The sequence below is a fragment of the uncultured Kocuria sp. genome (assembly GCF_947500125.1).
In the GTDB taxonomy this organism is placed as follows: Bacteria; Actinomycetota; Actinomycetes; order Actinomycetales; family Micrococcaceae; genus Kocuria.
In genome coordinates, this window is record NZ_CANMRA010000019.1 from 1 (window position 1) to 57108 (window position 57108).

General features: G+C 73.4%; 47 protein-coding genes and 1 pseudogene (1 of these 48 only partly in view). 31 read left to right on the forward strand and 17 right to left on the reverse strand.

All coding sequences use genetic code 11. The features are described from left to right. From Q0817_RS12885 to Q0817_RS12895, 3 genes and pseudogenes are all read left to right on the forward strand, one after another. Positions 1-490, forward strand: a pseudogene (locus Q0817_RS12885) (hypothetical protein); the annotation flags it as partial. 22 nt (positions 491-512) lie between these two features. After that, complete coding sequence (locus Q0817_RS12890; protein ID WP_298588675.1) at positions 513-2183, forward strand: FAD-dependent oxidoreductase; 1671 nt, start codon at positions 513-515, stop codon at positions 2181-2183. Positions 2184-2650: 467 nt separating this feature from the next. Further along, positions 2651-6718 (forward strand): Pls/PosA family non-ribosomal peptide synthetase, encoded by a 4068-nt coding sequence (locus Q0817_RS12895; RefSeq protein ID WP_298588678.1) that lies wholly within the window; start codon positions 2651-2653, stop codon positions 6716-6718. A gap of 142 nt (positions 6719-6860) precedes the next feature. Here the strand turns inward: Q0817_RS12895 and Q0817_RS12900 are convergent, their stop codons facing one another. Continuing rightward, complete coding sequence (locus Q0817_RS12900) at positions 6861-7568, reverse strand: BTAD domain-containing putative transcriptional regulator (protein ID WP_298588681.1); 708 nt, start codon at positions 7566-7568, stop codon at positions 6861-6863. A gap of 328 nt (positions 7569-7896) precedes the next feature. On the opposite strand from Q0817_RS12900, the gene Q0817_RS12905 reads away from it, so the two are divergent. Further along, positions 7897-8160 (forward strand): hypothetical protein, encoded by a 264-nt coding sequence (locus tag Q0817_RS12905; protein WP_298588684.1) that lies wholly within the window; start codon positions 7897-7899, stop codon positions 8158-8160. Between the two features lie 194 nt (positions 8161-8354). Here Q0817_RS12905 and purB read toward each other — a convergent pair whose 3' ends face one another. Further along, on the reverse strand, positions 8355-9782 hold the full coding sequence (gene purB / locus Q0817_RS12910) for an adenylosuccinate lyase (RefSeq protein ID WP_298588687.1): 1428 nt from the start codon (positions 9780-9782) through the stop codon (positions 8355-8357). 166 nt (positions 9783-9948) lie between these two features. On the opposite strand from purB, the gene Q0817_RS12915 reads away from it, so the two are divergent. The 5 genes from Q0817_RS12915 (at position 9949) to Q0817_RS12935 (ending at position 16728) form a co-directional block, all read left to right on the forward strand. Beyond that, positions 9949-11112 carry a histidinol-phosphate transaminase gene (locus tag Q0817_RS12915; protein ID WP_298588690.1) on the forward strand — a complete coding sequence of 388 codons (1164 nt, stop codon included), beginning with the start codon at positions 9949-9951 and terminating at the stop codon, positions 11110-11112. Between the two features lie 56 nt (positions 11113-11168). After that, entirely contained in the window at positions 11169-12521 is a 1353-nt protein-coding gene (locus Q0817_RS12920; protein ID WP_298588693.1) for a thiamine pyrophosphate-dependent dehydrogenase E1 component subunit alpha, read from the forward strand. Beyond that, a complete protein-coding gene (locus tag Q0817_RS12925; RefSeq protein ID WP_298588696.1) occupies positions 12518-13501 on the forward strand; it encodes an alpha-ketoacid dehydrogenase subunit beta in 984 nt (327 codons plus the stop codon). The genes Q0817_RS12920 and Q0817_RS12925 overlap by 4 nt, the downstream gene beginning before the upstream one ends. An 80-nt stretch (positions 13502-13581) precedes the next feature. Beyond that, positions 13582-15036, forward strand: coding sequence for a dihydrolipoamide acetyltransferase family protein (locus tag Q0817_RS12930; RefSeq protein WP_298588699.1), 1455 nt, complete (start codon positions 13582-13584; stop codon positions 15034-15036). Positions 15037-15498: 462 nt separating this feature from the next. Further along, the gene (locus tag Q0817_RS12935; protein WP_298588702.1) at positions 15499-16728 is read left to right on the forward strand and encodes an aminotransferase class I/II-fold pyridoxal phosphate-dependent enzyme; all 1230 of its coding nucleotides are present in this window, start codon (positions 15499-15501) and stop codon (positions 16726-16728) included. Here the strand turns inward: Q0817_RS12935 and Q0817_RS12940 are convergent. The 5 genes from Q0817_RS12940 to Q0817_RS12960 form a co-directional block, all read right to left on the reverse strand. Continuing rightward, positions 16694-17596 carry a DNA-3-methyladenine glycosylase I gene (locus Q0817_RS12940; protein WP_298588705.1) on the reverse strand — a complete coding sequence of 301 codons (903 nt, stop codon included), beginning with the start codon at positions 17594-17596 and terminating at the stop codon, positions 16694-16696. The two genes, Q0817_RS12935 and Q0817_RS12940, sit on opposite strands and share 35 nt — an antisense overlap. A 130-nt stretch (positions 17597-17726) precedes the next feature. Continuing rightward, positions 17727-18740 carry a hypothetical protein gene (locus tag Q0817_RS12945; protein ID WP_298588708.1) on the reverse strand — a complete coding sequence of 338 codons (1014 nt, stop codon included), beginning with the start codon at positions 18738-18740 and terminating at the stop codon, positions 17727-17729. Then, on the reverse strand, positions 18737-20032 hold the full coding sequence (locus Q0817_RS12950; RefSeq protein ID WP_298588711.1) for a sensor histidine kinase: 1296 nt from the start codon (positions 20030-20032) through the stop codon (positions 18737-18739). The genes Q0817_RS12945 and Q0817_RS12950 overlap by 4 nt, the downstream gene beginning before the upstream one ends. Before the next feature lie 33 nt (positions 20033-20065). Continuing rightward, positions 20066-20782 (reverse strand): LuxR C-terminal-related transcriptional regulator, encoded by a 717-nt coding sequence (locus Q0817_RS12955; RefSeq protein WP_298588715.1) that lies wholly within the window; start codon positions 20780-20782, stop codon positions 20066-20068. A gap of 136 nt (positions 20783-20918) precedes the next feature. After that, positions 20919-21890, reverse strand: a complete 972-nt coding sequence (locus Q0817_RS12960) for a hypothetical protein (protein WP_298588718.1) — start codon at positions 21888-21890, stop codon at positions 20919-20921. A gap of 85 nt (positions 21891-21975) precedes the next feature. Here Q0817_RS12960 and Q0817_RS12965 point away from each other — a divergent pair, with 85 nt between their 5' ends. Further along, complete coding sequence (locus Q0817_RS12965; protein ID WP_298588721.1) at positions 21976-23682, forward strand: long-chain-fatty-acid--CoA ligase; 1707 nt, start codon at positions 21976-21978, stop codon at positions 23680-23682. Positions 23683-23692: 10 nt separating this feature from the next. On the opposite strand, the gene Q0817_RS12970 is transcribed toward Q0817_RS12965, so the two are convergent. Next, positions 23693-24307, reverse strand: a complete 615-nt coding sequence (locus tag Q0817_RS12970; protein WP_298588724.1) for a flavin reductase family protein — start codon at positions 24305-24307, stop codon at positions 23693-23695. 187 nt (positions 24308-24494) lie between these two features. Here Q0817_RS12970 and Q0817_RS12975 point away from each other — a divergent pair, with 187 nt between their 5' ends. The 3 genes from Q0817_RS12975 to catC all read left to right on the forward strand — a co-directional run bounded on the left by Q0817_RS12975 (position 24495) and on the right by catC (position 26938). After that, complete coding sequence (locus tag Q0817_RS12975) at positions 24495-25430, forward strand: LysR substrate-binding domain-containing protein (RefSeq protein WP_298588863.1); 936 nt, start codon at positions 24495-24497, stop codon at positions 25428-25430. Further along, a complete protein-coding gene (locus Q0817_RS12980; protein ID WP_298588727.1) occupies positions 25427-26530 on the forward strand; it encodes a mandelate racemase/muconate lactonizing enzyme family protein in 1104 nt (367 codons plus the stop codon). The genes Q0817_RS12975 and Q0817_RS12980 overlap by 4 nt, the downstream gene beginning before the upstream one ends. Before the next feature lie 129 nt (positions 26531-26659). After that, complete coding sequence (catC, locus tag Q0817_RS12985; RefSeq protein WP_298588729.1) at positions 26660-26938, forward strand: muconolactone Delta-isomerase; 279 nt, start codon at positions 26660-26662, stop codon at positions 26936-26938. Between the two features lie 102 nt (positions 26939-27040). Here catC and Q0817_RS12990 read toward each other — a convergent pair whose 3' ends face one another. From Q0817_RS12990 to benA, 5 genes are all read right to left on the reverse strand, one after another. Continuing rightward, complete coding sequence (locus Q0817_RS12990; protein ID WP_298588732.1) at positions 27041-29872, reverse strand: LuxR family transcriptional regulator; 2832 nt, start codon at positions 29870-29872, stop codon at positions 27041-27043. A gap of 61 nt (positions 29873-29933) precedes the next feature. Further along, positions 29934-30761, reverse strand: coding sequence for a 1,6-dihydroxycyclohexa-2,4-diene-1-carboxylate dehydrogenase (locus Q0817_RS12995; protein ID WP_298588735.1), 828 nt, complete (start codon positions 30759-30761; stop codon positions 29934-29936). Then, positions 30761-32335, reverse strand: a complete 1575-nt coding sequence (gene benC / locus Q0817_RS13000) for a benzoate 1,2-dioxygenase electron transfer component BenC (protein ID WP_298588738.1) — start codon at positions 32333-32335, stop codon at positions 30761-30763. The genes Q0817_RS12995 and benC overlap by 1 nt, the downstream gene beginning before the upstream one ends. A 124-nt stretch (positions 32336-32459) precedes the next feature. Continuing rightward, a complete protein-coding gene (gene benB / locus Q0817_RS13005) occupies positions 32460-32996 on the reverse strand; it encodes a benzoate 1,2-dioxygenase small subunit (RefSeq protein ID WP_298588741.1) in 537 nt (178 codons plus the stop codon). Between the two features lie 39 nt (positions 32997-33035). Further along, positions 33036-34418: a benzoate 1,2-dioxygenase large subunit gene (gene benA, locus Q0817_RS13010; RefSeq protein WP_298588744.1), complete on the reverse strand. Its 1383-nt coding sequence runs from the start codon at positions 34416-34418 to the stop codon at positions 33036-33038. 360 nt (positions 34419-34778) lie between these two features. Between benA and catA the strand changes: the two genes are divergently transcribed. Further along, positions 34779-35663 (forward strand): catechol 1,2-dioxygenase, encoded by an 885-nt coding sequence (gene catA, locus Q0817_RS13015; RefSeq protein WP_298588747.1) that lies wholly within the window; start codon positions 34779-34781, stop codon positions 35661-35663. A 427-nt stretch (positions 35664-36090) separates the two neighbouring features. On the opposite strand, the gene Q0817_RS13020 is transcribed toward catA, so the two are convergent. Both Q0817_RS13020 and Q0817_RS13025 read right to left on the reverse strand, forming a co-directional pair. Then, on the reverse strand, positions 36091-36573 hold the full coding sequence (locus Q0817_RS13020; protein WP_298588750.1) for a MarR family winged helix-turn-helix transcriptional regulator: 483 nt from the start codon (positions 36571-36573) through the stop codon (positions 36091-36093). 56 nt (positions 36574-36629) lie between these two features. Then, positions 36630-37325 carry a hypothetical protein gene (locus Q0817_RS13025; RefSeq protein WP_298588753.1) on the reverse strand — a complete coding sequence of 232 codons (696 nt, stop codon included), beginning with the start codon at positions 37323-37325 and terminating at the stop codon, positions 36630-36632. Between the two features lie 192 nt (positions 37326-37517). Between Q0817_RS13025 and Q0817_RS13030 the strand changes: the two genes are divergently transcribed. Together Q0817_RS13030 and Q0817_RS13035 are read left to right on the forward strand one after the other, a co-directional pair. Continuing rightward, on the forward strand, positions 37518-38594 hold the full coding sequence (locus tag Q0817_RS13030) for a glutathione S-transferase family protein (protein WP_298588756.1): 1077 nt from the start codon (positions 37518-37520) through the stop codon (positions 38592-38594). 123 nt (positions 38595-38717) lie between these two features. Continuing rightward, the gene (locus Q0817_RS13035) at positions 38718-39563 is read left to right on the forward strand and encodes a CoA ester lyase (protein WP_298588759.1); all 846 of its coding nucleotides are present in this window, start codon (positions 38718-38720) and stop codon (positions 39561-39563) included. Positions 39564-39581: 18 nt separating this feature from the next. Here the strand turns inward: Q0817_RS13035 and Q0817_RS13040 are convergent, their stop codons facing one another. Further along, positions 39582-40298: an HAD family phosphatase gene (locus tag Q0817_RS13040; RefSeq protein WP_298588762.1), complete on the reverse strand. Its 717-nt coding sequence runs from the start codon at positions 40296-40298 to the stop codon at positions 39582-39584. Between the two features lie 134 nt (positions 40299-40432). On the opposite strand from Q0817_RS13040, the gene Q0817_RS13045 reads away from it, so the two are divergent. The 14 genes from Q0817_RS13045 to Q0817_RS13110 all read left to right on the forward strand — a co-directional run bounded on the left by Q0817_RS13045 (position 40433) and on the right by Q0817_RS13110 (position 55263). Next, complete coding sequence (locus Q0817_RS13045) at positions 40433-41425, forward strand: LLM class flavin-dependent oxidoreductase (RefSeq protein ID WP_298588764.1); 993 nt, start codon at positions 40433-40435, stop codon at positions 41423-41425. 107 nt (positions 41426-41532) lie between these two features. Then, positions 41533-42579, forward strand: coding sequence for an NAD(P)-dependent alcohol dehydrogenase (locus Q0817_RS13050; protein ID WP_298588767.1), 1047 nt, complete (start codon positions 41533-41535; stop codon positions 42577-42579). Positions 42580-42637: 58 nt separating this feature from the next. Then, on the forward strand, positions 42638-44848 hold the full coding sequence (gene malQ / locus Q0817_RS13055; RefSeq protein ID WP_298588770.1) for a 4-alpha-glucanotransferase: 2211 nt from the start codon (positions 42638-42640) through the stop codon (positions 44846-44848). Between the two features lie 68 nt (positions 44849-44916). After that, positions 44917-45786: an SGNH/GDSL hydrolase family protein gene (locus Q0817_RS13060; RefSeq protein ID WP_298588773.1), complete on the forward strand. Its 870-nt coding sequence runs from the start codon at positions 44917-44919 to the stop codon at positions 45784-45786. A 325-nt stretch (positions 45787-46111) separates the two neighbouring features. Continuing rightward, positions 46112-46348 (forward strand): 50S ribosomal protein L28, encoded by a 237-nt coding sequence (gene rpmB, locus Q0817_RS13065; protein ID WP_047804470.1) that lies wholly within the window; start codon positions 46112-46114, stop codon positions 46346-46348. Position 46349: 1 nt separating this feature from the next. Beyond that, the gene (gene rpmG, locus Q0817_RS13070; protein WP_017832642.1) at positions 46350-46517 is read left to right on the forward strand and encodes a 50S ribosomal protein L33; all 168 of its coding nucleotides are present in this window, start codon (positions 46350-46352) and stop codon (positions 46515-46517) included. Positions 46518-46521: 4 nt separating this feature from the next. After that, positions 46522-46827 carry a 30S ribosomal protein S14 gene (gene rpsN, locus Q0817_RS13075; protein ID WP_058873832.1) on the forward strand — a complete coding sequence of 102 codons (306 nt, stop codon included), beginning with the start codon at positions 46522-46524 and terminating at the stop codon, positions 46825-46827. A gap of 73 nt (positions 46828-46900) precedes the next feature. After that, a complete protein-coding gene (locus Q0817_RS13080) occupies positions 46901-47185 on the forward strand; it encodes an HU family DNA-binding protein (RefSeq protein WP_031282576.1) in 285 nt (94 codons plus the stop codon). A 343-nt stretch (positions 47186-47528) separates the two neighbouring features. Beyond that, positions 47529-48197 carry a hypothetical protein gene (locus Q0817_RS13085; protein WP_298588794.1) on the forward strand — a complete coding sequence of 223 codons (669 nt, stop codon included), beginning with the start codon at positions 47529-47531 and terminating at the stop codon, positions 48195-48197. Between the two features lie 128 nt (positions 48198-48325). Further along, a complete protein-coding gene (locus tag Q0817_RS13090; protein WP_298588797.1) occupies positions 48326-48886 on the forward strand; it encodes a copper resistance protein CopC in 561 nt (186 codons plus the stop codon). Between the two features lie 133 nt (positions 48887-49019). After that, positions 49020-49742, forward strand: coding sequence for a copper chaperone PCu(A)C (locus tag Q0817_RS13095; RefSeq protein ID WP_298588800.1), 723 nt, complete (start codon positions 49020-49022; stop codon positions 49740-49742). 10 nt (positions 49743-49752) lie between these two features. Then, positions 49753-51003 carry a Dyp-type peroxidase gene (locus tag Q0817_RS13100; RefSeq protein WP_298588803.1) on the forward strand — a complete coding sequence of 417 codons (1251 nt, stop codon included), beginning with the start codon at positions 49753-49755 and terminating at the stop codon, positions 51001-51003. A gap of 107 nt (positions 51004-51110) precedes the next feature. Further along, positions 51111-53261, forward strand: a complete 2151-nt coding sequence (locus Q0817_RS13105) for a cytochrome c oxidase assembly protein (protein WP_298588806.1) — start codon at positions 51111-51113, stop codon at positions 53259-53261. A gap of 109 nt (positions 53262-53370) precedes the next feature. Next, entirely contained in the window at positions 53371-55263 is a 1893-nt protein-coding gene (locus tag Q0817_RS13110) for an NHL domain-containing thioredoxin family protein (RefSeq protein ID WP_298588809.1), read from the forward strand. A gap of 49 nt (positions 55264-55312) precedes the next feature. Here the strand turns inward: Q0817_RS13110 and Q0817_RS13115 are convergent, their stop codons facing one another. Then, positions 55313-56296, reverse strand: a complete 984-nt coding sequence (locus Q0817_RS13115; RefSeq protein WP_298588812.1) for a hypothetical protein — start codon at positions 56294-56296, stop codon at positions 55313-55315. A gap of 254 nt (positions 56297-56550) precedes the next feature. Between Q0817_RS13115 and Q0817_RS13120 the strand changes: the two genes are divergently transcribed. Next, on the forward strand, positions 56551-57108 hold the 5' portion of the coding sequence (locus Q0817_RS13120; RefSeq protein WP_298588814.1) for a hypothetical protein. The gene runs 93 nt beyond the window's last position; 558 of the gene's 651 nt are visible here — the first part of the coding sequence; it begins with the start codon at positions 56551-56553; the stop codon falls past the right edge of the window.

Consider the following 57108-nt stretch of genomic DNA (forward strand, 5'->3'; position numbering starts at 1 on the left):
CGTCGGGCGTCGCGTCGGTGGTGAAGTCCAGGTCCAGGGCGGGCCGGCCGAGGAAGAGGTCCCGCACGGGACCGCCCCCGCGGCACCCACCGGGCCGGCCGCCGCGCACCCCCGCCCCCGGGGCGGGGCCGGTGTGGTGGCGCGCCCCGCGCGCCCCGGCGCCGGTGTGGACCCCGCGGTCCTGGCCGCCCTGGTCGGGCACGGCCGGCGGGGCCTGGCCGTGCTGGAGCACCCCGGGAGCGCCCTGGTCAACCCGGTGACCGGTGCCGCCGCGCAGAGCCCGTGGGACCGGGTCGTGGTCGCCGCGGCGAGCGCGGTGGAGGCGCAGGCCTACGCCCGCGCCGCGCACGTGCTGGGACGGGACGCCCCCGGCTGGGTCGCGGCGTGCGGCGCCGACGGCGAGTTCACCGGCTCCCGGCCCGGCAGCACCCTCCGGCGCCGGCTCAGGACGCCGGGCTGGCCGGGCCGGACGGGTCGCGCGGCGGCCTGAGCGGCGCCGGTAGCATGAGCCCATGAGAATCGTCATCGTGGGCGGCGTCGCCGGAGGAATGTCCGCGGCCACCCGTCTGCGCCGACTGCTGGAGGACGCCGAGATCACGGTGTACGAACGCAGCGGCCACGTGTCCTTCGCCAACTGCGGTCTGCCCTACCACGTGGGCGGCGTCATCGAGGAGCGCTCCGCGCTGCTCCTGCAGACCCCCCGGTCCCTCGGGGCCCGGTTCGGCCTCGACGTCCGCGTGGGGCACGAGGTCGTCGGCGTCGACCGGGAGCGGCACGTGCTGCGCGTCCGGGACCTCGCCTCGGGCCGGGAGGAGGAGCGGGGCTACGACGCCCTCGTCCTCTCCCCGGGGGCCGTCCCCGTCCGCCCGCCCGTGCCCGGGATGGAGCGCGCCCTCGTGCTGCGCGACATCGAGGACACCGACGCGGTCGTGGCGGCGGTCGAGGGCGCCCGCTCCGCCGTGGTCGTCGTCGGCGGCTACGTGGGGCTCGAGGTCGCGGAGAACCTCGTCCACCGCGGCCTGCGGGTCTCCCTCGTCGAGGCCGCGCCCCAGGTCATGGCCCCGCTCGACCCTGAGATGGTCGAACCCGTCCACACCCTGATGCGCGAGCACGGGCTCGACCTGCGGCTGGGGGCCACGGTCACCGAGGTGGGGGAGCGCTCCGTGACGCTCGACGACGGCACGGAGCTGCCGGCCGACGTGGTCCTCGCCGCGGTCGGCGTCCGCCCGGACAGCACGCTCGCCCGGGCGGCGGGTCTGGAGGTCGGGGAGCACGGCGGCATCGTCGTCGACGAGCACCTGCGCACCTCCGACCCGGACGTCTACGCCGTGGGGGACGCGGTGGAGAAGCGCGACGCCCTCGACGGCTCGGCCACGCTCGTCGCCCTGGCCAACACGGCCAACCTCCAGGGCCGGCTGGTCGCCGACGTCATCGCCGGCATGGACGTGTCCGACCGTCCCGTGCTGGGCACCTCCGTGGTCGGCGTCTTCGGCCTCACGGCCGCGGCCACGGGCTGGAACGAGAAGCGGCTGCGCGCCGCGGGCCGGCCCTACCGCGCCGTCCACACGCACCCCGCGAACCACGCCGGCTACTACCCCGGGGCGGAGGGGATGACCCTCAAGCTGCTCGTGGACCCGGAGAGCGACGCGATCCTCGGTGCCCAGGGCGTGGGCGGGGCGGGCGTGGACAAGCGCATCGACGTCCTCGCCACCGCCATCACCGGCGGGATCGCGGCGGCCGACCTCGCCGAGCTCGAGCTGGCCTACTCCCCGCTCTACGGCTCCGCGAAGGATCCCGTGAACATGCTCGGCTACATCGACCGCAACCACCGGGACGGACTCGTCGAGACCGTCCAGTGGCACGAGCTGGACGACCGCCTCGCCGCCGGCGCGACCCTGCTGGACGTCCGCACCCCGGGCGAGCACACGTCGATGCCGATCCCCGGCGGGATCAACATCGAGCTGGACCAGCTCCGGGACCGCCTCGACGAGCTGCCGGAGGGCCAGATCGTGGTGCACTGCCAGGCCGGCCTGCGCGGCTACCTCGCCGCCCGCGTCCTGGCGCAGCACGGCCGCGATGTCGTCAACCTCGACGGCGGCTACCTCACCTGGGCGGCCCGGCCGGACCGGGCCGCGACGACCCCGTCCGGCGACGACGAGGACCGGGGCTCCTCGGCCGGCTGAACGGCCCCGGAGGGCGCCGCAGCACGAGGCCCCCGTGCGAGGACAGGAACCGGACGGTCCCGTCCCCGCACGGGGGCCTCGTGCGTGCCGGAACGGCCCCGCGGGCGTTCACGAAAGGTAACACGGCGAATTCCTCCGTCCCCGCAACCGTGGCCGGGACGAGCGACCGGCGACCCGCCTCCCGGCGACCGGCGCGCACGGCCGGACGGCCCGTGGCCGGCGGCCCACGGACCGGGAACCGCGCGATTGCAGTCGAAAACGTCTCGTTGAGCGAGACGGAGCGCTGTGATCTTCACCACCGGAAACCGGGCCGCGCTCGGCATCGCCCCTGGCTGCTCCGGCGGCAAACGCATCGATAACGCAGGAATAACGCCGCCGTGACGGATCCGTGAGGAGGCCATAACACCCCGCTCCGTAGAACGGACATGCCGGTAACACCGGTGTTCGTGCATCGAAAGGAGTTGGACATGACCTCAGTGCCACATCGCTCTTCCCGCCGCGACAAGGCCGCGGCGGCAGAGCGAGTGCTGTGGGACGAGGCCGCGGCGACGGACGTCCCCGCCGCAGCGCTCCCCTGGACGGAGCCCTCGACCCGAGGCGCCCGGAGCACGGAGACGAAGCCCACCCGGCTGCACCACTTCTTCGAGCGCAGCTGCGACCTCACCCCCGACGCCCAGGCGCTGCACGCCGACGGCCGGGCCTACACCTACGCGGAGCTCGACGAGCTCGCCAACCGGCTGGCCCACCTGATCGCCGGCTACGGGCTGAGCGCGGGGGACCGCGTCGGGATCCTGCTCCAGCGCTCCACGATGCTCTACGCGTCCCTGCTGGCGATCCTCAAGACGGGCGCCATCTTCGTCCCGATCGACCCGAACCTGCCCGCGGACCGCGTGCAGTTCATCGCCGAGGACTCGGACCTCTCCCTCATGCTGACCTCCGCCGAGTTCGTGGCCGTGGTCGAGGACGCGCCCGCCGACGTCGTCGACGTCGGCCGGATCGGAGAGCGCCTCGAGGAGGCGCCCGCGCACCGCCCGGCGGTCCGCCACGAGGGCGACCCCACGTGCTACATCATCTACACCTCGGGCTCGACCGGCCGCCCCAAGGGCGTCGAGGTCGCGCACTCGAGCATCTGCAACTTCATCGAGATCGTGCCCGAGGTCTACGACGTCCGCTCCGAGGACCGCGTCTACCAGGGCATGACCATCGCGTTCGACTTCTCCATCGAGGAGATCTGGCCCACCTGGGCCGTGGGCGCCTCCCTGGTGGCCGGTCCCACCGACGACGCCCGCCTGGGGCAGGGGCTCGCCGAGTTCCTGCAGCGCATGGAGATCTCCGTGCTCTACTGCGTGCCGACCGTCCTGGCGACCCTGGAGCACGACCTGCCCCGCATCCGCAGCATCCTGGTGGGCGGCGAGGCGTGCCCCGCCGACCTCGTGGAGCGGTGGTCCACCCCCGAGCGCCGGATGCTCAACACCTACGGCCCCACCGAGGGCACCGTGACGGCCACGTGGGGCGAGCTGGCCCCGGGCCGGCCCGTAACCATCGGCAAGCCCCTGCCCACCTACGAGGTGCGGATCCTCGACGAGGAGATGAACGAGGTCGCCGACGGCGAGCCGGGGGAGATCTGCATCGCCGGCCCGGGCGTGGCCCGCGGCTACGTCAACCTGCCGCACGTCACCGAGGAGCGCTTCCGCCCGCACCCGGACGGTCCCCGGGCCGGACGGATCTACCGCACCGGCGACCTGGGCCGGTTCATGCCCGACGGCGAGATCGAGTACCTCGGCCGCGCCGACAGCGAGGTGAAGATCCGCGGTCACCGTGCGGACCTCCAGGAGATCGAGAACGTGCTGCGCCGGGAGGACGCGGTGGCGGACGCCGCCGTGAAGCTCACCTCCGGCGGCGACGACGTCGCGGCGTTCCTCACCCTGCGCGCCCCGGTGCGCGACGAGCGCGCCCTCTTCGAGCTGCTCCACGACTCCGTGGTCGCGGCCCTGCCGCCGTACATGGTGCCGTCCTTCTACGAGATCCTGCCCGCGATGCCGATGATGGTCAGCGGCAAGGTGGACCGGAAGAACCTGCCGGATCCCAGCACGCCCCGCTTCGTGACCACGATGGGCCTGGTCCCGCCGGAGACGGACACCGAGTGGGGGATCACGGAGGTGTGGTCGAAGGTCTTCCGCATCCCCGAGGACCAGCTCTCCGTGGAGGCGGACTTCTTCATGGAGCTCGGCGGGCACTCGCTGCTCGCCGCGACCGCCACGTCCGAGCTGCGCCGGGCACACCCCGACCAGGACATCTCCATCGCGGACATCTACACCTACCCGACCGTCCGGGACCTGGCACGGCACCTGGACGCCGCCCCGGCGGCCGTCCCCGCCGTGGCCGCCCCGGACGACCGCCCCGCGCCGCTGCACCACACCAGCGGACGGGTGGCGCTCTGCGGCCTCGCGCAGGTGACGACGCTGGTCCTGGCGGCGATGCTCGTGGGCTCCCCGCTCGCCGCGGTCCTGTACTCCTACAACGGGCAGTTCAGCTACGCCCTGATGTGGGACATGCTCCTCGTGGGCGTCCTGGTCTCCGTGCTGGCCCGCTTCTTCCTGCCGTTCCTCGGCTCCCGGGTGCTGGGCCGGCTCGTCAGACCCGGGCACCACGCCCTGTGGGGCCGGCAGTACTTCCTGCTGTGGTGCATCGACGGCCTGACCCGGCTCTCGCCGCTCAACCTCCTGACCGGCACCCCGATGGCCGCCGTCTACCTGCGCCTGCTGGGCGCCAGGATCGGTCCGGACGCCCACGTGGGCACCGCCGCCATCGGCCTGCCCTCGCTCGTCACCGTCGGCTCCCGCGCCAGCATCGGCTACAACTCCTCCGTGCAGACCGCCCAGGTCGAGGAGGGGTGGGTGACCATCGCGCCGGTGCACATCGGCGACGACGCGTTCGTGGGGGCCAACGCCCTCCTGCAGCCGGGCGCCCGGATCGAGGACGGTGCCCGCCTGGGCGAGCAGTCCCTGGCCTCCCGGAACCAGACGATCCCCGCCGGCGAGCACTGGCTGGGCTCCCCGGCCCGGCCCGGTGACGGCGACGACGAGCTGCTCGAGCGGATGGAGCGGCGCCCGCTGCCCAGCGGCCGCTGGCCGGCCCCGCTCGCGGCCGGGCTGCTCCTGGGCTGGCTTGTCCTCGAGCTGATGCCCTTCGTGCTGGTGCTCCCGTCCTTCCTCATGATCTGGGTCGCGGCCCTGGAGTTCGGCCTGCCCGTGGGGCTCGCCCTCACCCCGGCGGTCGGCATCGTCTACGTGCTCACCGTCTGCGCCGTGGTCGCGACCGGCCGGAAGATCGTCCTGCGCCGGACGCCCACCGGCATCCACCCCGTGCGCAGCGGGCTGGGCGTGCGCAAGTGGATGGCCGACCAGCTGCTCTCCACCAGCCTGGAGAGCACGAACGCCCTGTACGCCACGATGTACACCGTGCCCTGGCTGCGCGCTCTGGGCGCCAAGGTCGGCCCGCGCTCCGAGGTCTCCACGGTCGGCCACATCGACCCGGACCTCCTCACCCTCGGCGAGGGCAGCTTCGTCGCGGACATGGCCAGCGTCGGCAGCGCCGTCTACCACCACGGCCACCTCTACATGGAGCGCACCGTGGTGGGCGACCGCTCGTTCGTGGGCAACGCCGCGTTCGTGCCCTCGGGCACGCGGATGGGCGAGGGCTCCCTGGTGGGCGTCGCCTCCGTGCCCCCGGCCGACGTGCCGGACGGGACGTCCTGGCTGGGCTCGCCCGCCATGTTCCTGCCGCGGCGGCAGGACAGCGGCAACTTCGACGAGAGCCTCACCTTCCGGCCCTCGCGCAGCAAGGTGGCGGCCCGCCTCGTCATCGAGGCGCTGCGCATCACGGTCCCGCCGGCGCTGATCGGTCTGATCGGCTACCTGGGGCTGCTCGCGTCGGTGGCCCTGGTGCCCGAGCTGACGCTGCTCGGCTTCGTCGCCGTGCTGCCGCTCATCGCGCTGGCCACCGGACTGACCGTGGTCCTCGCCGTCGTCGTCCTGAAGTGGGCGATCGTGGGCCGGTACCGCCAGCGGGTCGAGCCGCTGTGGGACAACTTCGTCCGGCGCAGCGAGTTCGTCACCGGCGTGTACGAGTCCGCGGCGGTCCCCGCCCTCATCGGCGGCCTCGTCGGCACGCCCCTGATCGGGCCGGTGCTGCGCCTGTTCGGGGCGCAGATCGGGAAGCGGACCTACATCGGCACCACGTACCTGACAGAGTTCGACCTCGTCCACATCGGCGACGACGCCGCCGTCTCGACGGACGTGTCGCTGCAGACGCACCTTTTCGAGGACCGCGTGATGAAGATGTCCCACGTGGAGATCCTGCCCGGGGCCAGCGTCGGCGCGCGCTCGATCGTGCTCTACGACACGACCGTCGGCGCGGGTGCCTCGGTGGACGCGCTGTCGCTGGTGATGAAGGGCGAGCAGCTGCTGCCCCACACCACCTGGCGCGGCATCCCGGTGCGCTCGGCGGCGGCCGCCGTGACCTCGGGACGATGACCCGGTCATGAACGGCAAGAAGGTGTCCCCGCGACCCGTCACCGGGTCGCGGGGACACCGTCCCTCCTCCCGCCGGCACACTCCGCCCGGCGACGCCACGGCCGGAGACGCCGCGGACCGGAGTGCTCCGGCCGGGCGCGCGTCAGGCGCTGCGCATGTGGCCCATCAGCTGGGTGATCTGGGGGGAGGGCGGCGCCCCGAGCTCGTCGGCCATCGTGCTGCAGAAGCTGCGGAAGGTCTGCAGGGCCGGGGCATTGTTGCCCAGGCCCAGATCCGCCTCGATCGACACGCGGACCGCGCTCTCCCGCAGGGGATCGAGGGCCCGGACGTTGTCCGCGAGCACATGGGCCCGGTAGAAGTCCCCGTGCTCCAGGGAGAGCCGGGCGAGGTGCTCCACGGCGTTGACGTACAGCGTCCGCAGCCGGTCCTGCTCGGCCATGACCCAGGCGTCGTACCAGCCGGGCAGCAGCTGGGCGCCGTCGGGGGACAGGAACCAGGGGTCCGCCGCCACGGGCGCCGTGGCGGCGGCCGCCCGGTGCAGGGACTCGCGCAGCTCGTGCAGGTCCACGGTGACCGGCTCCGTCAGGGCGATGTTGTTGCCACGGGTCCCGACGGCCCCGGGCACCTGGCGCGAGATGTTGAAGACGGTGGTGCGCAGGCTGCCCATCGCGCGCTCCGCGGTCCGGTCGGGCCACAGGAGCTCGCCGAGGAAGCGGCGCGGCTTGGGGCCGAGGACGGCGAGCGCGGCCAGCAGGCGCTGCTGCCGGTGGCCCAGTGCCAGCACGGTCCCGTCGAGCTCCACCTCGACGTTGCCGAGCAGCCGCAGCCTGATCGAGTGTTCCCCATCCATTGTCATGATCCCCCACTGTCATGATCACCGTTCCCCGGTGCGCCCGGAGCCTGCCTTCCCCCGAAGGCCGTGGTCCGAGCACCGTCCTCTCCGGTCCCGCGGACCAGGATCCAGGTCCGCCGCGAGAGAGGGTTCAGGCACCGATGATCCCGGGCGACGGCCCGTGAGTCAAAAGTGAACGCCTGATGGGCGTCAAAAGCAAACAAAGTTCGAGATGGCCGGCGCGCGACCCTGCTCGAGGATGGCGCGCAGACCCGGACAGTGGTACAAGGCAGTTCCCCGCCGCCGGCCGGTGCCGGCCGGGGGCACGAGCTCAGGAGTTCTTCCGATGACCGACCAGCGACCCGTCACGGGCGTCCGCACGGACCCCCTCGGGAACATCGTCGCCCTGTGCAATCCCGCCGAGGTGTGGTCCCCGCGGTCGACCACCCGGATCATCCGGGACATCGAGAGCGAGGTCCACCTCTACTACGTCCCGGGCTCGTCCGGGCAGCTGCGGGTCCGCGTGGTCTCCGCCGGGTGCGAGAAGCGGCTGTGGGCCGCCCCGGAGGACACCGTCTGCAACGACCTGCACGACCTCCCGTCCGTCTGAACCGCGGCCGGACCGGGCCGTGCGGCACCAACCGCCATGGGACGGACCGCAACGGCCCGGACCGCAACGGCACGGACCGCAACGGCACGGCCACGCGGCCCGCGCGTACGGCTCGCACGCACGGCGCGGGCCGCGGCACGGGGTGCCCGGGCACGAGCAGGACCCGGCACCCCGTGCTCAGGCGGGGCGCCGGCTCACAGGAAGCGCACCAGCTCCGCCGCGATGCCCGTGTAGCCGGCGGGGGTCAGTCCGGACAGCCGCCGCTCCGCGGCCGGGGACAGACCCAGCCCCGCCACGAACTCCTGGAGCCGCGCGGCGTCCACCCGCCGGCCGCGGGTCAGGTCCTTGAGGCGCTCGTAGGGGTTGTCCATGCCCTCGACACCGGCGATCGCCTCGGCGCGCATGACCATCTGGACCGCCTCCGCGAGGACCTCCCAGTTCGCGTCGAGATCGGCGGCCAGGACCGCCTCCGCCACGTCCAGACGGGCCAGGCCCTTGCTCACGTTGGAGATCGCGAGCAGGGAGTGCCCGAAGGCCACCCCGATGTTGCGCTGGGACGAGGAGTCCGTGAGGTCACGCTGCCACCGGGACGTCACGAGCGTGGCGCCGAGGACGTCCAGCAGGGCGTTGGAGAGCTCGAGGTTCGCCTCGGCGTTCTCGAAGCGGATGGGGTTGACCTTGTGGGGCATGGTGGAGGAGCCCGTGGCGCCCTCCACCGGGATCTGCTGGAAGTAGCCGATCGAGATGTAGGACCACACGTCGGTGCAGAAGTTGTGCAGGATCCGGTTGAACCGGGCGAGGTCGGCGTAGAGCTCGGCCTGCCAGTCGTGGGACTCGATCTGCGTGGTCAGCGGGTTCCAGGACAGGCCGAGGCCCTCCACGAAGCCGCGGGAGACCTCCGTCCAGTCCGCGTCCGGGACGGACGCGTAGTGGGCGGCGTAGGTGCCCGTCGCGCCGTTGATCTTGCCCAGGTACTCCGTGCGCTCGATCCGGGACAGCTGGCGGCCCAGGCGGTGGGCGACCACCGCCATCTCCTTGCCCAGGGTGGTGGGCGTGGCGGGCTGGCCGTGGGTCCGGGAGAGCATGGGAATCTCCGCCGCGGACTCGGCCAGGGCCGCGACGTCGGCCACGAGGGCCCGGGCCGCGGGCAGCCACACGTCGGTCGTGGCGTCCTTGACGCCCAGGGCCCAGGCCAGGTTGTTGATGTCCTCGGAGGTGCAGCCGAAGTGCACGAGGGGGACGAGGTGCTCCAGCCCCAGGGCGGGCAGCCGGCGGCCGATGTAGTACTCCACGGCCTTGACGTCGTGGACCGTCACGGCCTCGATCTCCGCGAGCTCCGCGATCGAGTCGGTGTCGAAGTCCGTGACGATCCGGCGCAGCCCGGCGGTCTGCTCGGCGGTCAGGGGCGCCAGGCCCGGCAGCACCGACCGCTCGGCGAGGTGGACGAACCACTCCACCTCCACGTGCACGCGGTTGCGGTTGAGGGCGGCCTCGGAGAGGTGGTCGACCAGCGGGGCGACCACCGGCTGGTAGCGGCCGTCGAGGGGCCCCAGCGCGACGGGCGGGACGGCGGCGGCGAGCGCCGCGCGCCCTGAGGGCAGGATGCGATCGGTGTTGGGCATGGGCACATTCTTCCACGGCGCGCCGACCCGTCCGGGCGGACGATTTGTCGTCCGCCGCCAACTTTCCCGGGACCCGGTTGTAGCTTTCGCGCCGAAAACCACCGGGTCGTCCGGAGGGGCGTCATCCACCCGGGACCCCCGGGGAGCGGGGGATAGCATGACCTCCATGAGTACCAGCGACGCTACCCGCACCCTGGCCGGCACCGCCCCGGCCCCGGGCCCGGCCACCGCCACCACCTCGGCGGTCCGGCCGCGCCCCGCGCTGTCCCGACTTCCCCGCTACGCGGCCGGCAAGCCCCCGGTCGTGGTGGACGGGCTCGTCTCCTACAAGCTGTCCTCCAACGAGAACCCGTTCGGGCCCGTGCCCGCCGTCAAGGAGGTCCTGGCCGACTGGGACGCGGTGCACCGCTACCCCGAGACGACCTCCGCGGCGCTGCGGGAGGTGCTCGGCGAGTTCCTCGGCGTGCCCGCCGAGGACATCGTCACCGGCGCCGGGAGCCTCGGCGCGCTCAACCAGCTGCTCGGCGCCTTCGTGGGCGCCGGCGAGGACGGCACCCCGGACGAGGTGGTGCACGCCTGGCGCTCCTTCGAGGCCTACCCGATCAGCATCGGGCTCTCCGGCGGGCTGGGCGTGCCGGTCCCGAACCGCCGGGACGGCTCCCACGACCTCGAGGCCATGGCCGCCGCGGTCACCGCGCGGACGAAGGTCGTGCTGCTGTGCACGCCGAACAACCCGACGGGTCCCAGCCTCACCACCGCGCAGGTCGAGGCGTTCCTCGCCGCTGTGCCGCGCGACGTCGTCGTGGTCATCGACGAGGCGTACCAGGAGTTCCAGCGCCGCGACGACCTCGTCGACGGCATCGACCTCTACCGGCAGCACCCCAACGTCGTCGTGCTGCGGACCTTCTCCAAGGCCCACGGTCTCGCCGGCCTCCGGATCGGCTACTCCGTGGCGGGCCAGGGGATCACCCAGTACCTGCGCCAGGCGTCCCCCGCGTTCTCCGTGACCGACCTCGCCCAGCGCGCGGCCATCGCGTCCGTGCGCCACTACGACCAGGTGGCCGAGCGCGTCCAGCGGGTCGTCGACGAGCGGGAGCGGGTCCTGGCCGGGCTCGACGAGCTCGGCTGGCCGTACCCGGAGACGCAGGCCAACTTCGTGTGGCTGAACCTGGGGGAGCACAGCGGCGGCTTCGCCGAGCTGTGCGACGCCCACGCACTGTCCGTGCGCCGTTTCGGCGCCGAGGGCGTGCGCGTGACGATCGGCGAGCCGGAGGCCAACACCCGGTTCCTGGAACTGTGCGCGCAGTTCCCCCACCCGCCCGTGCTCTGACCCGCGGCCCCGCCGGCCCGGCTCCCTCCCGAGCAACCCGAAAGGACGTCCTGCCCATGGATGCCGCTCCATCGTCCCCGGCCGCCCACGTGCCGGTCCGCACCGTGCCGACACCGGAGGTGCGCACGCGCCTGGTGCGGCTCCTCGACCGGGACGGCCGCCGGAGCGAGGACCCGGTCCTGTCCCCGTACGTGCGCGACGTCGGCGCCGAGCAGCTGCGCGAGCTGTACCGCTCGATGGCGCTGGCCCGCCGTTTCGACGAGGAGGCGACCAACCTCCAGCGGCAGGGACAGCTGGTGCTGTGGGCGCCGATGCGCGGGCAGGAGGCCGCGCAGGTGGGCTCCGCCCGCGCGCTGCGCCCGGCCGACCACGTGTTCCCGACGTACCGCGAGCACGCCGTGGCGATCGAGCGGGGCGTCGAGCCCGCCGAGCTGCTCACCGTGTTCCGCGGGCACAGCGCCGGGGGCTGGAAGCCGAGCGAGCACCACATGAACGTCTACTCGATCGTGCTCGGGTGCCAGGTCCCGCACGCCGTGGGCTACGCCATGGGCATCGACCTGGACCGGCGGGCCGCCGAGGCGGAGGGCCGGGAGGTCGAGCCGGCGGCCGCGGTCGTCTACTTCGGGGACGGCACCTCCAGCCAGGGCGAGGTCCACGAGGGCATGGTCTTCGCGGCGTCCTACGACGCCCCGGTGGTCTTCTTCGTGCAGAACAACCAGTGGGCCATCTCCGTGCCGTTCAGCACCCAGTCCCGCGTGCCCCTGGCCGAGCGCGCCGCCGGGTACGGCTTCGAGGGGATCCGCGTGGACGGCAACGACGTCCTCGCGGTCCTGGCGGCCTCCCGGTACGCGCTCGAGAAGGCCCGCACCGGTCAGGGCCCTGTGCTCGTGGAGGCCGAGACCTATCGGCTCGGGGCCCACACCACCGCGGACGACCCCACCAAATACCGCCTGCGGGAGGACGAGAGCCGCTGGAGCGAGCTCGATCCGCTGCTCCGTCTCGAGGCGCACCTGCGCGACGCGCACGGCACCGGCGACGACTACTTCGCCGACGTCGCGGCCGACGCCCAGGCGTTCGCCGAGCAGGCCCGCGCGCTCGTCCTGGCCATGGACCCGCCCGTGTTCGAGGACTTCTTCGACCGGCCCTACGCCGAGCGCCACGCCCTCGTGGAGGAGGAGCGCGCCTGGTACGCGGCCTACCAGGCGGGCTTCGCCGACACCGACAGCAACGACACCGGCAGCAACGACACCGGCAGCAACGGCACCGGCAGCAACGACGACGTCACCGCCGACGACGACGGCGCCGGGCCGGACCGGGGCACGCAGGCCTCGGGGCTGACCGTGGCCGCCGACCCCGTGTCCGGGGTCCCCGACGCACGGACCGCCGGCACCGAGGAGGACCTCGCATGAGCACCGCCCCCGACCTGACGATCGCCAAGGCGGTCAACGCGGGCCTGCGCCGGGCCATGGAGGAGAACCCCCGGGTGCTGCTCATGGGCGAGGACATCGGCTCCCTGGGCGGCGTCTACCGCGTCACCGAGGGGCTCAAGGCGGACTTCGGCGCCCACCGCGTGCTGGACACCCCGCTGGCGGAGGCCGGGATCGTGGGCACCGCCATCGGGCTCGCCCTGCGCGGCTACCGGCCCGTGTGCGAGATCCAGTTCGACGGCTTCTCCTTCCCGGCGTTCAACCAGATCACCACGCAGCTGGCGAAGATGCGCAACCGCACCAACGGGGACGTCACCGTCCCCGTGACGATCCGCATCCCGTACGGCGGGGTCATTGGCTCGGTGGAGCACCACTCGGAGTCCCCCGAGGCCCTGTTCGCGCACACGGCGGGGCTGCGCATCCTCACGCCGTCCAACGCCCAGGACGCCTACTGGATGACCCAGCAGGCCATCTCGTGCGAGGACCCCGTCATCGTCTTCGAGCCGAAGCGGCGGTACTGGCTCAAGGGCGCCGTGGACGTCGAGCGCCCGACCGCCGACCCGTTCTCCGCGCAGGTCGTCCGACCGGGCGAGGACGCCACCGTGGTCGCCTGGGGCCCCCTCGTGCCCGTCGCGCTCGCCGCGGCGCAGGCCGCGGAGGAGGACGGCCGCAGCGTCGAGGTGATCGACCTGCGCTCGCTGTCGCCGATCGACTTCGACACCATCGAGGACTCCGTGCGCCGGACCGGCCGTCTCGTCGTCGCCCACGAGGCCCCGACCTTCGGCGGCCTCGGCGGGGAGATCGCCGCACGCCTCACCGAGCGGGCGTTCTACTCCCTCGAGGCGCCGGTGCTGCGGGTCGGCGCCTTCCACCTGCCGTACCCGGTGGCCGCGGTCGAGGACCGGTACGTGCCGGACCTCGACCGGATCCTCGAGGCCCTGGACCGGTCCTTCGCCTACTGACCCCGCCGACCCGGCCGCCGGACCCCGGGCCGGCGGCACCGCAGCCGGCCCGGGTGCCGCGCGAGAGAGGAAGTACTGACATGCCCCAGATCTTCAACCTGCCCGACGTCGGCGAGGGCCTGACCGAGGCGGAGATCCTCGCGTGGAAGGTCGCGCCGGGGGAGACCGTGACGGTCAACCAGGTGCTCGTCGAGATCGAGACCGCGAAGTCGGTGGTCGAGCTGCCCTCCCCGTACGCCGGGACCGTCCTGGACCTGCTGGTTTCCGAGGGCAGCACGGTCGAGGTCGGCACCCCCATCATCGCCGTGGGCTCCCCGGGCGAGTCGCCGGACCCCGTCCCGGCCTCCGGCGTCCCGGGGGTGCTGGGCGAGGGCGGGGAACCGGGCGCCGGTGCGGACCGCCCGCTCGTGGGCTCCGGGCCCAAGGCCGACCCCGTGCGGCGGCGCCGCCGGGTGGCCCCGCCGCAGGCGCCCGAGCCCCAGCCGGAGCCGGCCCGCCCCGCGGGGTGGTCGGAGAAGCTGTCCCGGGGGCCGCTGGGGTCCGGGCTCGGCGGCGGGATCGGCACGGCGGCCCAGGGCATCGCCGGGCGCGCCGCCCGGCTGGCCGAGGACAGCGGCGTGTGGCGCCGGCCCGGCCGCGGTGACGGGCCCGCGCCCGTCGAGAGCGTCCCGCGCCGCCCCGCGCTCGCGAAGCCGCCCGTCCGGAAGGCCGCGCAGGACCTGGGCGTCGATCTCGCCGACGTCCCCGCGACGGGCGCGGCCGGACAGATCACCAAGCAGGACCTGCTGACCCACGTGGCACGGCTGGGCGAGACCGGGGACCGGCGCCGCCCCACGGCCCCGGAGGAGCGGATCGAGCGGATCCCCGTCAAGGGCGTGCGCAAGGCCACGGCGCAGAACATGGTGCGCAGCGCGTTCAGCGCCCCGCACGCCTCGGTCTTCGTGGAGGTCGACGCCACGCGCACCATGGAGTTCGTCCAGCGGCTCAAGGCCGCCCCGGACTACGAGGGCGTCAAGGTCACGCCCCTGCTGGTGCTCGCGAAGGCCGTCCTGTGGGCCGCGGCCCGCAACCCGATGGTCAACGCGACGTGGACGGACGAGGAGATCCTCGTCAAGCACTTCGTCAACCTGGGCATCGCGGCGGCCACGCCGCGCGGGCTCATGGTCCCGAACGTCAAGGACGCCCAGGAGCTGTCGCTGCGGGAGCTGGCCGTGGCCCTCGACGAGCTCTCGCGGACCGCCCGGGCGGGACGGACCCAGCCGGCGGACATGCAGGGCGGCACCCTGACCGTGACCAACATCGGGGCCCTCGGCCTCGACACGGGCACGCCGATCATCAATCCCGGCGAGGTGGCGATCATCGCGTTCGGGAGCATCAAGCAGAAGCCGTGGGTCGTGGACGGCGCCGTGGTGCCCCGCTGGGTGACCACGCTGGGCGGTTCCTTCGACCACCGCGTGGTCGACGGGGACCTCGCGGCCCGTTTCACCGCGGACGTCGCCCGGATCCTCGAGGAACCGGCGCTGCTGCTGGAATGAGCCCCGGCCGGCTCGGGACACGGACGGCACGGCAACGGCCCCGCACCGATCGGTGCGGGGCCGTGTGCTGCGTCGTCGACGCGCGTGCCGCCACGTCCCGCGGCTCACCCCGCCGGGCCGAGGCCCGGCGCCGCACCGACGTGGAACAGGGCGGTGGCTTCCCGCGCCCGGCGTCCCATCTCCGTGGACCCGTGATTGAAATCCCCCCAGACACAATCACACATCTCATTCACGATGGATCACTCGTGCGACGCCGGCCGCGGTGGCAACCTGCCCGTCGGCCCCCGGCACTTCTGCCGGAGACCTGTCCCCCCACGCCCGGAGGACCGCCTCAGCGCGACCTCCTGACGTCCAGGACTGGGACCAGTATTGCGGAGGTCTGGACAAAAGTCTGTCCCCCGAAGTGCGCATGACAGGGCGTGACCGTGCTCCCGAGGGGAGCGACGGCCGTAGGCTGGGCGCATGCCTCCGCACCCGCCGCCCCACCCCTCCGCACGCTCGGCGGTGCCGCCGTTCCGGGTGATGGAGATCCTCGCCGACGTCGAGCGGCTGCGGGCCGCGGGCCGGGACGTCGTCTCCCTCTGCGCGGGAGAGCCCTCCGGCGGCGCCCCGGGCCCCGTGGCGCGTGCGGCCGCCCGGGTGCACGCCCGCAACGAGGGGCTGGGCTACACCCCCGCCCTCGGCATCGAGCCGTTGCGCCGGGCGGTGGCCGGCCACTACGCCCGGTGGTACGGCCTCGAGGTCCGGCCGGAGGAGGTCGCGATCACCACGGGGGCCTCGGGGGCGCTCGTGCTCTCCTTCCTGGCGGCGTTCGACGCGGGGGACCGGGTGGCGGTGTGCCGGCCGGGCTACCCGGCCTACCGCAACACCCTGGCCGCCCTGGGGGCCGACGTGGTGGAGCTCGACTGCGGCGCGGCGACCCGTTTCCAGCCCACGCCCGGGATGCTCGACGACGCGGTCGCCGCGCACGGGCCGCTGCAGGGCCTGGTGGTGGCGGGCCCCGCGAACCCGACCGGCACCGTGCTGGAGCCGGCGGAGCTGGCGGCGCTGGCCGGGTGGTGCGCCGAGCACGGGACGCGTCTGATCAGCGACGAGATCTACCACGGGATCGTGCACACCGCCCCGGAGGACAGCGGCCCCCGCACGCCCGGGCCGTACCGGGGCACCAGTGCGTGGGAGCACGACCGCGACGCCGTGGTGATCTCCTCCTTCTCCAAGTACTGGGGGATGACCGGGTGGCGGCTGGGCTGGGCCCTGCTGCCCCGGGACCTCGCGGCCGCGGTCGACGCGCTGGCCGGCAACCTCAGCCTCTGCCCTCCCGCCGCGGCGCAGCACGCCGCCGTGGAGGCCTTCACCCCGGACGCCTACGCCGAGGCGGACCGGGCGGTCGAGCAGTTCGCGCGCTCCCGGAGCCTGCTCCTGGACGCGCTCCCCGCGCTCCGGTGGGGGGAGGTCGCGCCGGCGGACGGCGCGTTCTACCTCTACGCCGACCTCGGGGAGCAGCTCGAGCGGCATGGCAGCTCCCTGGAGTGGTGCCGGCGGCTGCTGGAGGCGGAGGCCGTCGCGGTCGTGCCGGGGCTGGACTTCGACGCCGCGCGCGGCCACCGCACGGTCCGGCTGTCCTTCGCGGCGGGTCCCGACCGGGTCGAGGAGGCCGTCACCCGGATCCTCCGGTTCCAGTCCCGGCCCTGAAGCACTCCGCGAGGTGCCCGGGGAGCACCCCGGTGCGGAGCAGGAACCGGTGCGCGGTGGTGCGCCCCACGAACACGAGCCCCTGCTCCTTCAGACGTGCGGCCAGGCGGTCCCCCTCGGGGGAGCGGCGGGACTCCTCCAACACGGTCAGCGGCGGCGCGGCGGTGGCCGGCCGGAGATCCGCGACGTGCTGGGCCCAGTCCTCGGGTGCGAGCCCGCGGCAGGCCCGGGCGTTGTGCACCACGGCCTCGATCTTGACCCTGTTGCGGATGACCGCGGGATCCAGGAGCAGGTCGTCGACGTCGTCCTCGGTCATCCGGGCGATCTCCCCGGGGACGAAGCCCCGCAGCGCCCGGCGCAGGCCGTCCCGGCGCTGGGCGATGCTCCACCGGGCCAGGCCCGCCTGGAAGATCTCCAGGCTGAGAGCCTCGAACCAGCCGGAGGACTCCGTGGGCCGCGCGCCCCAGCGCCGGTCGTGCTCCTCCAGGGCGGCCGGACCCGTGGGAGCCCACGGGCAGCGGCGCAGGCCGTCCCCGCAGAGCACGGCGCGGAAGGCGTCGTCGGGGGAGCCGCCGTCGGGCTGGTGCGAGCAGGGGCCGTCGGCGCGGTGGGCGTCGTCGGGGGAGGGGCGATCGGGCTGGTGCGAGCAGGGGCCGTCGGCGCGGTGGGCCTCGTCGGGGGAGGGGCGATCGGGCTGGTGCGAGCAGGGGCCGTCGGCGCGGTGGGCGTCGTCGGGGGAGCGGCCGTCGCGCTGGTGCGAGCAGGGGTCGTCGGCACCAAGGGCCTCGTCGGGCGAGTGGTGCTCGGCGTCGGGGGAGCGGCGGTCGTCGACGGGGTGCGGGCCGTGCCCGGGGGTAGCGGTGTCCATGGGGCCACGGTAGGAACGCCGCCGACGGCGGGCCGCCGTGCGCTCGGCCCCCTGTGGACGGTGCCGCCCGGGCACGGGCCCCGGTGGCCGGGTGCAGTGCGGGCGCCGGCACCGTGCACGGTGCGGCCGCTCAGAACCGGGAGACCTCACCGGTGCCGTCGGCGATCTCGATGGCCACGGGCTCCTCGTCCCCGGCGTTGCCGTCGTGGACGATGAACACCGCGGCGGGCTCTCCCTCCGGGAAGGCGCGGATCGTGACCGACCCCGAGGTCGCGGAGTTGAGCACCTCCATGGCCTGGCGGGTGGCCGCGCGCAGCACCGCCGTGGGCAGGGGCTTGCCGCGCTCGTCCAGGATGTCCACCTGCACGCCGCGGGCCCGCGCCGCCCGTGTGACCTCGAGGAGGTAGGGAGTGGCGATCGAGCGGCCGCGGATCGAGTCCCGCAGCTGCGCCTCGGTGAGCCGGAACTGCTCGATCTCGTACTCGGAGACCGGCGAGGGGTCGTGCGCGATCCGCTCGAGCAGTCCGCCCGCGAGACGGCGCACCTCGTGCACGCGCTGCACGGAGGCGTTGACGGTGTCCTTCTCGGCCTCGTCGTGGGACCGCGCGGAGATCACCATGTCCCGGGCCTCGGCGAACGCCGCGGAGGCGCGGTCGTACTCGCGGGCGATGAGCTGGCTCGCGAGCAGCAGGGCCGCCGCCGCCGCGTTCGTCAGCGCCGCGTCCCAGAGGCCGAGGGCCGAGCGGGCGCCCCACGTCATGGACACGGCGACCGCGATGACGAGCGTGGCCCAGCCCCACCCGGCGCGCCGCCGGATGCCCAGGGCCACGAGGAAGCCGTCGAAGCCCAGGGTGAACCACTGGCCGCCGAACAGCTCCGCCTGCGGGTTCAGGGCGTCGTAGGAGCGCTGGATCGACACGAGCATGAGGAGCACGCCCAGGGCCGCGGGCAGGTCGGGGAGCCGGCGCTGCCCGTACGGGTACACGACCAGCGCCACCGCGACCACGTACGTCACGAGCGCGGCCTGCATGAGGTCCGGCTTGTCCATGCTGGACGTCTGCAGCACCCCGAGCACCACGGGGATCAGGAAGAACACCGCGGCGGCCACCAGGCTCAGGGGGTGGAAGAGGGCGCGGGAGATCACGGCTGCGCGTCCCGGGGCCAGAGGATCGTCACGCGGGTGCCGCGTCCGGGGGCGCTGTCGACGTCCACCGCGCCGCCCACGTGGCGCACGTTGCCCAGGATGGACACGCGCACCCCGAGCCGCCGGGAGTCGATGCTGCGGACCTGGAAGCCGCGGCCGCGGTCCACCACCTGGAAGCGCAGGAAGAAGCCCTCGGGGTTGACCGGGGTGGGCGGGCACACGCCGCCGTCCATGGTCACGAAGGTGACCTCGGTGCCGGCGTGGCGGGCGCTGTTGGAGACCGCCTCGGTGACCGCCTGCACGAGCGCCTGCGCCGTCTCCACGGGGATGAGGGGCCGCGGCTCGCCGGGAGGTCTGATGTAGGGGGTGATGCTGTTGAAGCGCACCCGGTTGCGCCACGGGGACAGGGACTCGAGCAGGTCGTCCAGGAGGGTGTGCACCATGGTGGTGCCCTTGCCCTCGGCGCGGCGCTCCTCGAAGGCGAGGACCCCGAGGGCCCGCTGCGCCAGTTCGCGGGTGCGCCGCTGGACGGGGCCCGGGGCCCGCCCGGCGTCGAGCAGGGCGGCCATGACGTTGTCGTGGATCAGCCGGTCCAGCCGCTCCTGCTCCTCGGCCTGGGAGCGCGAGCGGTTCAGCTGCAGCTCCTGCGCGATCGCCGCCGCGTAGACCTGGTCCGCGTTCTGCCCGCCCTTGTAGACCAGGCTGATCAGCACCACCAGGACCACGCCGAACGCGATCCGGCTCGTGGCGTCGAACAGCACGCCCATCACGTCCGCCGACTCCGTGGTGCGCACCATGACCAGGACGTAGAAGACCGTGACGGACACCAGGTACGCCACCGCCAGCTCGATGCTCCACGCGACCACGGTGGCGGCGGCCGCGAGCAGGATGAACGGCTCCACCCACGGGTCCTGCGCCGGGGAGGTGCCGGTCCAGGCGAGGGGGAGGGACAGGACGGCGAGCGCCACGAGCACCGGGGACGCGAGCACCGGCCACATCCGCACCTGGCGCCTGGCGCCCTGGAGGAGCAAGGCGCACCCGTTGAGCAGGAGCGCCACCAGGAACACCTGGTGCCACCGGGCGAAGGCGGGCAGCTGGTCCCCGAGGACGGTGAGGGCCTCCAGGAACAGCGCGACGACGACCAGCCCCTGGCAGATGTTCGCGAGCAGGTGGATCCGGTAGGAGTTCATCCCCAGCTCCTGCGGCGAGGTCGGCACCAGGAGGCTGCTGCGGCGCCGCCGGGCGGGGACCTTCCGGTAGGCGAGCGGGGGCCGGGGCGCGAGGTGGCTCACGGAGCGGGGGTCCTCACCGGGGCGAGGGGCGGCTCACAGATGCTTCTCCGCCGTGGTGATGTCCGCCGTGGGCTCCACGAGGCCGTCCTCGATCGCCCGGATGCGCAGGTCGATCTTGGTGGGCGCCGGTCGCCCGACGCGCGCGTACTTCTCGCGGATGCGGTCGATGTTGGTCTTGACCGCGCTCTGCTTGATCCCCATCCGGCGGGCCACCTGGACCTGGGCGAAGCCGGAGGCGTAGAGCCGCAGGGTCTCCTGCTCCCGCGGGGAGAGGCTGGCCCGGGAGAACTCCACGTCCCCGTCGATCGCCGCGGCGAGCTCCTTGGTGATCACGGGCTTGCCCTCGGCGATGTTGCGGGCCTCCTCGATCGCGTGCTCGAGCGGGTCCGACTTGCGCACCAGGCCCAGCGCGCCGGCCCGCAGCGCCTCGCGGATCAGCGCGGCGTTCTCGCCGATGCTGAAGATCAGCACCTTCATGCCGGCGGCGCGCAGCAGCTCCACGTTGGTGGCGGGGCGGGACAGGTCGTCGAGGGACAGGTCCAGGAGCACGACCTCGCACTCGATCCGCGTGGCGCCCTGGGCGGTGAGGGCGGGGTTCTCGGGGTCCCGGCCCAGCTGGTCGAGGAGGGCGGGGACGCTGGAGGCCGATCCGACGAGCTTCACGTCCGCCTGCGAGGTCATGGAGACGAGGCGGACGCCCTCCCGGACGACCTCGTGGTCATCGACGACGGCGACAAGGGTGGACGGCATGGGCGTTTCCTCCGGGTGCTGCTCGGTGGGCCGGTCCGCAGATTTCCGCGTGGGGGTGACGGATCTCACCGAGGTGCTCCGATTGTCCCCCTTCTTGTGGTGGGATGCGAACTCGACACGGTGCCGGGACGCAAAGTTACCGGCCCGGATCCCCCCAGCCCTCCCCCCAGCGGTCGACCCGGCGGTGGTAGCGGACGCCCCACAGCCCGCCGAGCACCGCCGCGATCAGGTCGACGACGAGCACGGCCACGACCGCGAGCAGGCCCGGCACCAGCAGGTCGCCGATCAGCGCCTGGGCCGAGACTCCCACGGGCGCCAGGCCGACGGTGTCGGCCCACACCAGTCCGGCGACGGTGGCCACGGAGCGGCCGAACAGGGACCACAGCCACACGGACACGCCCTGCCGGGCGCCGGAGAAGCGCGCCATCCGGCCCGCGGCGTACCCGCCGCCCAGGAAGGCGAGGAACTCGACCAGGCCGAGCGCCGCCGCGCCCGTCCAGGCCGTCACGGACCCGGCGGCGAGGTCGTCGACCACGCCGCCCACCCCGTCCACGAGCCGCAGCCCGAGCGCGGCGGCGGCGAGACCCGCCAGCGCGAGCAGCAGCCAGGTCAGGGCCATCGCGCTGAGCCAGCCGAAGAAGCCGGGGACCAGCTGGAGGCCCCCGAACTCCTCCCGCTGCCGGGCGTGCCGGGTCGCGGCGTCGACCGGGACGCCGGCGGGGGTCCCTGGCCCGGGGTCGTGCCCGGCCCCGGCGGCCGGTCCGGGGCCGTACCCGCCCGCGGGCGCGGTGCCGGGGGACCCGACCGCGGGTGTCGGGTCCGTGCGCGGACCGGGGTCCTCCTGCACCGGGCGCTGGGCGGTCACGGCCGGCAGCGGCCGGGTGTGGTGGTCGTCCTCGTCGTCGTACCAGGACCAGTCCTCGGCCCCGCCGCCGGTGTCCCGGTCCCTGCCCGGGGCGTCGTGCGGCGAGCCGCCGCCGTCCGGGGCGGCGAACCGGCTGACGGGGGGCAGCGGCCGGGTGGCGTCGGAGGAGTCGTGCGGACCGGTGTCCGACCAGGGCATCGGGTCGTCGGGGGAGGGCGAGCCGGGTGTCGAGGAGGGCGTCATGGCATCGGAGTCTACGGCCGGTCCCGGGACTGGTCCGGTGGGCGGTCCCGGCCGGCGGGCGGTGTCGCCGAGTAGGGTCGGGGTCATGCCTGTCGAAACCGTGCGTGACTTCCTGCGCGCCCGTCCCTGGACCGCCAGCTACGACCCGGGCGTCCCCGCGGACCTGGACCTGCCGGAGACCTCCCTGGTGCACATGCTCGAGCGCTCCGTCGCCCGTCACGGTGCGAGCACCGCGCTCGAGTTCTTCGGGGCGACGACCTCCTACGCCGCTCTGGGCCGGCAGGTCGACCGCGCGGCGGAGGGCCTGCGCCGGCTCGGCGTGCGCCGCGGCGACCGGGTCGCGATCGTCCTGCCCAACTGCCCGCAGCACGTCGTGGCGTTCTACGCGGTGCTGCGCCTGGGGGCCGTCGTCGTCGAGCACAACCCGCTCTACACCGCCCCGGAGCTGCGCCACCAGTTCGAGGACCACGGCGCGCGCGTGGCGGTCGTCTGGGACCGGGCCGCCGACCGGGTGCGCTCGCTGCCCGCGGACCTGAGGGTCGAGGCGGTCGTGTCCGTGGACATCACCGCCGCGATGCCGCGGGCGAAACGGCTGGCCCTGCGCCTGCCGCTGCCGAGCGCACGGGCCGCCCGCGCCCAGCTCACCGGCCCCGCCCCCGGCACGATCCCCTGGGAGGAGCTGCTGGCCGCCGACCCGATCGCCGCGGAGCACCCTCGGCCCACCGCCCACGACCTCGCGCTGCTGCAGTACACCTCCGGCACCACCGGGCTGCCCAAGGGGGCGATGCTCACGCACCGCAACCTGGAGTCCAACGCCCTCATGGGGCGGTACTGGCTCGGCTCCGGCGAGCACGAGGTGGTGCACGGCGTGCTGCCGCTCTTCCACGCCTTCGGCCTGACCCTCGGCGTGACGTTCGCGATGTCCCTCGGGGCGCGGCTCGTGCTCTTCCCGACCGTGCGCGCGGACCTCGTCCTCGGGGCGATGAAGCGCTCGAGGCCCACGGTGCTGCCCGCCGTGCCGCCGGTGTACCAGAAGCTCCTCGACGCCGCGCAGGAGCAGGGCGCCGACCTGCGCGGCATCCCGGTGGCCGTCTCCGGGGCGATGAGCCTGCCGGTCCCGCTCGTGGAGCGGTGGGAACGCGCCACCGGGGGCATCCTGATCGAGGGCTACGGTCTCACCGAGTGCTCCCCGCTCGTCGCCTGCAACCCGCTCAACGACTCCCGCCGGGCGGGTTCGATCGGGATCCCGTTCCCGTCCACCGAGATCCGGCTCGTCGACCCGGAGACCCTCGAGGACGTCCCCCGGGACCGTCCGGGGGAGCTGTGGGTGCGGGGCCCGCAGGTCTTCCAGGGGTACTGGAGGCGCCCCGACGAGACCGCCCGGACGCTCACGGACGACGGGTGGCTGCGCACCGGGGACGTCGTCACGGTGGACGACGCCGGGTTCCTGCGGGTGGTCGACCGGCTCAAGGAGGTCGTGATCACGGGCGGGTTCAACGTGGCCCCCAGCGAGGTCGAGAACACGCTGCGCCAGCACGACGCCGTCGAGGACGCCGCGGTGGTGGGGCTCGTCGACCCCCGCGGCAGCGAGGTGGTCGTCGCCGCGGTGACCCTCGTGCCGGGCGCCGAGGCCGACGAGGCCACCCTGCGCGAGCACTGCTACGCGGGTCTCGCCCGCTACAAGGTGCCCCGGCGGATCGTGACCGTCGAGGAGCTCCCGCGCACGATGCTCGGCAAGATCCAGCGCCGGGAGGTCCGCGAGCAGCTGCAGCGGACGGGGGTGCGGCTCTGAGCCCGGGCGCTCAGGGCAGGTCCGCCTCCGGGGCGACGTCCCGGTAGGCCGTCCGCCGGATCGACCGGATCCGCCCCAGCTCGCCCCACTCGTCGCGCCCGAGCCGCGCGATCGGCCCCAGCGTCCCCACCACGGGGCCCCGCTCGTCCATGGCCCGCTCGTCCACCGCCACGTGGGTGACGACGCCGAGGACCAGGAAGCTGTCGCCCACGGGGAGGGGGTCCGCGTACAGCCGGCACTCGATGGCCGCCGGGGACTCGGCCACGCGGGGGGCGGCCACGGTGCGGGAGAGCTCGCGGGTCAGCCCCACGGCGTCGAACTCGCTGAGCTCGTGCGGGTAGTCGGTGCCGGTCGCGTTGATCTGCTCGAACAGCTCCGCGGACGCGAAGTTGACCACGAACTCCCCGCTCTGCCGGATGTTGCGGAGGCTGTCCTTCTCCCCGACCGAGACGAACTGGACGATCGTGGGGTTCTCGGAGGCCACCGTGAAGAACGAGTGCGGGGCCAGGTTGTCGATCCCCGCGGCCGAGCGGGAACTGACCCACGCGATGGGGCGGGGGACCACGAGGGACTTGACCGCCCGGGCGAAGGAACCGTGCCGGTCGGGGACGATGTCGGTGCGCATGGCCCCATTGCACCACCTCGACCGGCCCCCGTCACGGAGCGCGGCCAGCCCGGGCCCCGGGACAGTGCCGGTCGATTGGAAAGAGCATATGTCCTAATAGGGCCGTTTCGGTGTACTCTGTAGATCAATCTACGAGGTGGCGGTCGACGACGACGCCCCGGACCGAGCGGAAGGGCCACTGTTCACGATGGAGATCCGGCAGCTCAACTACTTCATCGCCGTGGCCGAGGAGCGCCACTTCGGCCGCGCCGCCAAGCGCCTGCACATGGCCCAGCCGCCGCTGTCCCAGCAGATCCGCCAGCTCGAGGAGCAGCTCGGGGTGCGGCTGCTGGACCGGACCACGCGCCGGGTGGACCTCACCGCCGCCGGCCAGGTGCTCCTGGACCGCGGACGGCGGATCATCAACGAGCTCGAGGCCCTCAAGGCCGACGTCTACCAGGTGGGCCAGGGCGCCACGGGGGTGCTGCGCGTCGGCTTCTCCGGCTCGGCCACCTACGGGGTGATGCCGGGGGTGGTCCGGCGGGCGAAGGACGCCATGCCCGGACTGTCGCTGGCGCTGCACGGTGAGATGCTGACCCCCGCCATGGAGGAGGGGCTGCGGGAGCACACCCTCGACGCCGCCCTCCTGCGCCCGCCCGTGGCCTCCCCGGACGTCGAGTACCGGGTCGTCGCGCGGGAGCCGCTCGTGGTGGCGCTGCCCTCCTTCAGCGCGCTCGCCGTGGACCTGCCCGTGACCGTGCACGAGCTGCAGGACCAGGAGTTCATCACCTACCCGCCCGACTCCGTGCTCTACCGCACGGCCGCGGACCTCTGCCGCCAGGCCGGCTTCCAGCCCCGGATCGCCCAGGTGGCCGGCGAGACGTCCACGCTGCTGTCCTTCGTGGCCGCCGGCGGCGGCGTGGCCGTGGTGCCCGCGGGGGTGCGCGCCTTCCAGCTCGAGGGCGTGGTCTACCGCGACATCGAGCACTCGCCGCAGATCGAGCTCGCCGTGGCGTGGCGGCGCGAGGACCGATCCGCCCTGCTCCACAACTTCATCGACCTCGTCGTCGACGCCCAGGCCGCTGCCGGACCCCCCGGCGGTGAGCCCGTCCCGCCCGCCCAGGAAAGGCCCGCCCGCCCATGAATATCGCGACCATCGAGGCGATCCCCTACTCGATCCCCTACCTCCACCCGCTGCACTTCGCCTCGGGCGCCGTCCACGAGGCGGACCACGTGCTGGTGCGGATCACCACCGACGAGGGGATCGTGGGCACCGCCGACACCCCGCCGCGGCCCTACACCTACGGCGAGACCCAGAAGTCCATCGTGGCCGTGCTCGAGGACGTCTTCGCCCCGCAGCTGGTCGGTCTCGACGTCCTCGACCGCGAGAAGGTCCAGGCCGTGCTGGCCCGCACCATCCACAACCAGACCGCCAAGGGCGCCGTGGACATCGCCCTGTGGGACGTCATCGGCCAGGCCCTGGGCCAGCCGGTGACCCGGCTGCTGGGCGGGTTCACCGACTCGATGCGGGTCTCCCACATGCTCGGCTTCAAGCCCGCCGCCGAGCTGCTGGACCTGGCCCTGGAGTTCCGCGAGACGTACGGCATCACCACGTTCAAGCTCAAGACCGGCCGGCACCCGATCGGCCTCGACGTCGAGGCCGCCCGCGTGCTGCGCGAGGGCCTCGGCGAGGACGCCGAGCTCTACATGGACGCCAACCGCGGCTGGTCCGCCAACGAGGCCATGGAGGTGCTGCGCCGCACCGGCGAGCTGGGCCTGCAGTTCCTCGAGGAGCCCGACGACGCCCGCGAGGTGCTCGGCCGGCGCCGGCTCGTGGAGCGCTCGCCCATCCCGATCGCCGCCGACGAGTCCGCCCCGAACCTGGGGGAGGCCGCGAAGGAGCTCCTCACGGGCGGGGCGAACCTGCTGGCCGTGAAGACCGCCCGCTCCGGGTTCACCGAGGCCGCCAAGATCGTGGGCATGGCCGAGGGCATGGGGGTGGACGTGTACGTGGGCAACCAGATCGACACCCAGGTCGGCACGATCGCCTCCGTGGTCTTCGGCGCGGCCCTCGCCCACACCTCGAAGCGCGCCGGGGAGCTGTCCAACTTCCTGGACATGTCCGACGACCTCCTCGCCGAGCCCGTGATCATCGCCGACGGCCGGATCCGCGTGCCGGACGTGCCCGGGACGGGCACCGCCGTGGACGAGGACAAGCTCACCCGCTACCGCACCGACCGGTAGTCCCGGCCCCGCAACGCACCGCACACCCCGCCCGGGACCCGGACACCGGCCCGGGAACCCAGCCCGGGGACCATCCCGAGAACCAGCCCGAGAACCAGCCCGAGAACCAACCCGACGGAAGGACGCACCGTGAAGTACCTGGTCCACATGGACATCCACCTCCCCACCGACATGCCCGCCGAGGAGGCCGCGGAGCTCAAGGCCACCGAGAAGGCCTACTCCCAGGAGCTGCAGCGCTCCGGGAAGTGGCCGGAGATCTGGCGCGTGGTCGGCGAGTACGCGAACTACTCGGTCTTCGACGTCGGGTCCCACGACGAGCTGCACGACGTCCTGCAGAACCTGCCGCTGTTCCCCTACATGGACATCACCGTGGTGCCCCTGGCCAAGCACCCCTCCGACGTGAAGTAGGACGGACCCGCAGCACCTGCCCGCCCCGCGAGGTGGCGGACGACGGCGACCCGGTCACCGGCTGTCGCCGTCGTCCGCCACCTCGCGGTCGTCCAAGGGCGGTCATTCGGGCGAGCGGTAGCGGGCGGCGAGCTCGCTGCGGGAGCGGATCCCGAGCTTCCCGTAGATGCGGGTCAGGTGGTACTGGACGGTCTTCTCCGCCAGGAACAGGGCCCGCGCGGTCTCCTTGTTGGTGGCCCCGCCCGAGACCAGCTCGGCCACCGCCTGCTCCTGGGCGGTGAGCTGCACGGCGGTCCGGCCCACGGCGGCGAGCACCGGGTCGGAGGGGTCGGGCAGGTTCCCGACGTCGAGGCCGGTCGCCTTGAGCTCGCGGTCGCAGCGCTCCACGTAGGTGGCGGCGCCCAGCGAGTCGTAGAGGTCCCGCGCGGTCCGCAGCACGGTGGAGGCCAGGCGCCGCTTGCCCGCGCGGCGCATGCTCTGCCCGAAGGCGAAGCTGATCCGGGCGCGCAGGTACGGGCGGTTGAGCCCGCGCAGGTGCCCCAGGGCCGCCTCGAAGTGCTCCCGCGCGGTGTCCGGATCGCCCTGCGCGGCGAGGATCCGCCCCCGGGCCCACGCCGAGCGCGCCTCGTCGGAGGGGATCCGCCGCTCGCGGCGCACCCGCTCGAACGCGGTGAGGAAGACGTCCGCGTCCTCGAGCCGGTCGGTCATGACGAGGGCGTTGACATAGGTGTCCTGCCACGGCCAGAAGGAGACCCGCTCGTCGGTCCACGGATCGATGTCCGTGAGCGGCTCCAGCACCCCCAGGGCGCTCTCGTAGTCGGCGCGGGCCTCGTGGAAGCGGGCCCGCGCGAGGCTGGCCGGGACCTGCATGGCCCGGTAGGTGCCCGGCTGCACGGCGGCCTGGGAGACGTAGTGGCGGGCCCGGTCCCAGTCCCCGCGCATCGACCACAGCTCCGCGGCGGTCCAGTACAGCAGCGGACGGATCAGCGGCATCTGGGAGGTCTCGAGGCGCACCGAGGCGCGGGAGACCGTGGCCGCCGCGGCGTCCCAGTCGCCCAGCACCAGCTGGGTGCGGGCCAGCCACGCCTCCGCCCACAGGGAGATCCGCAGGGACCCGCCCCGGTACTCCGTGGGGGCGGCCGCCTGGAAGTTGACGAGCGCCGTCTCGACGTCGTCGGCGCGCAGGGCGAGCCAGCCGGAGCCCATCTGGACGCGCTGCTTCTGGGCGTTCTCCGCGGCGTGCTCGAAGGCCCGCTCGTAGGAGGACTCGGCGTCCCGCAGCCGGCCCTGGGCGAAGAGGCCCAGGCCGTAGATGGCCTCGGACTCGATGTGGGCGGGGGTGCCGGGATCGGTGAGGGACATCGCGGTCTCCGCCCACCGGGTGATGACGGGGCCGTCCCAGGATGCCACGCCGTGCAGCACGAAGCGCTGGGCGATCTGCGCGGCGGCCGCGGGGTCCCGCTGCCGGTTGCTCGTGCGCCACGCCATCTCGAGCTGGGACTGCGCGCTGCGGTTCTGCCCCGACACCGTGGAGAGGTAGCCGAGCACCGACGAGCGCAGGGGGGAGGACGGCATGGCGTCCACGGCGGCCGCCCACATGCCGGCCTGGGCGATGTTGCCCGAGCCGACCAGGGCGTCCACGGCCCGGAGGAGACGGTCGTTGCGGGCGCGCGCGTCCGCGGAGAGCCGGGACGCCGAGAACAGCGCCGTGGCGACCTCCTGCCAGGCCCCCACCATCGCCTGCCGCCCGGCGAAGGCCTCGAGCTCCACGGCCAGCGGCTCGTCGGGCCCCGGGGTGGCGGAGACGCGGTGGCCGAGCTGCTCGCCCTCCTCGTGCACGGCGGCCGAGGACCGCCGGTGCAGCTCGATCCGCCGGCTGGGCACGATCAGCCCGTAGACGGCCTCCGCGGCGCCCGGCTCGAAGAACTGCACGACCGAGCGGGCCTGGTCCACGGACAGGTCCAGCAGCCCGGCGCGGTGGCCCTCGTCGAGGGCCTCCATCAGGGCGTCCACCCCGCTCACGTGGGCCACCTCGGCCAGGCCCGCGCTGCGCCCCAGCACGGAGACGGCCTCGGCCGTGCGGACCAGGTCGGGGGAGGCCCCGTCGAGGACGCTGTGCACACGTGCGCGCACCCGGGAGCTCGCCGGGAGGTCCGCGAACCAGGAGTGCCAGGTGTCCTCGGGCAGCTCGCGCAGCAGCTCGAGGACCTGCTGGGGCAGCCCGCCGGTGTGCCGGACGAGCCGGTGCGCGGCGGTCGCGCTGAGGTCCAGGCCGAAGTACCGGCGGGCCGCGGTCCGGACCTCCTCCGCCCCGAACGGCTCGAGGGGAATGCGCTGCACCTGGTGGCCGGTGAGGAAGTCGAGCACTCCGGCCGGGACGTGCCAGGCCTGCGCGGGGTCGAGGGTCAGGACGAACATGACCCGCTTGCCGTGCAGCCGGCGCATCACGAACACCAGGATCCGCAGGGTCTGCTCGTCCAGCCGGTGGGCGTCGTCGACGGTGACCACCACGCTCCCGCGGGTCTGCAGGCTCTCGAGGTGGGTGCTCAGGGTCGCGGCGTAGTTGACCGCCTGGGCGGGGCTCAGCTCCGCGACCGGGGCCGAGGGCAGCGCGGGCGCGCCGTCGAAGCCCCTGGACGAGCGCAGCGGCGTGGCGAGCATGAGCTGGCTGTACCCGGCGAGGGCGAGCTGGGACTCCCACTCGTCGCCGGTGGCGCTGAGCACCCGGACGCCTCGGGCGGTGGAGCGGCAGTGCTCCAGGAACAGCTCGAGCAGGGCGGTCTTGCCCGCGCCCAGCGGGCCGTCGAGCACCACGGTGCGGACGTGGCCCCTGCGCACGGTCCGCAGGACCTCGACGAGCTCCTCGAGCGCGCCGGCCCGCCCGACCAGCGGGAACTCCTCCCCGGGGTCTCCGTGGTGCAGGCCCGCCGTCATGGCCGCGAGTCTACCCCTGGAGGGGGCACGGCCACGCCGGCGGGCGTCCCCCCGGGGCTGCTCAGCCGAGGTCCCCGCCGGCGACCGGCAGGACGCTGCCGGTGACGTAGGAGGCCTCGTCGGAGGCGAGGAACACGATGGGCGCGGCCTGCTCGTCGAGGGTGCCGTAGCGCTTCACGAACGAGGAGTCCACGGTCTGGTCCACGATCACCTGGTACCAGGCCTTCTCCGTGGCGCTCTCGGCCTCGGGCCCGCGCCTGACCCTGCGGGGCGGGGCCTCCGTGCCGCCGGGGGCGGTGGCGACCACGCGGATCCCGCGGCCGGCGACCTCCATGGCCAGGGACTGGGTCAGGGCGTTGACCCCGCCCTTCGCCGCGGCGTAGGGCACGCGGTGCAGGCCGCGGGTGGCCACCGAGGAGACGTTGACGATCGTGCCCGAGCCCTGCTCGAGCATGGCCGGGAGCACGGCGCGGCAGGTCCACAGGGTCGGGAAGAGCGAGCGGCGGATCTCCTTCTCGATCTTCTCCTCGTCGTACTCCTCGTAGGGGCGGGCCCAGATGGTGCCGCCCACGTTGTTGACGAGCACGTCCACCCGCCCGTGGGCCGCGAGCGCGGCCTCGACGGCCTGCTGGGCCCCGGCCCAGGTCTCGAGGTCGGCGGTCACGGACGTGGCGGAACCGCCCGAGCCCGAGGCCTCGGCGGCCTCGGTGATGCCCCGGGCGACCTCGTGCACCAGCTCGGAGCGGTCCACGAGGACGACGGCGCCGCCCTCGGCGCCGATCCGCTCGGCCACCTTCTGCCCGATGCCCTGCGCGGACCCGGTCACGACCGCCACCTGGCCGGCGAAGCGGCCGGGGGTCACGAACTGTCCCGCGTACGGTGCGCCCATCAGCGACCGGCCTCCTTGGCGTCGATCGCCGTGGACATGGTCTGCTTGGCGTCGCGGGCGTGGATCATGATGACCTCGCGGGCCCGCTCCTTGTCGCCGCGCTCGAACGCCTCGACGACGTCGAGGTGGTCCTGGGCGACCCGGGCGAAGATCTCGGTGCCCTGCTCGAAGGTCGCGGCCATCTGCTCGCGCACGTCGAGCCGGCGGTAGGACTCCAGCAGCGTGGGGTTGTCGCAGACCATGAAGAGGTACTCGTGGAACTCCTCATTGGTGCGCACGTACTCCTCGGGGTCCTGGACGGTGCCGGCGCCCACGGAGCGCGTGGTGGCCTCCGCGAGACGCCGGAACTGCTCCAGCTGCTCCTCGGTCAGCCGGCCCATCATGAGCTCGGTGACGGCGAGCTCGAGGCCCATGCGGGCGTCGAGGTGGGCGAAGCTGTCCTCCTTGCGGAACTCCAGCCGCCCGGTCTCCATCGAGGAGAGCGCCTCGGAGCGGGTCATGGTGTCGCCCTCGGCAGCGATCTGCTCGGGGGAGGGCGGCGCGCCGGTCTCGGCGTCGCCGCCGGTGGTCTCCTTCGGCGCGAAGCGCTCGAAGTAGAAGTTCGCGGGCTCGATCCCCTCGCTGTCCAGCCACTTGGAGACGGCGTTGACCATGGGCGGCGGGCCGCACAGGTAGACGTCGACGTCGCCGTCGTTGAGGTGGGACGGCTCGATGATCTGGGTGACGTAGCCGGTGTGCGGGGCGGAGGTGCCCTCCTCGGAGGCGATGTAGTCCCAGGTGAAGTCCGGCAGCTTGGCCTCGTACGCACGGATCCAGTCCAGGCCCACGATGTCGGCCTCGCGGGTCACCCCGTAGATCAGGTGCACCGGGGTGCTGGGCGGGTTCTCGGAGAGCTTCTCCAGGATCGACAGGAGCGGGGCCAGGCCGGTGCCCCCGGCGAGCAGCAGCAGCGGGCGCTTGGGCTCGCGCAGGAAGAACGAGCCGTAGGGGCCGCTGAACTCGATGGTGTCCCCGACCTGGGCACGGTCGCGCAGGTACTCGGACATCGCCCCCTGCGGGGTGATGCGCACCATGAAGGCCGCGCCCTCGACCTCGGGGCCGCTGCTGAAGGAGTAGGAGCGCTCGGCGTCGGTGCCGGGCACCTTGATGTTGACGTACTGGCCGGGCAGGAACGCGAGGTCCTCCCGCTTCTCGACGTCGAGGGTGAAGGAGATCGTGGTCTCGGAGTGCTTGTCCAGCTCCTGGAGCGTGGAGCTGAACGTGGCCGCGGAGGTCTTCGCGGACTCGGCGGTCGCCGGGATCTGGATGGCCATGTCGGACTCGGGGACGGCCTGGCAGGTGAGCAGGTAGCCCTTCTCGAGCTCGTCCTCGGTCATGGCGTCGTCGATGAAGTCCCCGGGGTCGAAGGTGCCGGAGTCGCAGAAGGCCTTGCAGGTGCCGCAGGCGCCGTCGCGGCAGTCCGCGGGAATGTTGATGCGCGCCTTGTAGGCGGCGTCCAGGACGGTCTCGTAGTCGCCGACCTTGACGACCTTCGTGACGCCGTCCTCGAAGCTGAGGGCTACCTGGTGGCCCATGATTTCCTCCTGGGTGGGGGGCCGCGTCCGCGCGGCCCGGAAAAGTCTGTGGGGTGCTCGGTGAGCACAGGGTGCCGACGATCCGCCGCGACCGGCCCCGGGCGGGGGCCGGCCGCGGCAGGCGTCAGATCATGTAGACGTCCACCACGTGGTGGATGTAGTCGTTCTTCAGGACGACCTTCTTCTTCAGGATGACCGGCTTCTCGCCCGAGAGGTCGATCGTGTAGAAGCTGGTGCCGAAGTACGTGTCCGTGGTGTTGTAGCGGAAGTACAGCGTGAACCAGTTGAAGCGGACCTGCACCTGGTCGCCGTCGTGGGCGAGGATCTCCACGTCGGTGATGTTGTGCCCGGTGCGGGGGTCCGGCAGGGACGTGGCGGAGGAGCGGTCCGTCTTGATGCGGAACACGCGGTCCTCGATGCCGCCGCGGTTGTCGTAGTAGATCAGGGAGATCTCGTTCTGGGGGTCCTCGGTCAGCTGGTCGTCGTCCCCCCAGGACGGCATCCAGAACTCGGAGTCCGGGTGGTAGCACTCGAGCCACTCGTCGAACTGGCGGTCGTCCAGGAGGCGGGCCTCCTTGTAGAGGAAGGCGCGCACGGTCTCGAGCGTCGCGATCTCCTCGGCGGTCTTCAGCGCCGTCACGGGGTTCAGCAGGTTGGCCATGGTGTTCTGCACTCTTTCTGTGGTTCGGGGGAGTCCGGGTCAGGCGGTCACGGGAGCGGACTGCGCGGCGGCGCGCTCCTCCGCGGCCAGCCCCTTGTCCATGACGTCCTTCCAGAAGCCGTGCTGGACCGGGTACAGGCCCTCGTCCTCGGTGCGCACGCCGGAGGCGATGACCTTGGTCATGCCGAGGGCCTGGGCCTGCTCGTCGGGGCCCTGGATCTCGTGCGCGGCGCCGCGGGACATGTCGTTCCACGGGGCCGAGGTGGCCCAGTAGGTCTTGTTGCAGGAGCGGAACTCCTCGAGGTCGTCCGGGGTCGCCATGCCGGTCGCGTTGAAGAAGTCCTCGTACTGGCGGATGCGCTTCGAGCGGTTCTCCTGCGACTCGCCCTTGGGGGCGATGCAGTAGATGGTGACCTCGGTCTGGTCCGCGGAGATCGGCCGGAAGTGGCGGATCTGCGAGGAGAACTGGTCCATGATGTACACGTTCGGGTACAGGCAGAGATTGCGCGAGATGTTGATCATGAAGTTCGCCATCTCCTCGCCGTACTTGTCGACGAGCTCCTCGCGCCGGTCCCACAGCGGGCGGTCCTCCGGGTTGGTCCACTCCTGCCACAGCAGCAGGTGGCCGTGCTCGTAGGAGTAGAACCCGCCCTTGACCTTGCCCCACTTGCCGGCGTCCATGGCCTTGGTCTTGTTGGCGGAGTCCCCGGCGGTGCGGCGGGCGGTGGTCGCGGCGTAGTTCCAGTGCACCGAGGTCACGTGGTAGCCGTCGGCGCCGTTCTCCGCCTGGACCTTCCAGTTGCCGTCGTAGGTGTAGGTCGAGGCGCCGCGCAGGACCTCGAGGCCCTCGGGGGACTGGTCCACGATCGAGTCGATCACCGTGGTGGCGTCGCCCAGGTGCTCCTCGAGGGGCAGCACGTCCGGGTTCAGGGAGCCGAACAGGAAGCCTCGGTAGGACTCGAAGCGGGCGACCTTGGTCAGGTCGTGCGAGCCCTCCTTGTTGAAGTTCTCCGGGTAGCCGCCGTTGCGGCCGTCCTTGACCTTGAGCAGCTCGCCGGAGTTCTTGAACGTCCAGCCGTGGAAGGGGCAGGTGAAGGTGGTGCGGTTGTCCGTCTTGCGCCGGCACAGCATCGCGCCGCGGTGGGAGCACGCGTTGACGATGCAGTTGAGCTTCTCGTCCTTGTCGCGGGTGATCACGACCGGGGTGCGGCCGATGTAGGTGGTGAAGTAGTCGCCCACGTTGGGGATCTGCGACTCGTGGGCCAGGTACACCCAGTTGCCCTCGAAGATGTACTTCATCTCCAGCTCGAAGATCTCCTCGTCGGTGAAGATCTCCCGCTTCGCCCGGATGACGCCGTTCTCGCGGTCGTCCACGACGGCGTCGGAGAGGACCTCGCGAACGTGGGTCAGGTTCTCGGTCATGACGTGCTCCTTCTGATCGGGATGTCTGGGCGGGACGTCTGCTCGGGACGTGCGGGCCGGGGCCGCTGCTGCGACCGGCTCCTGCCGGACGGTACAGAGCCAGTCTGGTGTCCCGTGACTCCGATCACATCAGGCAAACCCCTAGGAGTAACCCAGGGTGGGTTTATTCCGCATTATGTGCACAAAATGGGTCCAATCGATATTTGTCGCGTCCTGATCGCCCACCTAGGCTGAGGGGGACGTCGACGTGTCCGGTGTCACAACCGGAAGGCCTCGCGCTGGGGGCCTCGAGCTGCATCGGGAGCGACAGGCACGACGGGCGTCCCTGAATACCGTTCAACGAGGAATGTGGAGAACACCATGACGGAGACCCACGCGGCAACGCGCAAGGAGAACGAGGGCACCGCGGTCGAGGCCGGGTCCAAGGCCACCGAGCGGTTCACCGCCTCGGGCAAGCTGGCGAAGCTGGACGTGCCGAAGGAGCGGGTGTCCCTGCTGGCCGGTGCCGCGATCAAGGCGATCAACGACATCGCGGTCGAGCACGAGGTCACCTACGAGGAGTACAACGCCCTGAAGGCCTGGCTGATCAAGGTCGGCACGGACGGGGAGTGGCCGCTGTTCCTGGACGTGTGGCTGGAGCACACCATCGAGGACGTCAACTCCCAGGAGCGCCCCGGAGCCGTCGGCACCATCGAGGGCCCCTACTACGTGCCCGACTCCCCGGTGCTGCCCACCCCGGCGACCCTGGAGATGCGCGAGGACGAGCCCGGCACCCCGCTGCTGTTCAAGGGCCGGTTCACCGACACCGACGGCAACCCGCTGCAGGGCGCCCAGGTGGAGATCTGGCACGCCGACGCCAACGGCTTCTACTCCCAGTACGCCCCGGAGCTACCCGAGTGGCTGTTCCGCGGCACGGTGAAGGCCGACGAGAACGGCTACTTCGAGATCAACACCAAGCGCCCGGCCCCGTACCAGATTCCCACCGACGGGGCCTGTGGGCAGCTGATCGCCGCGGCCGGCTGGCACGCCTGGCGCCCGGCGCACATCCACATCAAGGTCTCCGCCCCCGGGTACCAGCTGGTCACCCAGCAGCTGTACTTCCCCGGCGACCCGCACAACGAGGACGACATCGCCTCGGCGGTCAAGCCCGAGCTGATGCTGGATCCCAAGCCGCGCACCGACGGCGGCGAGGGCGAGGAGGTCGTCTACGACTACGTCCTCGCCAAGGAGGGCCAGACCAAGTAGGACCCCACCCCGCGGGCGCGATGCCCGCGGTGCATCAGGAACGCCCCCGTCGGCCTCGGCCGGCGGGGGCGTTCCCGTGTGCGGAGGTGCCGAGCGGCGCCCCGCCCGGGCAAATCTCCGGGGGTCGTCGCCCGGGCGGGGGCGACACGGACACAAAACGCACAGTCGGCTTGCTCATGCAGATCACTGGGTCTAAGGTAAATCTGTCGTCGGCGATGGCCCGGAGGTGATCCCCCCATCTGCCTCCGGATGGTTCCTGCCGACGACTGGCGTCCCATTCCCCCGATCGGGATGCCCGACAGGCCCTGCCGATCCCCCCATGCGGCAGGGCCTGTCCCCTGTCCGGGGTCGCCGTGGAGCAGGCTGGCCCTGAGCCCCGAGCCCTGAGCCCTGAGCCCTGAGCCCTGAGTGCGTCAGGACTGCGGTGTCAGCACAGCCCCAGTTCCTCGAGCCGGGGGACCACCTTGCCGGAGACTGAGAGCAGTGCGTCCATCTCCTCCCGGGTCAGGTGGTCGATCAGCGCCGCGCGCACCAGCTCGAGATGACCGGGGGCGGAGGCCTCGATGGCATGGCGCCCCTCCGGGGTGATCCGCACGTCGAGTCCGCGCGCGTCGCTGTCGCACGGCAGCCGCTCGAGCAGCCCGCGCCGGGCCATCCGGGAGAGCAGGTGGGACAGGCGGCTGCGCTCCCAGCCGAGGTCGTGGAGGAGGTCGCGGGAGCGGATCACGCCGGTGTCGCTCTCCGAGAGCAGCACGAGAACCTCGTACTCGGAGCCGGACAGTGCGCTGTCGCGGGAGAGCTGGCGGTCCACCGCGGTCTGCATGCCGCGGCTCAGGGCCAGGAAGCCGCGCCAGACGCGCTGCTCCTCGTCCGACAGCCAGTTGACCTCGTCGGTCTCCGGGTGGCTCATGCGGCAGTCCTCTCGTGGGGCGAAAGAACCCAGATTAGATGACGTGTCAACAAATGTCAAGCGCCCGGCGGTCCACCCTTCGGGCCGGGGTCGTCGCCGGCGTCGCGGCCGTACCGTGTCCGGCGGCGGTGGATCCACTCCGAGTCGTAGTGGTCCCCGAGCCCGGGCGCGGGCCGCCGGAGGCGTTCGGCGTAGCCGGTGGGGCGCAGCGGGGAGTCGTCGTCGTCGACCGGCGTGAAGGAGGCCATGGCCACGAGGCCGAAGCCCAGGCCCGCCGCGACCACCAGGGTCATGCCCGAGACGACCAGGACGCTGACGTACTCCTCGACCAGGTGCGCGCGCGCGGTGCCCGCCAGCAGGGGCTGGGCCCCGAGAGCCCCGGCCAGGAGCAGGGCGCCCAGCAGCAGCAGCGCGGAAGGGATGAGCCACAGTCTCGACCGGCTCCGCAGCGGGGGCACCGACGCGTCCCGGAGGGCCGGGTGCAGCTGGGCCTGGACGACGACGAAGCCCACGAGGCCGGGCAGGACGAGCAGGGCTCCGGCCACCCAGCCCCACGCGGTGCCCAGGGCGGCGAGCCCGCCGCCGACCAGCAGGCCCAGCATCACGAAGGTGAAGGAGAGTCCGCGCGCCATCCGCCGGGCGGCCCGCGGTGAGGCCGCGGGCCCGCGCGCCGCCCGAGGTCCGGATCGGGGCGGGACGTGCTGCGGGGGAAGGCGCTGCCCGTACTCGGGCTCGTTGCCGTGGGTGCTCATGGGCGGACTGTTCCGTGGTGGGAGGGTGCTGGACGCCTCCACTGTAGACCTCGCCCCCGACGCGACCTCCCCTGGCGCCCCTGCTGTGATTGACATATCATCAAAAACGAGGGGCGGGAGGTGCGGCCGTCCCGCCGCCGACCGCCGTCCCGGCCGGTGGCGCCCCGACCAGCAGCACCGCGAGGAGCCACCATGTCACAGCGCAGCACCCAGCGGTCCGAGCACAGCACCGCCGGAGCCTACGTGCACCCCGGCAAGGAGTTCACCCGGGACACCGCCTACATCGAGGACCGGATCGTCCGCGACCCGGCGAGTGCCGTCGTCCCCGAGGGGGCCCAGGCCTGGCCCGTCGAGGCCGGCCGCTACCGCCTCGTCGCCGCACGGGCCTGCCCCTGGGCCAACCGGACCCTCGTCGTGCGACGGCTGCTGGGGCTCGAGGACGTCCTGTCGGTGGGGCTGCCCGGTCCCGTCCACGACGTGCGCTCGTGGACGTTCGACCTCGACCCGGACGGCAGGGACCCGGTGCTGGGCATCGAGCGGCTCCAGGAGGCGTACTTCGCCCGCCACCCCGACTACCCGCGGGGGATCACCGTGCCGGCGGTGGTGGAGATCGAGAGCGGCAAGGTCGTGACCAACGACTTCCCCCGGATCACGGAGGACCTCGCCAAAGAGTGGGGCGCGTTCCACCGCGAGGGCGCCCCCGACCTCTGGCCGGCCGATCTCGAGGACGAGATGCGCGAGGTCATGCAGCGCGTCTACACCGAGGTCAACAACGGGGTCTACCGGTGCGGCTTCGCCGGCTCGCAGCAGGCCCACGAGAAGGCCTACGCGCGGCTGTGGGCCGCCATGGACTGGCTCGAGGACCGCCTCGCGACCCGCCGCTACCTCATGGGCGAGCACATCACCGAGGCGGACGTGCGGCTGTTCACCACCCTGGTGCGCTTCGACCCGGTCTACCACTCGCACTTCAAGTGCTCGCGCAACAAGCTCACCGAGATGCCCCACCTGTGGGGCTACGCCCGGGACCTCTTCCAGACCCCCGGGTTCGGCGACACCGTGGACTTCGAGCAGATCAAGCAGCACTACTTCGTGGTCCACGAGGACATCAACCCGTCCCAGATCGTTCCCGTGGGCCCCGACCTGGACAACTGGGTGTCCGCGCACGGCCGGGAGGCCCTCGGCGGTTCGCCCTTCGGGGCGGGGACCGCACCGGGACCCGTCCGGCCGGAGGAGCGGGTTGACCGACGTCACACGCCACTGACCGTCTGAGCGTTCCGCAGGGTCGGCGCGCCGCCTAGACTGGACAGCTCCTACGGCCCGGGCCCGTCCGCGGGGACGGGCGTCCCAGGGGCCTCCCGTCCCCGCCGCTCCCTTCTCGGAAAGGACCCCTCCGTGGCCCCCTACCGCAACCAGCGCGCCGCCGCGCTGCCCGCCCGCCCGTCCCGCTCGTGGCTGCTCACGTCGGCCGCCGACCCCTCCGTCTTCCCGGCGGCGCTCGCGTCCGAGGCGGACTCCGTGGTGTTCGACATCGAGGACGCCATCCCCGCCGAGGGCAAGGACCAGGCCCGCCAGAACGTCGTGGAGGCCTTCGAGGCCGGTGCGAGCGCCTGGGTGCGGATCAACGACATCACCACCCCGTACTGGGAGCAGGACCTCGCCGCCCTCAGCAGGGTCGGCCACCTGCGCGGGATCATGCTGGCCAAGACGGAGCACCCCGACCACATCACCAAGACGGCCATGATGGCCCCGGCCGGCACGCCGGTCGTGGCGCTCATCGAGTCGGCCGTGGGGATCATGAACGCCAACGACATCGCCCGCGCGCCCGGGGTGTTCCGGCTCGCCTTCGGGGTCGGCGACTTCCGCCGGGACACCGGTGTCAGCGCCGACCCCATGGCGCTGGCGTTCGCGCGCTCGAGCCTCGTCGTGGCCTCCCGGGTGGGGGAGCTGCCCGGTCCCATCGACGGGCCGACCCTGGGCGCCTCGGAGGAGGGGCTCGCCGAGGCGTGCGCCGTGACGCAGTCCATGGGCATGACGGGCAAGCTCTGCCTGGACCCGCAGCAGACGGACGGGATCAACCGCAACCTCGCCCCGAGCGATCAGGAGATCACCTGGGCGCGCGAGCTCATCACGCAGCACGACTCCGGGCACGTCGTGGGCGACGGCAGCTACCTCCCGCGCCTGGCCCGGGCCCGCAAGGTGTCCGAGCTCGCGCAGACCTACGGGCTCTGGAACCGCTGAGCGCCCCGGGCGCTCCCCTCAGCCCAGCCAGCGGGTCATGAGCTCCCGGAAGACGGGGTCCGTCAGCGCCGCCGCCCGGTGGTGCGCGGGCACGGGGTCCCCGTCCGGGACCGACGGCACGGCCACGACCACGAGTCCCGCCGCCACGGCCGAGGTCGCGCCCACCACGGAGTCCTCCACCGCCAGCGCCTGGCCCGGGGCGAAGCCCAGCCGCCGCACGGCCTCGGCGTAGATGTCCGGGGCCGGCTTGCCGCGGGGCACGTCCTCGGAGGAGACCCACGTGCTCAGGTGGGGGGCGAAGCCGGCCTCCTCCAGCTTCACGCCGAGGATCGTGCTCGTGGAGTTGCTGGCCACGGCCACGGGCAGCCGCTCGGCGAACGCGCGCACGGTCTCGAGCGCTCCCGGCAGGGGGACGATGTGACCGGTCAGCGTCTGCTCCTCGGTGCGCAGCACATCGGCGTGGACCGCGGCCCGGTCGGCCTGCGCGGCCTCGGCGATCGCCGTGGCGACGTCCGCCGCGGACCAGCCCATCATCCGGCGCTCCATGGCCTCGGTGAACTCGAGCCCGTGGCGCTCGCAGACGAGGCGCTGGACCCGGGCCCAGTTCGCCTCCGTGTCCATGAGGATGCCGTCGCAGTCGAACACCACGCACGCCGGGGCCCATCCGGGGGCGGGCGCCGGCAGCTCGGAGGAGGGCGTGGGCAGCGACGGCGTGGGGGCGGGGAAAGACGTCATGCTCCCATGGTGCCCCACCGGACCCCGGCCGCGGCGGGGGTGTGAGCAGGGCAACGCCCGGAATAAGCCGTCCGTCCCGGGGTGTTGCCGCCACCGAACCCCTTCGTGCCATCCCCGACGGAAGAAGCCCGCCCTTGCCCACCACCTCCCGCGTCCCGCTGTCCGCCCTCGACCTCGTGCCCCTGTCGGAGGGCCGCTCCACGGCGGACGCCCTCCGCGAGGCGGTGGACCTCGCCCGCCGGCTCGACGCGTCCGGCTACCGTCGCCTGTGGTACGCCGAGCACCACAACACGGAGGCCTTCGCGTCCTCCGCCACCGCGGTGCTCATCGGTCAGGCCCTCGCCGCCACGGAGCGCCTCCGCGTGGGCTCCGGCGGGATCATGCTGCCCAACCACGTGCCGCTGACCGTGGCCGAGGCCTTCGGCACGCTCGCCAACCTCTATCCCGGCCGCGTGGAGCTGGGCCTGGGCCGGGCCCCGGGCACCGACATGCGCACCGCCCTCGAGCTGCGGCGCGGCCACGCCGGTCACGACACCTTCGAGGCCGACGTGCGCCGTCTGGTGCGTCTGTTCGGCGGCCAGGAGCAGGAGGTCGTCCGGGCGCCCGTGGCCCGGGGGACGGACGTTCCCCTGTGGATCCTCGGCTCCTCGACCGGTGGCGCGGAGGTCGCCGCCCGGCTCGGTCTGCCCTACGCGTTCGCCTCCCACTTCGCCCCGGCCATGATCATGGACGCCATCGCCCTGTACCGGCAGCGCTTCGACGCGCACGCCCCGACCGCCACGGTCGAGCGCCCGCACGTGATGGTCGCGGCGAACGTCCTCGCCGCCGACACCGACGAGGAGGCGCGGCGCCAGTTCACCACCCACCAGCTGCTGGTGCGCGGGATCGCGCGCAACGACCGACGCCCGCTCCAGCCCCCGGTCGAGCGCGTCGAGCTCACCGCGGCGGAGGCGGGCATGGTGGAGGAGCACCTCGCCGTCTCGGCGGTCGGCACGCCCGAACGGGTGGTCGCCGACCTCGAGCAGATCGTCGAGCTCACCCGGGCCGACGAGCTGATGCTCAACAGCTACGCCCACGACCCCGAGGTGCGCGCCCGGTCCTACGAGCTCGTCGCCCACGCCTGGTGAGCGCACCGGCCCGGCGCCGCCCGTCCCGACCCCCCGACCTCCGACCGCACGACCTCCGACCGCACGACCTGCACCCCGAGATCTCCGCACCACGACAGGAGCACCGCATGACCACCGTCCCCGCCCTCGAGGCCGCCTCCGCCGACTCCGGCTTCCACCGCACCACGATCGAGCGCCGCCCGGTGGGCCCGGGCGACGTCGAGATCGACATCCACTTCGCCGGCATCTGCCACTCCGACATCCACACCGCGCGCGACGAGTGGGGCGGCACGCACTTCCCGGTCACCCCGGGGCACGAGATCGTCGGCCGCGTCAGCGCCGTGGGGGAGGCCGTGACCGGCTTCGCACCCGGCGACACGGTGGGCGTCGGCTGCTTCGTCGACTCCTGCGGCCGGTGCGAGCAGTGCGCCGACGGCCAGGAGCAGTTCTGCACCGAGGGCGTGACGGCCACCTACAACACGCCCCAGGCCGACGGCACGGTGACCAGGGGCGGCTACAGCGGCGCGATCGTGGTCGACGAGCGCTTCGTGCTGCGCGTCCCCGAGGCCCTGGATCCCGCCAGGGCAGCCCCGCTGCTGTGCGCCGGGATCACCACCTACGCGCCGTTCAGGCGCTGGGGCGCAGGGCCCGGCCGGCGGGTCGCCGTCCTGGGCATGGGCGGGCTCGGCCACGTCGCCGTGAAGATCGCCGCGGCCATGGGCGCCGAGGTCACCGTGCTGAGCCAGAGTCTGTCGAAGCAGGAGGACGGCCTGGCGTTCGGCGCGAGCGACTACTGGGCCACGAAGGACCCCGAGACCTTCGAGCGCAACAAGGGCCGCTTCGACCTGATCCTCAACACCGTCTCCGCGGACCTGCCCGTCGAGAAGTACCTCTCCCTGCTGCGGGTCGACGGCGTGCTGTGCTCCGTGGGGCTCCCCACCGAGCCGTACAGCGTCCGCCCGGGCGCCCTGATCGGTCCGCAGCGCGTGCTCACGGGCTCGATGGTCGGGGGGATCCCGCAGACCCAGGAGATGCTCGACTTCTGCGCGGAGCACGGCGTGGAGTCCGAGATCGAGCTGATCGGCGCCGAGGACGTCGAGGCCGCCTACGACCGGGTGGTCGCCTCGGACGTGCGGTACCGCTTCGTCATCGACGTCGCCCGCACCCTGGCGTAGCCGCGCGGACCGTCAGCAGCCTGCGGCTCCGGCCGTGCTGATGGATAGAGTGGGGTCCATGGCCGACACCACCACTACCGACGGCGCGCTGCGCCGGCTCGCCGAGGCCTACCGGGTCTCCACGACCTACGCCGGGTTCGACGGACGGGAGCGGGACGTCCCGGAGCCGACGCTGCGCGCCGTCCTGGACGCGCTGGGCGCGGACGCCGCCGACGACGACGCGATCGAGGCGTGCCTCGCCCAGCGGGAGCTGGCACCCTGGCGGCGGGTGCTGCCGCCCGTGGTGGTCGCCGTCGCGGGGGAGCGCACCCGCTTCGCGGCGCACGTCCCGCACGGCGCCACGGTGCGCGTGACCATCGTGGCGGAGGACGGGACCCGGATCACGGCGCCCCCGGTGGACAACTGGCGCTCCCCGCGCGACGTGGACGGCGTCCTCACCGGCCAGGCCACGTTCGAGGTGCCCGAGGCCCTCGCCGTGGGCTGGTACGAGGTCCGCGCCGAGTGCCCCGAGGTCGACGGCGGACGCCCGGTCACGACGCCGCTGGCCGTGACCCCGCGGTACCTGTCCAGCACCGACCGGCTGCACGGCCGGCACCGCTGGGGCTACATGGCGCAGATCTACTCGGTGACCTCCGGGCGGTCGTGGGGCGTGGGCGACATCTCGGACCTCGCGAGCCTCGCCGCGATCTCGGGGGAGCAGGGGGCGGACTACCTGCTGGTCAACCCGCTGCACGCCGCCGAGCCCGCCCCGCCGGTGGAGCCCTCGCCGTACCTGCCGACCAGCCGCCGCTTCTTCAACCCCCTCTACCTGCGCATCGCCGAGGTCCCCGAGTACTCCTACCTGCGCCCGGCCGACCTCGAGGTGGTCAACACGCTGGCCGCGATCCAGCGCAAGGACAACCTGGACACCAGCACCATCGACCGGGACAAGGCGTACGCGGCCAAGCTGAAGAGCCTCGAGCTGCTGTTCACCGTCCGCCGCTCCCCGCACCGCCAGCAGCAGCTGCGCCGGTTCGTGGCCGAGGGCGGGCAGGGCCTGCAGGACTTCGGCCTGTGGTGCGCGCTGCGGGAGGAGCTCGGCGAGGACGCCCCCGAGTGGGACGACGTCGCCGCGGGCCCGGACGCCCCGTACGCGGTGGAGGCGCGGACCCGGCTGTCCCGCAGGATCGACTTCCACGTGTGGATGCAGTGGCTGCTGGACGAGCAGCTCGAGGCCGCCCAGCGCGCGGCGCACCTGGCCGGGATGGACATCGGCGTGATCCACGACCTCGCCGTGGGCGTGCACAAGCAGGGCGCCGACGCGTGGACGCTCCAGGACGTGCTGGCCTCCGGCGTCAGCGTGGGCGCGCCCGCGGACATGTACAACCAGAAGGGCCAGAACTGGTCCCAGCCCCCGTGGCACCCGGAACGCCTGGCCGAGGCGGGCTACCTGCCCTGGCGGGACATGCTGCGCACGATCTTCCGGCACGCCGGCGGCATCCGGGTGGACCACGTCCTGGGCCTGTTCCGGCTGTGGTGGATCCCGGACGGCCAGGAGGCCTCGGAGGGCGCCTACGTCTACTACGACCACGAGGCGATGGTCGGCATCCTCGCGCTCGAGGCGGAGCTCGCCGGGGCGGTGGTGGTCGGGGAGGACCTCGGCACCCTCGAGCCGTGGGTGCGGGAGTACCTCGCGGAGCGCGGCGTGCTGGGGACGTCGATCCTGTGGTTCGAGGTGGACGGTGACGAGCCCCTCCCGCCGGCGCGGTACCGGGAGCTGAGCATGGCCTCGGTCAGCACCCACGACTTCCCGCCCACCGCGGGCTTCCTGGAGGGCGTGCAGGTGGACGTGCGCCAGGAGCTCGGCCTGCTGGCGCGGCCCGTGGAGGAGGAGCGGGCCGAGGCCAGCCGGCAGCTCGACACGTTCTTCGCGGCCGTCGCCGCGGACGGGCTCCTCCCTGACGGGGACGCCACGGACGAGCAGGGCCTGGTCGAGGCGCTGCACCGCTACCTCGCGCAGTCCCCGGCGCTGCTGTTCAACGTCTCCCTCGTGGACGCCGTCGGTGAGCGCCGGATGCAGAACCAGCCGGGCACGGGGGACGAGTACCCCAACTGGCGCGTCCCCCTGGCCGACCAGGCGGGCAACCCGGTGCTCATCGAGCAGCTGCCGGACAACGCCCGCGCGAACTCCCTGGTGCGCGCGGTCAACGAGGCGCTCGGCAACCGGTCCCGCTTCCGGCCGGTCGGGGAGCCCGAGCAGCCCCAGCACACCGACCGCACGGCGCCCTGACCGGTCCCGGCGACCGCGCCGGCACCACGCCCCTGCCCTGCCCCTGCCTCGAACGGAGAGCACACCGCATGACGGAGCCGACGACGCCCCGCCCGGCCGCCGCGCCGCTGGTCCGACCCGTCCGCTACGTGGCCCTCGGCGACTCCATGACCGAGGGCGTGGGCGACCCCGACCCCGCGCGCCCCAACGGGGTGCGCGGCTGGGCCGACCTCGTGGCCGAGCAGCTGACCGCGGTCCACCCGGACACCCGCTACGCGAACCTCGCGGTCCGGGGACGGCTGCTCCGCGGGATCGTGGAAGAGCAGCTGGAGGCGTGCCTGGCCCTGCAGCCGACCCTGGTGAGCCTCTACGCCGGCGGCAACGACCTGCTGCGACCCCGGGCGGACGTGGACGCGCTCATGGGGGTCTACGAGCAGGCGGTCGCCCGGCTGCGGGCCTCCGGCGCCCAGGTGGTGCTGTTCACGGCCTTCGACCCCGGCCGGGACGCCCCCACGTCCTGGACCCGTCCCCGCCAGGCGCTCTACAACGAGCACGTCCGGGAGATCGCCGACCGGCACGGCTGCCTGGTCCTCGACTACTGGCGGATGCGCACCCTGCAGGACTGGCGCTACTGGGCGGTGGACCGGCTGCACATGTCGACCGCGGGGCACACCCACGTGGCCGCCCGGATGCTCGAGCTGCTGGGCGTGGACCACACCCTGGAGCTCCCGCCCACGGACCGGCTGCCGCTCACCGCGAGCCCGGGCGTGCTGACGGAGGACCTCCGCTGGGCCCGCGAGTACCTGCTGCCCTGGATCGGGCGGCGGCTGCGCGGGACCTCCTCCGGGGACACGGTCACCGCCCGCCACCCCGGGTACACGACCCTGCTCCCGCGTCCGGTGCTCCCCGCCGGCCCCGCGCCCCGCACCGGGGCGGCGGCCCCCGCCCCGTGCGGCTGACCGGGGAGTTCCCCGGTTTGCGGGGGTCGGGGGAGCCGGTAGACTGACCCGAAGCTGGTCACACCTGACGTCAGGTTGCGGGGAAGTCCGTCCGGGCCTAGACTTCAAGGCTGTCGTGTGGTGGAGTCCACCTTCCGGCACCTTGATCTTCACCGTCTTCATCGTGGCGAGGCCTTCGCCGGTTCCGGCCGCGGGCCTTACGAGAGGGCCCGGTTGGCGAACGGTGGCAATTCTGAAGGTGGCGGGACGCCCGTTGCCGCAGCTGAGTGATCAACTGCGGCACCCACTGCGTGCCGTCATTTCGTCAACATTGGAGGAGAACACTATGGCAGCGCACTGCCAGGTGACCGGAGCTCAGCCGGGCTTTGGGCACAGCATTTCGCACTCGCACCGCCGTACCAAGCGCCGGTTCGACCCGAACATCCAGAAGAAGCGCTACTGGGTGCCGTCGCTGCGCCGCAGCGTGACGCTCAACGTCAGCGCCAAGGGCATCAAGGTCATCGACGCCCGCGGCATCGACGCCGTCGTGACCGACATGATCGCACGTGGGGAGAAGATCTAGCATGGCCAAGGACAAGGACGTTCGTCCCATCATCAAGCTGAAGTCCACCGCCGGCACCGGTTTCACCTACGTGACCCGCAAGAACCGCCGCAACGACCCGGACCGCATGGTGCTCAAGAAGTACGACCCGGTCGTCCGCAAGCACGTCGATTTCCGCGAGGAGCGCTGAATCCATGGCCAAGAAGTCCAAGATCGCCAAGAACGAGCAGCGCAAGGTCGTCGTCGAGCGCTACGCCGCGAAGCGTGCCGAGCTCAAGAAGACCCTCGTCGACGAGAACGCCACCGACGAGGCCCGCGAGGAGGCCCGCCTGGGCCTGCAGAAGCTGCCCCGCGACGCCTCCCCGGTCCGCCTGCGCAACCGGGACCAGATCGACGGCCGCCCCCGCGGCACCCTCCAGAAGTTCGGCATCTCCCGCGTCCGTTTCCGCGACATGGCTCACCGCGGCGAACTGCCCGGCATCTCCAAGTCCAGCTGGTAATTTCTGACGCAGGAGCGCGATCGGTCCCCCGTGCCGCGCTTCCCCACGACCCCAAGTCCAGGAGGACATGAACATGGCTAAGAACCGCAGTGAACTCGTCGCAGAGGTCGCCGAGAAGGCCGGTACCACCAACGCCGCCGTCAACGGCGTCCTGGACGCGATGTTCCAGGTCTTCGAGGAGTCCGTCTCCGCCGGTGAGAAGATCACCATCCCGGGCTGGCTGGCCGTCGAGCGCACCGATCGTGCCGCCCGCACGGGCCGCAACCCGCAGACCGGCGAGACCATCGAGATCCCGGCCGGCCACGGCGTCAAGCTGACCGCTGGTTCCAAGCTCAAGGCGGCCGTGTCCAAGAAGTAGGGACACTCGCGGCTCCGCTCCGGACCGCGTCCCACCGCTTCGTCCGAAGGGGCGGCCCCCATGCGGGGGCCGCCCCTTCGGCGTCCCCGGACCGTCCGGTCGGCGTACCGGACTCCCGCGCCGGCGGGGCCGCGGTCCCGGGCGCGACCCGCCCGGCGCCGCAAGGGGTGCGGTGCCGGAGCGGGTCAGGCGCTGGAACGGGTCAGGCGCTGGAACGGTTCGGACGCTGTGGCGGGCTCGCTGCCGGAACGGGGCGAGTGCCGCAATTGGCCCGGCTCCGGGGGCGGCGCGCATAATGGGGGCACCGGACCGAGCGGCCGGCGACGAGACGGGAGGTGGAGGCGTGAGCCCACGTGCACGGCGCCTCGCCCGCGGCTGGGCCGGAGCGGCCATCGCCACCTCCGCCGCCGCCCTCTCCCACGCGGCCGCCGGTGGGCAGGCCCCACCCGCGCTGCTCGTGCTCCTGTCCCTGGCCCTGTCCGGGCCCCTGTGCATGGCCCTGGCCGGCCGGGTGCTCTCCCGGTCGTCCCTGCTGGTGGGCGTGCTGCTCAGCCAGTCCGTCCTGCACGCCCTGTTCGCAGGCTCAGACGGTGTCAGCACCGTGGCCCACGCCGCCCACCTCTCCGGGCACCACGGCGCCGCCGGCAGCTCGCCCGGCGCGGGACCCGCCCTCGTGCTGGAGGTCCAGTCCCACGCCGAGCACGGCGGGGCCGTGATGCTCGTCTCCCACGTGCTGGCCGCGCTGGCCGCCTACGTGCTCATGCGCCACGGCGAGGTCGCGGCCGTGGTGCTGCTGGAGGCGTTCCGGCTGCGGGTGCGCCGGTGGCGGCAGGTCCTGTCCGCTCCCGTGGTCGTCGGCCGGCCGCGGGCCGTGCGGGCCGGGCGCCCGCACGTGCTGACCGACCAGTCCCTGCTGCGCCCGGTGCGCTCCCATCGCGGGCCGCCGCGCGCCCGCCGTCGACCCCTGCTGCCGGTCCTCCTCCCGGGACCCACCTCGCTGCCCGCCGGCTGAGCCGGCCGACCGCGGGGCGCCGCCCGGGTGACGGGCCCCGGCGGGACGTCCGACGGCCCGTGCACGCCGTCCGGCCGTTCCGGCCCGGCGGCCCCGGCCCACCGCCGCCCGGCCCACGAGGAGACCTCATGCGCACGTCCACCACCCGACGCACCGCGACCCTGCTGGCCGCTGGTGCTCTCACCCTCCTGCCCGTCCTGCCCGCCTCCGCGCACGACGAGCTCACCGCCGTCTCGCCGGAGCCCGGATCCGTCCTGGCCACCGCGCCGGAAGAGCTCGAGCTCACCTTCTCCGGGGAGGTCATGGACATCGGCCACCAGATCCTGGTCACCGACTCCGAGGGGCGCTCCGTGACGGACGGCCCGCTCGAGCCGGAGGGCAACCGGGTGGTCCAGCCGCTGGCCGGGTCCGGGACGGAGGACGAGACCTACCGCGTGGTCTGGCGGGTCGTCTCCAGCGACGGGCACCCCATCGAGGGGACCTTCACCTACGACGTCGGCTCCGGCGACGAGCCCACGGCGGACCCGAGCGCCCCGGTGGAGGACACCGCCGACCGCGCCCAGGACGCCGCCGACCGCACCTCGTCCGGGGACGTCCCGCTCTGGGCCGTCGCCGTCGTGGGCGGGGCCGTGGCCCTCGGCGTGCTCGGCCTGGTGAGCCTCGTCTCCCGCCGGCGCCGCCGGAGCTGAACCGACCGGGATCGCCCCCGGGCCCACACCGTCCGATCCGCCGGCCGCCGCCGGGCCGTCGCCGCGCCCCGCGGCCGCCGTCGCGCACCCTTCTGCACACCGTCCCAGGCTGCACACCATTCCAGGAGCCACCATGCCCATCTCCATGCCCATCTCCATGCCCCCATCCGTGCCCAGCTCCGTGTCCACCGCACTGCTGCGCACCACCACCGTCCTCGCCCTCGGCGCCGTCGCGCTCACGGGGTGCGCGTCCTCCGCGCAGGAGGCCGCACCGGCCACCGGGTCCACGTCCGTCTCCGGCGGCCCGTCCCCGCACGACGCCGGGGACACCGCCGCGCAGGGGCCGCTCACCGTGGAGCGGGCCTGGGCGAAGGCGGGCTCCGCCGGAGCCATGACCGGGGTCTTCGGCACCCTCGTCAACGAGGGCGACGCCCCGGTCGTGCTCACCGGCGCGGCCGCCGAGGACGCCGCCGGGGCGGTCGAGCTGCACGAGACCGTGCTCGACCCCGACACCGGCAGCACGGTCATGCAACGGATGCAGGACCCGGTCAGCATCGCCCCGGGGGAGTCCTACGCTCTCGAGCCCGGGGCGGACCACATCATGCTCCTGGACCTGCGCTGCGACCTGCGCGCCGGGGACGAGGTCGACCTCGTGCTGCGCTTCGAGGACGGGACGGAGCAGACAGTCACGGCGGCCATCCGCGACTACGCCGGCGCGCAGGAGGAGTACGACCCGGGCGAGAGCCACGGTGAGGGCAACGACGAGGGCCACGACGAGGGCCACGCGACCGGGAGCGGGACGGGGCCGTCCTCCGACGCCACGCCCGCGGCGGACCTGCCGGGCTGCCGTGGGTGAGCCCCGCGGCGTGAACCGGAGGCGCCTGCTCGTGGCGGGCGGCGTCGCCGGCGTCGGAGCCGCCTCGGCCCTGGGCCTGGAGTCGGCCCGCCGGACCGGTGCCCTCGACCCGGCGCCGCAGGAGGGTCCCCGGCGGGCGCAGCAGAGGCATGGGCAGGCCACAGTGCCCTTCCACGGCCCCCGCCAGGCCGGGGTGGCCACCGCGCCCCAGGCGTTCGCCGCGTTCGTGGCGCTGGACCTCCACCGGGGCACCACCCGGGACGCGGTGCGGCGGCTGCTGCGGGTGCTCTCCGAGGACGCCGCCGCCCTGACCCGGGGCCGGGCACCGATCGCGGACCAGGAGCCGTGGCTCGCCGAGAACCCGGCGCGGCTCACGGTCACCTTCGGCTTCGGGCCGCGGCTGCTCCGACTGGTCGCCCCGGACCGCGCACCGGCCTGGCTGCGGCCCCTGCCGGCGTTCTCGATCGACCGGCTCGAGGAGCGGTGGAGCGACGGCGACCTGCTGCTGCAGATCTGCGCCGACGACCGGCTCACCGTCTCGCACGCCCAACGGGTGCTGCTCAAGGCCGCCCGCTCCTTCGCCGCCGTGCGCTGGGTGCAGGACGGGTTCCGGCACACGGTGGGCTCGGTCCCCGACGGGCAGAGCATGCGCAACCTCTTCGGCCAGGTGGACGGCACCGTCAACCCCCGGGGCGGCAGCGAGGAGTACGAGCGGGTGGTCCACGGCCACGGCGGCTTCGCGCCGTGGATCCAGGACGGCGCCGCCCTCGTCGTCCGCCGAATCGCCATGAACCTGGACACCTGGGACGAGGCGGACACCCCGGCCCGCGAGGACGCCGTGGGGCGGCGCCTGAGCGACGGCGCCCCGCTGACCGGGGGCGCCGAGCACGACGAGCCCGACCTCGAGGCGCGAGGGCCGCTGGGCTTCCCCGTCATCGCGGACTACGCCCACGTGCGCCGCTCCCGCTCGGAGGACCCCCTGGAGCGGATCCACCGGCGGGTCTACAACTACGACCTGCCCGTCGCGGACGCCTCGGGCTCGCGGGGCCGGGGCGCGACCGCCGGAGGGATCAGCGACGCGGGAATGGTCTTCGCGGCCTACTGCTCGGACGTCGACCGCCAGTTCGTCCCGATCCAGCGCCGGCTGGACGAGCTCGACATGCTCAACGCCTGGACCACGCCGGTCGGGTCCGCGGTCTTCGCCGTGCCACCGGGCTGCGCCGAGGGCGGGTTCGTGGGGGACGGGCTCTTCGCGGACTGAGGCCCGTCCGTGTGGGCTCCGGCACACGCGCACGGGCCCGTGCGCGCGGAGGGGGACAATGGAGACGGGCCGCCCTGTCGTCGTGGGGCGGATGAAGGAGACTGACCATGAGTTCGAGGACGGCCGAGCGCGCCGACCACGGCACCGCAGCCCGGCCGGGCCGCCGGGGGATCGACCCCTGGTGGCTCGCCGCCGTGCCCGTCGTGGCCCTCACGGCGCTCGTCCTGGCGATGCTGTGGACCGGGTCGGGCGCGGCCCGGCTCGCGGCCGACCCGGGGGCGCTGGTCCGCTGGGGGCTGCCCGCCGCCGAGCTCGTGCACAACGGCGCGCTGGTGGTGGTCATGGGCGCCCTGCTGTTCGCGGTGGGGATCGTGCCCAGCACCCGCGACGCGCGCCGCCGGGGCGACCGGGCCCCGGCGCCCGAGCACCCGCTCTTCAGCTCCACGATGCGCCTCGCCGAGGCCGCGGCCGTGGTCTGGACGGTGGCCGCCGTGGCCGTGCTCGTCCTGTCCTACTCCGATGTCGCGGGCGTGCCCGTGGGCGGGGACGGAACCTACACCCAGCAGCTGCTGCACTACACCACGGACATCCCGACGGGGCAGGCGCAGGCGGCGATCGTCGTGGTGGCCGCCGTCGTCACCACCCTGGTCTTCGGGGTCCGGGCGCTGCTCGGGCTGCTGCTGACCCTGGCCCTGTCCTGCGCCGCCCTCGTCGCGATGGCCCTCAACGGGCACTCCGCCGGCGGCGAGGACCACATGGGCGCCGTCAACTCCCTGGGCCTGCACCTGCTGGGCGTGGGGCTGTGGACCGGAGGGCTCGCGGTGCTCGCCTGGCTCTCCCCGCAGCTGAGCGCCCCGGACGCCGGCACCGGGACCCTGCCCGAGGGGGCCGCGCGGGGCCGAGGGCCGGCCGCGGCGCGGAGGCGCGTGCCGATCGCGGCCGTGGTGCTGCGCCGGTTCTCCGCGGTCGCCCTCGGCGCCTTCTTCCTCGTGCTCCTCTCCGGGACGGTCAACGCGGCCGTGCGCATCGGCTCCTGGGACCAGCTCTTCAGCGGCTACGGGGGGCTCGTGCTCGTCAAGGCCGTGCTGACGCTGGGCCTGGGCCTCGCCGGCCTCGCCCACCGCCGGTGGCTGGTCCCCGCCCTCGAGGCCGGCCGGCTCACGGCCCGCCGCGCCGTGTGGCAGCTGGTGCTGGGTGAGCTGCTGCTCATGGGCGCCGTCATGGGCGTCGCGGTGGCCCTGTCCCGGACGGCCCCGCCGGTGCCCGAGGAACTGGCCCCGGACGCCTCCCCGGCGCTGATCCTCACCTGGTACGAGCTGCCGCCCGAGCCCACCGCGGCCTCGTGGGTCACCACGTGGCGCATCGACTGGCTGTGGCTCGCGGTCTGCGTGTTCCTCGCGGTCGTCTACCTGTGGGCGTTCGTGCGCGTGCGCCGGCGCCGGGACTCCTGGTCCGTGCTGCGCACCCTCTCGTGGCTCACCGGGCTCGGGGTGCTGTTCTACATCACCTCGGGCGGGTTCGCCGTCTACGGCCGGGTCCTGTTCTCGGCGCACATGGTCGAGCACATGGCGCTGACCATGGTCGTGCCGATCTTCCTGGTCCTGGGCGCGCCGGTCACCCTGCTGCTCAAGGCCCTGGAGTCCCGCCCGGACGGCACCCGCGGGCCCCGCGAGTGGATCCTGCGGCTCGTCCACTCCGGGTTCGGCAAGGTCGTGACCCACCCGATCTTCGCGGCCGTGAACTTCGCCGGCTCCATCGTGGTCTTCTACTTCACCCCGCTGTTCCACTTCACCCTGCACTACCACGTGGGCCACGTGTTCATGGTCGTGCACTTCCTGATCACCGGGTACCTGTTCATGCTCGTGCTGATCGGGGTGGACCCCATCCCGTACCGCCCCGGCCACATGATGCGGCTCGTCCTGCTGCTGGCCACGATGGTCTACCACGCCTTCGTGGGGGTGGCCCTCATGGGCTCCGACACCCTGCTGCAGGCCTCCTGGTTCGGCAACACCGGCCGGGACTGGGGGCGCACGGCGATCGAGGACCAGCAGCTCGGCGGGGCCCTCATGTGGGGGATCGGCGAGTTCCCCACGGTCGTCGTCGCCGTCGTCGTCGCGATCATGTGGGCGATCGAGGGCACCAAGGAGAACCGCCGTGCGGACCGCAAGGCCGACCGCACGGACGACGCCGAGCTCAAGGCCTACAACGAGATGATGTCCGGGCTCGCGGAGCGCGACGACCGCGCTGCCCGGCGCTGACCCCCGGCCGTCCGCTCCGTCCCGATCCTGCCCGCCCCGCCCCGCTCCGCTCCGTCCCGATTCCGCTTGCTTCGCCCCGCTCCGTCCCGTCCCGAAAGGATCCCCCTCCATGCGCCTCACCTCCCGCGTCCGCGCCTCCGAGCTGCAGGGCCGCGCCTGGCTCAACACCGGCGGCCAGGACCTCGACCTGGCCGCGCTGCGCGGCAAGGTCGTGGTGCTGGACTTCTGGTCCTTCTGCTGCATCAACTGCCTGCACGTGCTCGACGAGCTGCGGCCCCTCGAGGAGCGCTTCTCCGACGTCCTGGTCACGGTGGGCGTGCACTCCCCGAAGTTCGAGCACGAGGCCGACCCGGACGCGCTCGCGGCCGCGGTGGACCGCTACGAGGTCCAGCACCCCGTGCTCGACGACCCCGAGCTGACCACGTGGGACGCGTACACGGCCCGGGCCTGGCCCACGCTCGTGGTCGTGGACCCGGAGGGCTACATCGTGGCGCACCTCTCGGGGGAGGGCCACGTCCAGGGTCTCGTCTCCCTCGTGGAGGAGCTCGTGGCCGAGCACGAGGCCCGGGGCACCCTGCACCGCGGCGACGGGCCGTACGTGCCGCGGCCCGCACCCGAGGGGGACCTCCGGTTCCCGGGCAAGGTGCTGCCGCTGCCGGACGGCTCGTTCCTCGTCTCCGACACGGGCCACCACCGCCTCGTCCAGCTCGACAACGACCTCGAGACCGTCCGGCGGGTGATCGGCGCGGGGAAGGGCCACGCGGACGGGGACCCGGGGACCGCGCGCTTCACCGAGCCCCAGGGGCTCACGCTGCTGCCCGAGGAGGTGCGCGCGGCGGCCGGCTACGACGTGGTCGTGGCCGACTCGGTCAACCACCGGCTCCGCGGCCTGGACCTCGCCACCGGGGAGGTGCGCACGGTGGCCGGCAACGGGGTGCAGCGGCTCCTCGACGAGGAGCGCGCCCGCGGGGCGGAGCCCAACCACATCGACCCCGCCGCCGATCCGCTGGACGTGGCCCTCTCCTCCCCGTGGGACGTCGTGTGGTCCGCCCGGGCCGACCTGCTCATCGTGGCCATGGCGGGCACCCACCAGCTGTTCTCGTTCGACCCGCGGACCGGACGGCTCGCCGTGCTCGCCGGCACCGGGGACGAGGGGCTCAAGGACGGGCCCTCCGCCGAGGCGTGGTTCGCGCAGTCCTCGGGGCTCGCGGAGGACTCCGCGGGCAACGTGTGGGTCGCCGACTCGGAGACCTCGGCCCTGCGCGTGCTCCGGTTCGACGACGACGGGGCCGTCGCCGTCGAGACCGCCGTGGGCGAGGGGCTCTTCGACTTCGGCTTCCGCGACGGCGACGCCGGCCAGGCGCGCCTGCAGCACTGCCTGGGCGTGACCCAGCTGCCCGACGGGTCGGTGGCCGTGGCGGACACCTACAACGGCGCCGTGCGCCACTACGACCCCCGGACCGGCCAGGTGGCCACCCTGGCCCGCGGTCTGGCCGAGCCCTCCGACGTGCTGCTGGACGTCTCGGGGGAGGAGCCGCTGCTCGTCGTCGTCGAGGCCAACGCCCACCGTCTGGTGCGCGTGCCGATCCCGGCCGCCGCGCAGCGCGTCGACGAGGGGGCGTCGCGGACCCAGCGGGCGCGCACGAAGCTCGCCCCGGGGGCGCTCGGGATCGAGGTGCGCTTCGCGGCGCCGACCGGGCAGAAGCTCGACGACCGGTGGGGCGATCCGACGCAGCTGAAGATCTCGTCCTCGCCCGAGGAGGCGCTCGTCGAGGGTGCGGGCACGGCCCAGGGCCTGCGCCGGCAGCTCGTGCTGGCGGACGGCGTCACCGAGGGCGTCCTGCACATCACGGCGCGCGCCGCGGCGTGCGACGGCGAGCCGGGCGGGGAGATCCCGGACCACGCGGCGTGCCACCTCTACCAGCAGGACTGGGGCATCCCCTTCGTGCTGGACGCCGAGGGGGATGCCGAACTGGTCCTGGACCTGCGCGGCGTGAACTGAGCGTCGTGACCTGAGCGGCGTCGACCGGGCGGCACCCCGCGCGCCGGGTTCAGTCGCGCGGGGTGACCCGCACGGTCGAGCCGTCGATGGCGAGGTCGGCGGCGACCTCGAACGGCACGGTCCGCTCGAGCCGTTCGACGTCCCCGGTGAACAGGTCGAGGGAGTCGAACGCGATCCGGGCCGTGCCCCGTGCGGGCTCCAGGGCCCAGCCCCCGCCGCCCTTCGAGCCCACGACGATCTCCGGGTCCGGATAGGACTCGATCGTCCACTCCACGTCCCCCGCGACCCGGCCGTCGAACTCGAAGGAGAACGGGCAGCCGGAGGGGAAGAGGGCGCTCTGCTCGGCACAGCCGTCGAGGTGCTCCTTCAGCTGCCGGTCCACCTCCTGCTCGAGGGCCTCGGTCGGCCGGGCCTCCAGGACGATCTCCGCCTGTTGGCCCGGGTCGGTGAGCACGGCGCGCACCGGCTCGGCAGCCACGAGCTCGGACGTGTAGGAGGCCGTGTAGACGCCCGGGAAGAACGCGGAGAACTCCCCGGAGGACTCCGGCAGGGCCACGGACATGCCGTTCATGTCCACCGAGGTCGCTCCCGGCAGGCTGACCGTGACCGTGGGCAGCGGCGTCTCGTCGAACGCCCACACGGTGAAGAAGCCCCACTGCGTGTCCACGGGGTGCAGGGCGAACTCGGAGCTGCGCCGCTCGCCGTCGAGGGTGTAGTCCGCGCGCACTACGGCCCGCTCGCCGTCGTCCGAGACGGTGGAGACCTCGAGGTCCTCGAGCTCCTCGGCCGAGGCCTCCAGCGGGTCGCCGTCGAGCATCGCCGCGTTGGCGTCCGGGACGCGGGCGTTGAGCAGGCCCAGGGCCTCGCCCCCGTCCCCGTCCCGCAGGTCCTCGAAGTACGCCCGCACGTCCGTCTCCGGGCCGTACATGTATTTGTTGACCAGGGCGATGGTGACGGCGGCGGCCGCCACGCCGAGCAGGACGAGGAACAGCCAGGCCCCGAGGGCCTTGAGCACGCGGACGTTGGACTCCATCCGATCACGCTAACCGATCGGCTCCCGGCCTGCGCGTGCACCGGGCCGGGCGGGACCGTCCGGAAGGCACAGGCCGCCCCGGACGGGTACGCTACGTGCCGCACCCCTTCCTCTTCCCGAACCTGGGCCCGAGCCCGAGCGCGAGCCGAAGCCCGAGCCCGAGTCCGAGCCCCCGAGCCCCCGAGCCCAAGCCGAAGCCCGAGCCCGAGCCCGAGCTCAAGCCCGTTCCCGTTCCCGTCTGGAGCTGACTCCCCATGGCCGACTCCGTCCGGCAGGTCCCCGAGAAGTACGGTCCCGTCCGCGCCGTGCTGCGCCCGCGGCTGGGCTCCTACGGCCGGCGCCTGCTCTCCTGTCTGGGCCCGCTGCTGCTGGTCGCGGTGCTCGTGCTGTTCCTCTGGGCGCGGCGGCCGGCGCCCGGCATCGCGGTGGTGGTGCTCACGCTCGTGCTCCTGGCCGGCGCCGCGTGCTGGGTCCGGCTGCGCCCCGTGCTGGTCGTCCGCACGGACAGCCACGTCCTGCGCTCCCGCACCGTGGGCTTCGCCGCGACCCCGCTCGAGGAGGTCGAGCACGTCGTCACGGTCGGCGCCCTGCACCGGGCGTCCGGCGCCGCGCGCCCGGCCGCCCGCCCCCACCTGTGGGCCGCGGGCCGCTCGGGCCGCCGGGTCCTGGGTCTCGACGGCGCGGTGTGGGACGCCCGCGCCCTCGAGGACGTCGCCGTGGCGCTGGGCGTGCCCCGCACCCATCTCGAGCGCGCGACGGCGCGGGAGGCCGCCGCCCGCTGGCCCCGGCTCGTGCCGTGGGGGCTCCGGCAC

What these genes read in the sequence shown, in the direction of transcription:
- Q0817_RS12890 (WP_298588675.1), top strand. Translation starts at nt 513, where the DNA reads ATGAGAATCGTCATCGTGGGCGGCGTCGCCGGAGGAATGTCCGCGGCC.
- Q0817_RS12895 (WP_298588678.1), top strand. Translation starts at nt 2,651, where the DNA reads ATGACCTCAGTGCCACATCGCTCTTCCCGCCGCGACAAGGCCGCGGCG.
- Q0817_RS12900 (WP_298588681.1), bottom strand. Translation starts at nt 7,568, where the DNA reads ATGGATGGGGAACACTCGATCAGGCTGCGGCTGCTCGGCAACGTCGAG.
- Q0817_RS12905 (WP_298588684.1), top strand. Translation starts at nt 7,897, where the DNA reads ATGACCGACCAGCGACCCGTCACGGGCGTCCGCACGGACCCCCTCGGG.
- purB (WP_298588687.1), bottom strand. Translation starts at nt 9,782, where the DNA reads ATGCCCAACACCGATCGCATCCTGCCCTCAGGGCGCGCGGCGCTCGCC.
- Q0817_RS12915 (WP_298588690.1), top strand. Translation starts at nt 9,949, where the DNA reads ATGAGTACCAGCGACGCTACCCGCACCCTGGCCGGCACCGCCCCGGCC.
- Q0817_RS12920 (WP_298588693.1), top strand. Translation starts at nt 11,169, where the DNA reads ATGGATGCCGCTCCATCGTCCCCGGCCGCCCACGTGCCGGTCCGCACC.
- Q0817_RS12925 (WP_298588696.1), top strand. Translation starts at nt 12,518, where the DNA reads ATGAGCACCGCCCCCGACCTGACGATCGCCAAGGCGGTCAACGCGGGC.
- Q0817_RS12930 (WP_298588699.1), top strand. Translation starts at nt 13,582, where the DNA reads ATGCCCCAGATCTTCAACCTGCCCGACGTCGGCGAGGGCCTGACCGAG.
- Q0817_RS12935 (WP_298588702.1), top strand. Translation starts at nt 15,499, where the DNA reads ATGCCTCCGCACCCGCCGCCCCACCCCTCCGCACGCTCGGCGGTGCCG.
- Q0817_RS12940 (WP_298588705.1), bottom strand. Translation starts at nt 17,596, where the DNA reads ATGGACACCGCTACCCCCGGGCACGGCCCGCACCCCGTCGACGACCGC.
- Q0817_RS12955 (WP_298588715.1), bottom strand. Translation starts at nt 20,782, where the DNA reads ATGCCGTCCACCCTTGTCGCCGTCGTCGATGACCACGAGGTCGTCCGG.
- Q0817_RS12960 (WP_298588718.1), bottom strand. Translation starts at nt 21,890, where the DNA reads ATGACGCCCTCCTCGACACCCGGCTCGCCCTCCCCCGACGACCCGATG.
- Q0817_RS12965 (WP_298588721.1), top strand. Translation starts at nt 21,976, where the DNA reads ATGCCTGTCGAAACCGTGCGTGACTTCCTGCGCGCCCGTCCCTGGACC.
- Q0817_RS12970 (WP_298588724.1), bottom strand. Translation starts at nt 24,307, where the DNA reads ATGCGCACCGACATCGTCCCCGACCGGCACGGTTCCTTCGCCCGGGCG.
- Q0817_RS12975 (WP_298588863.1), top strand. Translation starts at nt 24,495, where the DNA reads ATGGAGATCCGGCAGCTCAACTACTTCATCGCCGTGGCCGAGGAGCGC.
- Q0817_RS12980 (WP_298588727.1), top strand. Translation starts at nt 25,427, where the DNA reads ATGAATATCGCGACCATCGAGGCGATCCCCTACTCGATCCCCTACCTC.
- Q0817_RS12990 (WP_298588732.1), bottom strand. Translation starts at nt 29,872, where the DNA reads ATGACGGCGGGCCTGCACCACGGAGACCCCGGGGAGGAGTTCCCGCTG.
- Q0817_RS12995 (WP_298588735.1), bottom strand. Translation starts at nt 30,761, where the DNA reads ATGGGCGCACCGTACGCGGGACAGTTCGTGACCCCCGGCCGCTTCGCC.
- benC (WP_298588738.1), bottom strand. Translation starts at nt 32,335, where the DNA reads ATGGGCCACCAGGTAGCCCTCAGCTTCGAGGACGGCGTCACGAAGGTC.
- benB (WP_298588741.1), bottom strand. Translation starts at nt 32,996, where the DNA reads ATGGCCAACCTGCTGAACCCCGTGACGGCGCTGAAGACCGCCGAGGAG.
- benA (WP_298588744.1), bottom strand. Translation starts at nt 34,418, where the DNA reads ATGACCGAGAACCTGACCCACGTTCGCGAGGTCCTCTCCGACGCCGTC.
- catA (WP_298588747.1), top strand. Translation starts at nt 34,779, where the DNA reads ATGACGGAGACCCACGCGGCAACGCGCAAGGAGAACGAGGGCACCGCG.
- Q0817_RS13020 (WP_298588750.1), bottom strand. Translation starts at nt 36,573, where the DNA reads ATGAGCCACCCGGAGACCGACGAGGTCAACTGGCTGTCGGACGAGGAG.
- Q0817_RS13025 (WP_298588753.1), bottom strand. Translation starts at nt 37,325, where the DNA reads ATGAGCACCCACGGCAACGAGCCCGAGTACGGGCAGCGCCTTCCCCCG.
- Q0817_RS13030 (WP_298588756.1), top strand. Translation starts at nt 37,518, where the DNA reads ATGTCACAGCGCAGCACCCAGCGGTCCGAGCACAGCACCGCCGGAGCC.
- Q0817_RS13040 (WP_298588762.1), bottom strand. Translation starts at nt 40,298, where the DNA reads ATGACGTCTTTCCCCGCCCCCACGCCGTCGCTGCCCACGCCCTCCTCC.
- Q0817_RS13050 (WP_298588767.1), top strand. Translation starts at nt 41,533, where the DNA reads ATGACCACCGTCCCCGCCCTCGAGGCCGCCTCCGCCGACTCCGGCTTC.
- malQ (WP_298588770.1), top strand. Translation starts at nt 42,638, where the DNA reads ATGGCCGACACCACCACTACCGACGGCGCGCTGCGCCGGCTCGCCGAG.
- Q0817_RS13060 (WP_298588773.1), top strand. Translation starts at nt 44,917, where the DNA reads ATGACGGAGCCGACGACGCCCCGCCCGGCCGCCGCGCCGCTGGTCCGA.
- rpmB (WP_047804470.1), top strand. Translation starts at nt 46,112, where the DNA reads ATGGCAGCGCACTGCCAGGTGACCGGAGCTCAGCCGGGCTTTGGGCAC.
- rpmG (WP_017832642.1), top strand. Translation starts at nt 46,350, where the DNA reads ATGGCCAAGGACAAGGACGTTCGTCCCATCATCAAGCTGAAGTCCACC.
- rpsN (WP_058873832.1), top strand. Translation starts at nt 46,522, where the DNA reads ATGGCCAAGAAGTCCAAGATCGCCAAGAACGAGCAGCGCAAGGTCGTC.
- Q0817_RS13080 (WP_031282576.1), top strand. Translation starts at nt 46,901, where the DNA reads ATGGCTAAGAACCGCAGTGAACTCGTCGCAGAGGTCGCCGAGAAGGCC.
- Q0817_RS13090 (WP_298588797.1), top strand. Translation starts at nt 48,326, where the DNA reads ATGCGCACGTCCACCACCCGACGCACCGCGACCCTGCTGGCCGCTGGT.
- Q0817_RS13095 (WP_298588800.1), top strand. Translation starts at nt 49,020, where the DNA reads ATGCCCATCTCCATGCCCATCTCCATGCCCCCATCCGTGCCCAGCTCC.
- Q0817_RS13105 (WP_298588806.1), top strand. Translation starts at nt 51,111, where the DNA reads ATGAGTTCGAGGACGGCCGAGCGCGCCGACCACGGCACCGCAGCCCGG.
- Q0817_RS13110 (WP_298588809.1), top strand. Translation starts at nt 53,371, where the DNA reads ATGCGCCTCACCTCCCGCGTCCGCGCCTCCGAGCTGCAGGGCCGCGCC.
- Q0817_RS13115 (WP_298588812.1), bottom strand. Translation starts at nt 56,296, where the DNA reads ATGGAGTCCAACGTCCGCGTGCTCAAGGCCCTCGGGGCCTGGCTGTTC.